The sequence below is a fragment of the Leucobacter sp. USHLN153 genome (assembly GCF_037145615.1).
In the GTDB taxonomy this organism is placed as follows: domain Bacteria; phylum Actinomycetota; class Actinomycetes; order Actinomycetales; family Microbacteriaceae; genus Leucobacter.
In genome coordinates this window covers 571,272-628,942 of record NZ_JBBCXE010000001.1, presented here as the reverse complement: position 1 = coordinate 628,942, position 57,671 = coordinate 571,272, and the positions used below count along the sequence as shown (strand labels likewise).

Below are 57,671 nucleotides of genomic sequence, written 5' to 3'. Positions count from 1 at the left end.
ACTCGCCGTTCTCTCCCGGCATGGGGCGCGGGTTCGTCCGGGGGCTCGTGCAGGGCGCGGGGAGCCTGGTCGCCCTCGTCGGAGGCTGGGCCGTCGTGGCCACGAGCGCCGCGGATCCGATGCGCATGGGGCGCAGTTGGGCCGACCGTGCCGGTCGCACGCTCGTCGTGAAGGTGCCGAGCGAGGCCGAGCGCGCCGCGTGGTCGCGGAGTGCGGAGGCCTGGGCGCAGAGCGCACCCCGCACTGCGACGGAAGCGACAGCGGTGCCGCCCGGAGCGACAGCGCCCCAGGCGGCGCGTCCGGCGGCAGCAACGGTGATCGAGCCCGACCGGCAGGAGCGAGACGCGGCCGTCGGCTCGATCCGCCCCCCGTCAGCGACCCAAGGTGCACCCGTTGCCTCACAGCCCGGCCCTGCGGAGCCCGTACCGGCCGCCGAAGCGGCGCCTGCCCTCCCCGAGGGCGTTATCGCGGTCGACGCGCCGATCCCGCCCGCTCCGGCCCCGCGTCGCACGACCACGCTCCTCCTCCTGAGCTTCGACACGGGCCAGCGAGTCCAGCTCCGCATTCCGACCGTCGTCAACCTCGGTCGACGCCCGGAGGCGAGCGACCCCGCGGATCAGCTCGTCACCGTCGAGGACCCCGCGGGCTCGGTGTCGAAGACGCACCTGCGGCTCGAATATCGCGGTGACAGCGTGTGGGTGACGGACCTCGGGTCGACCAACGGCTCCGAAATGGTCGACGACACCGGCGAGGTCAGCCAGCTTCCGACGGGCGCGCGCGTGCGCATGGAAACCGGCGCAAGCGTCAGAATCGGGGAGCGCAGCTTCACGGCCGCGACCGTGACCGGCGAGGTCTAATGTCCGTTGCCCCGCTGGCATCTGCGCCGAGTTTCGCGTAGCGTCGTCACTGGCGATTTCGCCCTGGGCGGGGGAGCCGAGGGAGTGAGTGCCCCAATCCGGGGTCGACACGCTAGGAAAAAGGGGAACGTTATGGCACAGACCATTTCGGCTGAAGAGGGAGCTCTTCGCCGCGGACAGCAGGCGGTCGCTGAGGCGAAGGCCGGCATCGACCAGCAGACGAAGAAGGTGCGCGGCGATATCGAGCAGCTGCGCGGCTACTGGCAGGGCGCTGCCGCCGGTTCGTTCACGCAGCTCATGCAGCGCTGGGACGCCGAGACCGTGAAGCTCAACAACGTGCTCATCGACCTCGAGAATGCGCTTCGCGGGACCGAGCAGGATCAGGCTGCGACCGAGCAGGAGCACCAGCAGGCCATTTCCGGCCTCGGCGCGATGATGTCGGGCAACTGACGGTACGAACGAAGCTTCAGGGGAACGAGGAATCATGAGCATGCAGTCGATGTCAGTGCAGACGGCACAGGTCAGCGCTTTGGCCGCCGAGATCCGGAATGGGTCGCAGGGGATCCGCTCGGAGATCGAGCGTTTGGAGTCCGAGGTCGGAAAGCTCCGTGGCGCGTGGAACGGCGAGGCGCAGAACTCGTACGACGCGGCGCAGCGCCAGTGGACGCAGTCGCTCGGCGAGCTGCAGTCCCTGCTCGAGCGCATCTCGAGCAGCACGGAGCAGATCGCCCAGGCGTACAACGCGAGCGACGCTCGCAACGCGGGTCGTTTCGCCGGTTGAGCCGGAGGGGAGGGCGGTGCGCGTGTCGACGCGGCGACCGCCCTCCTGAGCAGTACCGAGCCCGCGCTGGGGGAAGCGGCGGGGCTCGTGAGTGGGTGGAATGCTGAGGGGGAGCAGACACAATGTCCGACAGTTCACGCGTGGGAGCCGAAAGCGGCGCCAAGGAGACCGTGTGGAGTCTCGGCGAGTACGATCCGAGCGCGCCGTCGCCTGATCAGCTCGCGGCGGTGAGTGGCACGCGGGCCGCGTCCGCGCAGTTCTACGTCGACACTCTCCAGTGGGCCGGCGGGTCGTTCGCAGCGGAGTTCTCTCAGTTGCTCACTCGCATTCAGCAGGATTGTGCCGAGTCGGCTCAGGCGATTCAGGCGCTGCACGATCTCGACGAGGAGATCGGAGCTACGCTTCGCGGCGTCAACGTCGAGGGGCTCACCCAGTCGCGCGGCGGCCCGCAGATCTCGCCCGCGGGCGACGGCGGTACCTCGAGCAACCAGTCGTGGGGATGATTCGGGTGGGGCGCGTCGTCGGTGCCGCGGCGGTGGCGCTCCTGCTCACCGTGGGCGGCGTCGCTCCGGCTTACGCGGCGCTCGATACCGACGGTCGTGAGGCCGCACTCTGGTATGCGGATCGCATGAAGTTCGATGACATCCGCGACAAGGGCCTGACCGGCGAGGGCGTCACGATCGCCGTGATCGACGACGCGATCAACACGGACGTGGCTGAGCTGAAGGGCGCCGATATCGAGGTGCGCGGGCAGTTCTGCCGCGACGCGGTGAGCGGCGACGAGCTGCCCGCGACGACCGACGATCCCTCGCGCTTTCACGGCACGAATGTGACGTCCATGCTCGTGGGGACGGGGGTCGCAGCCGACGGCGGAGCCGGCGCGCGAGGTATCGTGCCCGATGCCTCGGTGAAGTTCTACGCCGCGGCTGACCCCGCGAGCGACGCGAGCAAGGATTGCGCGGCGTACAACCCGGTGACGGGCGAGTTCGCCGCGGATCGCAAGCCCGACGTATCGGACGGCGAGTACGACGTCGTCGATGACGCGATTCTGAGTTCCCCGACGGCTGTTGCAGCCGATCAAGCGCTTGCCGACGGAGTCGACATCATCAACGTGTCGTCGCTGGCCTCCGTCTGGGACAACTCGAGCTGGTCCCCGGTTGCGGTGAAGGCGCTGCGAGCCGGCGTGCCGATCGTCGCGGGCACTCTGAATCCCGACGCGACGACTCAGGACATCTTGAACCTCCTCCCCGCGGGCCTGAACGGCTCGGTCGCGGTCGGCGGGGTCGACAACGACGGCAAGCCGATCCGTGGCGTGGATCCGACGACCGGGATCGAGCAGGAGTCGCGGGGCATCTCGAACCTCGGCTTCGCGGGCCCGGCCTTCCAGATGCTCGTTCCGGCCGCGGAGGGAGCGTGGGAGCCCGGACTCGGGTCGGGAACCTCACTCGCGACTCCGCTCGTCGCGGGAACGATTGCGCTCGGGCTCGAGAAGTACCCCGAGGCGTCGGCATTCCAGGTGCTCCAGGCGATGGTGCGCACGACCGGCGCGGGCGAACAGCACGAGCCCGAGTGGGGCGGCGTGCTCTACGGCTACGGCATCGTGAATCCGATGTCGATGCTCGCGGTGGACCCGACGCAGTTCCCTGACGAGAACCCGCTTTTCGTGGCGTCGAGCGACGATCCGAGGTGCGGATCCGGCGCCGCCGGCGCGACGCCGAACGACGACGATCCCCTTGCGAATTGCGCCTGGGCGGCCGGGCCCTCCGCCGAGATGGTGGGGTCGGGGCCGGAGCCGGGCACGGAGACAACTGCGGACGATGCTGCGACGGACGGCCAGTCTGCGCTGATGCCCATTCTCATCGTCGGAGGCGTGCTGCTCCTCGGAGTTGTCGCCGCCGCGATCATCGTCCCCATCGTCGTGGTCCGATCACGCAAAAATCTTTCCTATCGAAATACGCAGCAGCACGAGGAGTACGTGTCATGAGCGCAAGATCCAACGAGCGGCTCCTCGAGGAGCTCGCCTTCGGCGATGACTGGCGGATCGACCGTCTCGGTTCGCTGATCAGCGCGGTCGACGGGGTGCAGCAGAAGATTGCGGGCACGGTCGCGCAGCTCGAGGGCAAATGGCAGGGCCGCGCGGCGGAGACCGCGCTCGCGCGCCTCCGCGTGCACCATACGAACCTGGGTCATTTCCGTCGGATGTTGAACGACGCGCAGTCGCTGGTCACGGGCATGAGCGAGACCTCGTGCGCCGCGAGCTGTGCGAATACGGTGCGCCGATCGGAGGCGCAGCGGCTGCTCTCGTCGCTCCCGAGCGGCGTCGTGCCGGGCTGGGTGCATGACGCGGTCAACCAGGGCAAGACCGTCGAGGTGCCGTTCTTCGGGAAGATCGATCTCAACAGCGGTGTCGAGAGCCTGGCGAACAGCTTGGGAGCTGGCCGCGAGGCGGCCGCCGCAGACGCCCTCGTGCAGATGCAGAGCATCGTGCAGGTGGAGAAGAGTAAGATCGAGTCGCTCTCGGTGCAGTACGACCCGCTGCCGCTCGATGACGGCGGCGTCGAGGAGGTACCGGAGTTCACGGTCGGCGGCCCCGATCGGGCTTTCCGAAGCGTGAGTGGGCCAGGCTCCGGCGGGCCGGGCTTCGGCGGCGGCCCCGGCGGTGTCGGAACCGGCACGGGAGGGCCGGGATTCACGTACCCGGGCGGAGGATCCGGCGGCGGAGGCGGGACCTGGACCGGTGGCGGCAACGACGGCACGGGGCCGCAGTTCCCCGACACGGAGTGGCAACCGCCCACGGACCCGACGTTCAACCCGGGCGGGAATGGCGGGAACGAGGGCAATGACGGCTCCGTTGGTGGCGACGTCACTGCTGGTCACCCGAATGCCGAGGACGTAGACGGCACTGCCACCCGGAGCGGCCTCGGTGCCGCGGGAATCGGTGCCGCGGGGCTTGCCGCGGGTGCGCGTCTCGTGGCGGGCCGAGGCGCCGGGTTGGGATTGCGCGGGGGTGCCGCTGGCGGACTCGGGCAGAAGTTTTCCGCCGCGGGCGCCGGGGGCCTGCGTGGAGCGGCATCGACCGCGGGCGCGGGCGGCGCGGCCGGCGGAGGTGCGGCTGGCGGCTCATCCGGTGCCGGGGCGGCCCGCGGCATGCGGTCCGGCGGGATGATGATGGGCGCCGGTGCAGGTGGCTCGGATCAGAAGAAGAAGGGCGCGCGATCCGGTCTCGGGTACCTCGCCCCGAAGATCGAGGACGAGCGCGAGGGAGGCCCGGCAGCGGACGCTTCGCGTGCCGGAAGCCGCGAAGAAGGGTTCGGCGAATGACCGGAACGTCAGACACCGATTTCTGGATCACGCCCGGCGGCCTCGACCAGCAGGCTGGCGGGTTCGAGGAGTGGGCAGCGGCGGTATCGGATGCCGCGGATTGGATCAGCAGCAACCCCATCGGGAGTGCGGCCGACCACCCCCTGTATCAGGGAGCTGCCGATCGTGCGGCCGAGATCAACGCCGGGCTACCGCCGTTCCTGCGCCATGTCCGCGATGTGCTGAACGGCGTAGGCGCTGAGCTGCGGGAGGTCGCGACGGAGGCGCGCACGATCGACATGCAGACCGCCGCTGAGCTCGACGCCGTGGACCCGACGGAGTACAACAACTTCGACCCGGATGCGCCGGGGCGCCGTTCCGCGGCCGACATCGCCCCGGAATACGATCGCACCGACGAGCTGCTCTTCACGGTGAACTCGATGCCCGGAGGGGGCGTGGGCTACTACCTCGCCTCGGACGGGCAGTACGACTATCTCAATGACCGTGAGACGCAGCTCATCCCGGGCGACGTGCTGAGTCCGTCGGAGTGGTACTGGACGGTCTTCGGCTGGGTCGGCGCGCAGAACATCAAGGATCAGCTGGTCCAGGCGTTCGGCGGACGCTGGATCGATCTCTACGAGTTCAAGCACACGCTGAAGGGCCTGAGCGACATGCTCCTGGACGTCTCGGGCAACGTCGAGGCCGCGGCCGGAGCGCTCTCCGTGTACTGGCAGGGGTACGCGGCGAACAGCGCGCAGTCGTACTTCGCTGAGCTCGTGGAGAAGCTGCGCGATGCGGCGAACGAGATCGGTGAAGCAAGCGACAATTTCAACTCCTTCCTCGAGGGCGTCGAAGCCGAGTTCGATGTGCTCTCGGGCGCAGCGTACGCTTTCATGGACGCGGTGATCGTTGCGGCGGTCGCTGCCGCCGCAGGCACCGCGACCGCCGAAACCGGAGTGGGTGCGGTAGCGGGCTGGGGCGTCGCCGGTCTCTCGCTCCTATACGCCGCTAACCGGGCGAAGAAGGTGTGGGACGGCGTGCAGGATCTCCTGACGTTGCTCGACATCCTCAAGGCGGTTGAAGGTTTGACAGCTGATCTCGGAAATGTCACCCAAGATTTGTTCGTCCCGGCGATGGAGGAGACCGCATGAGCGAGCGCGGCACACTGGAGGACGCACAAGCGCAACTCGAGACGTGGCTCCGGCCGGCACCGGGCGGAGCCGATCCCGAGACGGTTCTCGTGACCTCGATTCCCCCGACTGCTCCGCTGATGCGTGAACTGCATCGAGCGCTCCGCGTGGCGGCCGACGACATCAACCGGACCCCCGAGCAGAGAGCGCAGTTCCGAGCGCTCCTCAGCGGTGAGCGCTCGCCGGATGAGGTGCTACGCTCTGGGCTGCTTCCGATACCGGATCGCGATCGCTTGCCGGCTGACGCGCAAGCGATCGTCTCACAGCTGCAGGAGGAGACACCATGAGTATTCGAGTGGCCCGGGGCGCCACCGGCGGGCTTGACGAGGTGCAGGTGGGCCTGGACGCGATCGAGGGGACGTTGCGCGACCTGGAAAGCCGACTCTCGGAGCTCCAGCAGCGATGGGATGGTGACGCGCGCGAGGCCTTCGCCGACGCCTCCCGCAAGTGGAATCGGCAGATCGAGGCTCTGAACGGCATCGCGCACGCGGCGCGCCGCCGCGCCCAGCAGCACGTCGATACCGTGGGATCGCACGATGCGCGCCGAGCGACGGCGTGGACCCGCTGATGCGAGTCTGGGGGGCCGTGGGCGCCGCGCTCGTCGCGTGCGCGGCGCTCAGCGGATGCTCCGCGGCGGCGGGTTCGACCGTGACGATTACCTACACGGACGCCGACGGCGCGGAGCAGAGCGTCGACGCTCAGTTCGACGACATGAATTGTACGTCGACGCAGGCGAGCGCGACGACGGTCTCGGGTGATCTCGCCTCGGTGACGGCGCACTTCGACGACAGTCGCGATAACTTCCGCGGTTCGGCGTGGATCAACGGCGAGTCACTCGTGAGCTTTAGTGCCGATCGGCTCGACGTCGAGCGCGAGGGGGACAAGGTCACGGTCGCCGGCGACGGCGAGGTCACCGTCACCGAGGCAATCGAGAGCCCCGCGGACGCACCGAGCGGCTCGGGCCTCGATACCGAGAACGCCGAGCAGTTCGAGGGTTCGATCAGCGCGGCACTCGTATGCGCAGAGTGAGGCCGGCGCTCGCCGCCGTGCTGCTCGCGGGCGGCGCGATGCTCCTGTCGGGGTGCGGATCGGCCGGAGGTGATACTCCGAGCGCCGAGAGCGGCGAAACGGCGGCGACGCCCGCCAAGCCGGCCGTGCCGACCGAGGTGCCGGATCCGCCGACCGCAACGATCGACTTCGCTGTTGACGGTGACGATCGCTCGGTGTCGGCTGACTTCTCGACGATGAGCTGCTCCGCGCACACCTTCGCGGCGCAGGCCGAAGACGGCCGAAGCGCGAGCGCCCTCTTGCCCGCATCGGACTCCGAGACGCCCGGGCGTATCACGGTGTCGGTAATGGGAGACGACGAGCTGGTCGTCTTCAGCGGCACCGGTCTGCCCGAGTTCACCGATCTCGGTTCGGCAGTCGTTGCCTCGCTTTCTGACCTTTCCGGCTCAGCGACGGTCGTTTCGATCGCGTCCGGCAAAGCTCCTGCGATCGGCGAGGTCGACCTTTCGCAGGGTACCGAGGTGGAAGCAACATTGTCCGCAGCTCTCGCCTGCCAGAAGTAAGGCGCAGCACATGACATCAGTACCGTTTCGCGATCTGCCCTCGAGAAGGAACCCGCGATGAGTAGCCGACTCGCCCCGCCGCGTGTGCCCTCGGGGAACGTCACGCTGCAGGCACCGCCAGAGATCGAACCCGCCGACGGCGGCAGCAGCCTGCTCACCTCCGCGCTGCCGATGCTGGGCAGCGTCGGCGCCATCATCATGGTGTCCGTGAGCAACGCCGGCCCCACAGGGTGGATCACCGGCGGGATGTTTCTCATCTCTGCGCTCGGCTTCGTGTTCGTCAACGGCTGGCGTCAGCGTGCGTCGCGGCAGGCCTCGATGCTCAGTGCGCGCCGCGAGTACCTGGCATACCTGCGCGAACTCCGCGAGACGGTGCGCACGGCGGCGAAGGCGCAGCGTCGCGAGCGCAACTGGCGCTATCCCGCCCCAGAGACGCTCAGTTTCCTCGTCGAAGACGGCACCCGTGTCTGGGAGCGGGACCCGCATGGCGAGGACCACCTCGCAGTGCGTATCGGCACCAGCGAGCAGCCCCTCTGCCTGACGCTCGTCGCACCCGAGCTGCCGCCGATCGCTGATCTCGATCCTGTCGCGACGACCGCGGCGCATCGCTTCCTCATCACGCATGAGACCCAGCCGGACCTGCCGAGCTATCTCAGGCTCACGCACTATCGGAGCCTCCAGCTCGTTGGTGACGACATCGAGCGGATCCGCGGCCTGGCTCGGAGCATCGTCTCTCACGCGGCCGCACTGCAGAGCCCCGAGGACCTGCAGATCGTGATCGCCGCGAGTCCGGAGTCGCTGCCGCACTGGGAATGGGCGAAATGGCTTCCTCACGTGCAGTCCGCGCGCCTGCGCGACTCACTGGGAGCAGCCCGAATGATCGGCTCGGACCTCGAGACGCTGCTGCGCATGCTTCCGGCGGACGTGCGCGAGCGTCCTCGATTCACCCTCGACGGACCCGCCGCTCCGGGTCCGCACCTCCTGATCGTGGTCGACGGCGTGAGCGCGAGCTCTGGTGACTCGGTGTTCGCGGGCGGGCTGCAGGGAGTCACGGTGCTGGAACTGCCGACTCACTGGGACGACAACGACGATCCGAACGTGGCGCGAATCCATGTCGCGGCCGGCACGGCCGAGGTGGCAGAGGGCCGCACGCAGGCGCAGCAGATCTCGCCTGATTTCATGAGTGTGGTCGAGGCGGAGTCGGTGGCACGACGCCTCGCGCCCCTGCACCGCGAGGGCGGTGGTGCGTCGGCGTCCCGTGCGAGCAAGCGCCAGCAGAGCCTCGTGGAACTGCTGGGCCTCCCCGACGTGCGCGATCTCGACTTCTCGCAGCAGTGGCGCTACCTCCCGGAACGAGACCGGCTGCGCGTGCCCATCGGGCAGGACACGAGCGGCGCCCCGCTGATCCTCGACCTGAAAGAATCTGCGTCGCAGGGCATGGGGCCGCACGGTCTCGTCATCGGTGCGACCGGCTCCGGCAAATCCGAAGTGCTGCGCACCCTCGTGCTCTCGCTTGCGATGACGCACTCTCCCGAGCAGCTCAACTTCGTGCTCGTCGACTTCAAGGGCGGCGCCACGTTCGCGGGTATGGCGGAGATGCCGCACGTGTCCGCCATCATCACGAACCTCGGCGAGGAGATCAGCCTCGTCGACCGCATGCAAGACGCCCTGCAGGGCGAGATGGTTCGGCGCCAGGAGCTCCTCCGCTCAGCCGGCAACTTCGTGAACGTCGGAGAATACGAGCGCGCCCGGAAGAACGGCCGCGACGACCTCCCGCCGCTGCCCGCTCTCCTCATCGTCGTCGACGAGTTCTCCGAGCTGCTCAGCGCGAAGCCCGAGTTCATCGAGTCATTCGTCGCGATCGGTCGACTCGGCCGCTCGCTCCACGTGCACCTGCTGCTCGCGTCGCAGCGGCTCGAGGAGTCGCGCCTGAAGGGGCTCGACACTTACCTCTCCTACCGCATGGGCCTCCGCACGTTCTCGGCGGCCGAGTCGCGCACCGTTATCGGCGTGCCCGACGCCTACTATCTCCCGCAGGAGCCGGGCGGCGGCCTGCTCAAGGTCGGCAGCGAGGAACGCCTGATTCAGTTCCGTGCCGCCTACGTCTCGGGTCCGGCGCCCGCCCGCCGCGCGAGCAACGCGCCAGAACTGAGCACTGGTTCGACCGGGGTCGAGCGCATCACGCCGTTCACGGCGGCGCCCCAGCAGCTCACGGACCCGGCCGCTGAAGCGGCTCGCGTTGAGGCCGAGGCGGAGCGGCGCGCCGCCGCGCTCGCGGCCGCGGAGCCGGAGGAAACCCGCAGCACCTTCGAGCTCGCCGTCTCCCGAATGGCGGGCCTCGGTCCCGCCGCGCACCGCGTCTGGCTGCCGCCGCTCGAGGAGCCCGCCACGCTCGACCAGCTGCTCGGCAAGCTCTCGGTGAGCTACGAGCTCGGTCTGCACGCCCCGCGCTGGCGCGAGCGCCGGCGACTCACCGTGCCGCTCGGCATCATCGACGTCCCGCTCTACCAGCGCCGCGATGTGCTCACCCTCGACATGTCGGGCGCCGCGGGGCACGTGGCGATCGTCGGCGCTCCGCTCTCGGGCAAGAGCACGGCCGCCCGCACGCTCGTTTCGGCGCTCGCGCTGACGCACACTCCGCAGGAGGTGCAGGTCTTCGTGATCGACTTCGGCGGGAGCTTCGCCGGTCTGCGCGGGCTGCCGCACCTCGCGGGCCTTGCGACGCGCGGCGAGCCCGAGGTGATTCGGCGAACCGTCGCCGAGGTGACGTCGCTGCTCAACGCACGCGAGGCGTTCTTCCGCACGGAGGGCATCGATTCGATGGACACGTATCGCGCTCGGCGAGAGCGGGGAGAGGCCGACGACGGCTACGGCGACATCTTCCTGGTGATCGACGGCTGGGCAACGCTCCGGAGCGACTACGAAATGCTCGAGGCCGCGGTGCAGCAGCTCGCCGCGCGCGGTCTGAGCTTCGGCGTCCACGTCGTGCTCACCGCGAGCCGGTGGCTCGACATCCGCCCGAACATCAAGGACCTCCTCGGCGGCCGCATCGAGCTCCGGCTCGGCGACCCCTCTGATTCCGAGGTCAACCGGCGAGCCGCGGCGAACGTCGCTGCGATCCCCGGGCGAGGCCTCGATCCTGCTGGTCTGCAGATGCTCACCGCGCTTCCACGCATCGACGGCGACTCCGCCGCGGAAACCGTTGTGGACGGCGTCGAAGACCTGGTCGCGAAGATCAGCAGCGCGTGGCAGCGGGAGCACGGGCCGAAGCTCCGCCTCTTGCCCGAGCGCCTGCCTCTCGAGGAGCTGCGGAATAACCCCGCCGCCGATCCGCGGCAGCTGCTCCTCGGTATCGATGAGGCAGAGCTCGCGCCGGTCGGCATCGATCCCACGCGCGAGCAGCACCTCTTCCTCTACGGTGACTCGGGCTCCGGCAAGTCGTCGTTGCTGCGCGGCATCGTGCACGAGATCGCTCGCAGGTACGAGCCGGGACAGGCGCGGATCTTCATGATCGACTACCGACGGGCGCACCTGGGCGAGATCCCCGAGGAGTACCTCGGCGCCTACCTCACGACCGCCGACCAGGCGACCGGCGCGGTCGCGCAGCTCGTCGAATTCTTCCGGGGTCGCCTCCCCGGACCGGATGTCACCGCCGAGGAGCTCCGCACGCGGAGCTGGTGGTCGGGCGCCGAGGGCTTCGTGCTCATCGACGATTACGACCTCGTCGCCACGCAGCAGGGCAACCCAGCGGCGCCGCTCGCGCAGCTGCTCGCGCAGGCGAGCGACGTGGGCCTGCACGTGATCGTCACTCGTCGCTCGGGCGGCGCCTCGCGCGCGGCCTACGATCCGATCCTCCAGGGCATGACCGACCTCGGGGTCACCGGCATTCTCTTGAGTGGCAGCCCGGAGGAAGGGCAGCTGATCGGTAAGGTCAAGGCCGTTCCGAGCGCTCCGGGGCGCGCGCAGATCATTTCGCGGGCACGCGGGCACCAGATCGTGCAGCTCGCTTACGCGCCGACGACTGACGAGGCGGCGCGCGCTGCGGCATCGGAGCCCGCTACTGAAACGGGTTCCGAGTAGTTCGCTGCAATGGGCCCGCTGGGTGCCCCGTCGCGGCGCGTCGCGCTACGCTGGGTGCGATGATGCCGCGGAACACCGCGCCTGGCACGGTCGGGTCTCGCGGCGGGAAAGAGTGATTGATGGATTACGGGACCCAGGCGCACCTCGGCGTCGGTTTCTTCATGATCTTCGGCATCTGGTCGCTCGTCGGCCTCGCCGTGTACGTCTGGTATCTCTGGGCGCTCTCGCGACTCTTCCCGTACCTCGGGCTACCCTCGGGGTGGGGGTGGATCCCGGTGTTCAACCAGTGGCAGCTCCTCCAGCGCGGCGGGATCCCCGGTTGGCTCGTGCTGCTCGGTATCGTGCCGGGTCTCGGCATCGTGGTACTCATCGTTTCGATCATCGCGATCCATCGCATCAACGGCGAGTTCGGCCGGGGCGGTGGGTTCACCGTGCTCGGAGCGTTCATCCCGCCGCTGTGGGCGACGATCTTCGCGTCGCAACTGCGAGATCAAGAGTTCGGCGCGCAGGGTTATGCTCCCGCGAGCGGCTCGGGATCCGAATTCGGCCCTGCGGCCGCTTTCGATGGCGCGAACGATGGGTTTGCGCCCGTAGGCTACGCATCGCAGGCGGACTTCACGGGAGCGCCGGCGGCGCCGGCGGATCCCGCCTGGCAGGGGTTGCCTCCGGTCCCGCAGCCGCAATCACCGTCGCAGCCCGCTCAGGATCCGTGGTCGCTGTTGCAGCTCGGTGAGGGGGCGGATCGCCGTGCAGCAGAACGCCCCGCCAATGCATGGCCGGATGAGCCGAACACCTTCGATGCGCCGGTGCCTGATCCGCTGGCGCCGCGCGCGCCAGGTGCCCCGGCTCAGCAGACCGACGCGCCCCGCGTCAGCGACTGGGGCTTCAGCCGCACGACCGAGGGCGATTACGAGCGGCTTGCCGCTGAGGGCGCGGTTCCCGCCGCTCCGGCGCCGCTCGGGGGAGTCGCGCCACCGCAGCCGTTCTCCTGGCCCGTCGCTGACGCCGCCAGCACGGGTCGAGTGTCCGGCCCCGTCATGATGCCCGCGCCTCCAGCTGACCAGACTCCGGGGCCGCGAGCGTCGGCCTCCGGGCCGGCACAAGCCGCTGAAGCGGAGCCCGCCGCGGAAACACCGGCGGCTCCCGCTCCCGCTCCCGCTCCCGCTCCCGCCGAGCTTCAGGCGGAGTCGTTCGCGCATGGACCTTCGGAGTTGTCGCCGAAGCGTGTCGAGCCCGAGGCGCCGTCGAACGACCCCGCCGCATCACCCGTTGCCCAGGCGCCGATCCCGCGCACGCCGGCCATCCAGACCCCGGTCGCTCCCACGCCCGTTGCTCCCGCGCCCGTCGCTCCCGCGCCCATTGCTTCCGCATCCGCCCCCGACGACTTCGACCTGGATGAAGATCGCACGGTGGTGGTTTCCCGCCGCGCGCGCTGGGGTATTGAGCTTCCCGGAGGGGAGACGCTTGAACTCCCCGGCGACGACGTCGTCGTGGGTCGAAAGCCGACGCCGATCGAGAACTCCTCGGTACTCCAGATCAGCGACCCGACGCGCACGATGTCGAAGTCGCATGTTCGGCTGCGCCGCAATGGCGATGACTGGACGATCGAAGACCTGAACTCGACCAACGGCCTCTCCGTCGTTAGCGCTTCGGGAGATCCCGAGCCGCTCGAGGCGGGGCAAGTCGCACCGGCAACCGAGCATCTGGTGATCGGGACGCTCGAGGTGCGGCTGGTCCAGCTCAGCTGAGTCCGGAGCGGGGCCGCGCGTGCTGCGGACCGCCCGAGCCGGCGCACCGCGGCCCGGCGCTCTCGCGAGATACCGCGAAATCCCGCGAACCACCCGTGAATCAACTGAACGATTTGTCAGCGAGAGCACCCCAACTCTCCAGGTGATTCCGCGTAGTGTGGCACCTGTTGGGCTCGACGCCCGACCGAGTGGAGGTCTCTTCGTGAAGGTCATCAGCTACAACCTGCGGAAGAATCGCGCCGTATCGGAGCTCGCAGCGCTCGCTGACGATCACGAGGTCGACGTGCTCTGTCTGCAGGAGGCCGAGGCAGTCGCGCTTCCCGCGCGGCTCCAGCACCTCTCGCTCGTGCACGCGACCGAGCGGAACCGGCTCGGCCTCGCGATGTACGTCCGCGACGAGCGATTCCACTCCCGCTCCGCGCACACCTTCCAGCTCAAGAAGTCGCTGCACGACCGGCTGCTCGCGCCGGCCCACGAACGTCTGCTCGGTGTGCGCCTGCACGATTCTGAACTCGGTCGTGACCTGGTCGTCGCCTCATTCCACGCGGCACCCCTGACCGCGCTCAACTCGCTTCGCCGTCACCAGATCCACGCCGCGCTCGGCGAGCTGCGTCAGCTGGGGCCCGGCCTGCCCGCGCTCATGGTCGGCGACTACAACTACCCGGTGTTCAAGAACCGGCTCGGCACCGAGATGCGCGACACGGGATACGAACTCAGCCTGAGCGACAAGCGCACCTACACCCGTTACAAGATGTTCCGCGGACACTTCGACTTCGCGACGTCGGCGGGTCTCGACATCGCGAGTGTGCGCACCCTCGATCGCGGCACCTCGGATCATCTGCCGATCATGGTGACTGCAGCGATGAGCGAGATGCCGCTCATTCTGCCGAACTCGGCGCAGGACGCAGTCGTCGCGGCCTGATCCGCCTGCCTGCTCACCCACGTGCGTGAGCGACCTCCCGTGCGCTGAAGCGCCCGGCTCCGGGTACGGCAGAATAAAGGGGGAGGTCGGCGCGCTCGCGCTCGACCCGAGCCAGCACGCGAGTGAATCCGGGAGTGACGTGACGCAAAACGGCAGCATCAAGATCGGTGTGATCGGCGGCGGGCAGCTCGCCCGGATGATGGTGCCGCCCGCGATCCACCTGGGGCTCGGCATCAGCGTGCTCGCGGAGAACGAGGGTTCGAGCGCTGCGCGCGCTGCGGACGCTGTGGGGGATTACCGCGATCCCGAGGCGGTCTTCGCGTTCGCCGAGACCGTCGATGTGGTCACCTTCGATCACGAGCACGTGCCGCAGGTCATTCTTCGCGAGCTTGAGGATCGCGGTGTCGCCGTGCACCCGCGGCCCGATGCGCTGCAGTACGCCCAGGACAAGATCGTGATGCGCGAGAAGCTCGGGGAGCTCGGCGTCCCGATTCCGGATTGGGCCGCTGTTGCTGACGCGACGGAGCTCGCGGCGTTCCTGGCGGCCCACGACGGCCGCGCGGTCGTGAAAACTGCGCGCGGAGGCTACGACGGCAAGGGCGTGCGCGTCGTCTCCGATGCGGCTGAGGTGCGCGACTGGTTCACGGCTCTCGCGGAGGACGGCAACGGCGGCTTCCTGCTCGTCGAGGAGCTCGTCGATTTCGTGCGGGAGCTGTCGCAGCTCGTCGCGCGCCGCCCGAGCGGCGAGATGCGCACGTGGCCCGTCGTCGAGACGCTGCAGCGAGACGGTGTATGCGCAGAGGTGCTGGCACCGGCTCCGACCGAGCGCCCCGAGGTGCTCGCCGAGGCCGCCCGCATCGGCGAGACCGTGGCGGAGGGCGTCGCCGTCACAGGCGTGCTCGCGGTCGAGATGTTTGAGACCCGCGACGGACGCGTGCTCGTGAATGAGCTCGCAATGCGTCCGCACAATTCCGGGCACTTCTCCATCGAGGGCTCGGTGACGAGTCAGTTCGAGCAGCACCTCCGCGCCGTGGCCGATCTGCCGCTCGGCGACACCTCCATGACCGCGCCCGCGGCAGTGATGGTGAATGTGCTCGGCGGCCCGGAGGAGGGTCCGATGCCCGTGCGGTACGGCGAGGCGCTCGCCGCGCATCCCCGCGCGAAGATCCACAGCTACGATAAGCAGCCGCGGCCAGGCCGCAAGGTCGGCCACGTCACCGTCGTCGGCGAAGATCTCGAACAGGTGCGGGCCGAGGCTCGCGCAGCGGCTGCCGCCTTCGCCTGATCCTGCCCGGGATACGATGGGTGCATGGCTGAAACTGCGCCCCTCGTCGGGGTCATCATGGGATCCGACTCCGACTACACGGTGATGGCCGACGCGGTGCAGGTGCTCCGCGAGTTCGGCATCTCGCACGAGGTCGAGGTGGTCAGCGCCCATCGCACGCCCGACAAAATGGTGTCGTACGCCCGTGCAGCCGCCGACCGCGGGGTGCGCGTCATCATCGCGGGAGCGGGCGGGGCGGCGCACCTGCCGGGCATGGTCGCGTCGATGACCACGCTCCCCGTGATCGGCGTTCCGGTGCCTCTCGCGAAGCTCGACGGGCTCGACTCGCTGCTCTCGATCGTGCAGATGCCCGCCGGGATCCCGGTCGCGACCGTCTCGATCGGCGGCGCGAAGAATGCCGGAATCCTCGCCGCGCGCATTCTGGGATCCGCAGACCCCGAGATCGCGGCTCGGCTCGCTGAGTACGCGGAGAGCCTGACGGCCGCGGTGGGCGAGAAGAATGACGCCCTCCGCGCGCGCATCGCCGCCGAATAGTGCAGGCGGGGCGGGGATCGACCGACGGTGGCGAGGGAGCTGGAGCGGAAGATCCGCGCGCGGCTCGCGGATCCGCGGCGTACCGCCGCGCGCTGATCGCACTGTTCTGCGCGGGCGTTGCCACGTTCGCGCAGATGTACTCACCGCAGGGGCTCCTTCCGGAGATCGCGCGGAGCTTCGGGGTTGATGCGGGCGCCTCATCGTGGGCGATCGGCGCGACCACGATCGGCGTGGCGGTGGGTGCCCTGCTCTGGGCGCGGTTGTCGGACCGCATCGGGCGCGTGCGCGCAATGCGGTGGGCCACCCTGGCTGCCGCGCTCGTCGGAGTGGTCGCGCCGTTCGCGCCGGGCTTCGCGCCGATGCTCGCGCTCCGTGCGATCGAGGGCTTCGCACTCGCGGGCATCCCGGCGCTCGCGGTGACCCTGCTCGCGGAGACCGTACGCCCCGGAGCGCTGGGCGGCGCCGTCGGCTCCTACATCGCCGGTACGACGCTCGGCGGGCTCGTCGGTCGTCTGCTCGCCGGCGCGGTGGAAGCGGAGTTCGGGTGGCGGGCAGGAATGCTCTCCGTCGCGGTGCTCGCCGCGCTCGCGGCCACTGCGTTCATCGTGCTCGTGCCGCCCGTGATCCGCCCGGCTCCCGCACCCCCACGGGTTGTCGCAGCCCTGTTCGACGCCGTGCGGCGCCCGGGGGTAGTCGTGCTCGTCGCTCACGCGTTCCTCACGATGGGGGCGTTCGTGGCAGCGTTCAATGCTCTCGCGTTCCGCCTCGAGCTTCCTCCGTACTCGCTCTCGCTGGTGCAAGTGTCCTGGCTGTTCCTCGTGTATTTCGCGGGCACCCTGGCATCGGCGGTCGTGTGGCGCTTCGCCGCGCGCACGTCGCCGACGGCGGTGCTGCTCGGGAGCTTGGCAGTGGTGGGTGGCGGCCTGGCATTGACGCTCAGCTCATCGCTGATCATGATCATCGCGGGTCTGTTGCTCTTCACCGGCGGGTTCTTCGGAGCTCACACGATCGCGAGCGGTCTCACCGGGCGTCGTGCGGCCGGTACGCCGGGAGCGAGTCAAGCGCCGCCGCTCTACAACCTCGGCTATTACGCGGGGTCAAGCCTGCTCGGGTGGGCGGGGACGGCGGCGTTCGGTGTCACGGGCTGGTCGGGCACGGTCACCATGGTGGCGGTGGCGATGCTCCTCGCCGCGGTGCTCGCCTGGGCGTATGCGCGGGCGCACGGCGGGGTCACCCGCGTCGACCGTCGCGACGCACCCAATCGCTAGGGAGTCTCAGAGCCTGGGCACGACTCAGAGGTTCGCGTGCGTCTCCCAGAGCTGCCAGGCCGACGCCCGCCAGCTGAACCCGCGGCTCCGGTCGCACGCCAGCACGGTGAGTGTCGCCAGCGCACCCGACTCGCTCACGAGCCGGCTGTATTCCTCGGCGAACCCGTTCGGGGTGTCAGCGGACACGCCGGCATCGAGCACGAGCTCGTCGATCGCGGGGTGGCCCGCGTGCACCACCGGCAGCGCCGCACCGAGCGCCGCGAGCACGGAGTAGCCGGTGCCCGCGAACACCTGCGGCTGCAACAGCACCATCGCGCCCGAGAACACCGCGCCCACGTCGGAGAGCTGTTCGACGCGAACGGTGTGCACGCGGGCCGCGAGGTCAGGCGGCACCACCGTGCTCGGTGCAGCGGCGTCTTGATCCTTCTCGCGTTGCAGTGCGCTCCGCGGGTCGACGCCGTCGAGCACGACGAGCGGCGGCAGTTCCGGGTCTCGTCGCATCGCGTCGAAGACCCACTCGAGTCGACCGAGCGCGTCGGCTCGCGCGGTCGTCACCGCGTAGCTGTCGGGGAGCCCCCAGCTCGCGCGACGCTCCTCCGCATCGGCAGGAGCCGCGAAGTCGCTGGGCGGCGCGAGCGGAAACACTTGCACGGGCAACGAAGCGCCATACTGCTGCTGCAGTACCCGGGCCGTCGCGTGCGTCGGGGTGAGGATGACATCGGCGAGCTTCACCGCGCGCCGGGTGAAGGCGCGGAAGAGGCGCGCACTCGAATTGCCGAGCAGCGCCGGTGACTCCCAGGCGATGCTGTGCGGGATCATCACCGAGGTCTGCGAGCCGTCGTCTTCGCCGCGTGAGCGCAGTGGAATCATCGGTGTGAGCGCGTGTACGAGCTCCCCGTCGAGCGGGCGCGCCGTCGCGCCGTTCTGCCACACGAGCGGGAGCATGTTAGCGCGGAGCGGCAGCACCTCTGTCGACAGGCGAGGCGTCGTGACCTCCGGAACGGTGGATCCCCGCGACATCAGGAGTCGTGCAGAGCAGCCGCGCGGCGCCGTCTGAGCAACGGCCTCGGCGAGATCACGAGTGGCCGCGGCGTGCGAAGTCGCTTCGAAATCGGGGAAAGGGTCCGCGATCAGGGTCAGCGTTGCCATGACCACCTCCCCTAAAACCCAGTCATTCACGGTGCGGCGCACCACCGTATTCCACATTGTATTGAGTCGCCCCGTCGGAACACCTGTGCGTGCAGCGCGCGGCGCTCGCTCCGAGACACAATTGCAACGTTCGTGGGCGCCTCGGCGAATTTCACAGCTTCGGTGCGGTTGCGGGGATCTTTTCCAGGACGACGGGTACCCTGTCCCCATGCGCGTTCTGTTGACTGGCGGTGCCGGGTACATCGGATCTCACACGGCCCTGGTGCTGCTCGAGCACGGTCACGAGGTCGTGGTGCTCGACGACTTTTCGAATAGCAGTCTCGAGGCGGTGCGTCGGGTTGAAGAACTCAGCGGCAAGTCCGTCCCCGTCGTCGAGGCCGACCTCGCCGACCGCGCGGCCTCGGAGCGCGCGCTCGAGGACATCGAGTTCGACTCCGTCATCCATCTCGCCGGCTTGAAGTCCGTCGGTGAATCGGTCGCGCAGCCGACTCGCTACTACCGCGTCAACATCGACGCGACGCTCGTGCTGCTCGATGTGCTGCGCGAGCGCGGCATCACGAACTTCGTGTTCAGCTCGTCCGCGACCGTCTACGGAGTGCCGCAGAGCGTTCCGATCGACGAGCAGCACCCGGTTGGCGACGGGATCACCAACCCCTACGGTCGCTCGAAGTTCATCATCGAGGAGATCATTCGTGACACGCAGTCGGCCTGGCCCGAACTCGGCGCGACGCTGCTGAGGTATTTCAACCCGGTCGGCGCGCACACCTCTGGTCGCATCGGCGAAGACCCGAGCGGAATCCCGAACAATCTCATGCCGTTCATCGCCCAGGTGGCCGTGGGCAAGCGCGAACGTCTCAGCGTCTTCGGCGATACGTATGCGACGCCCGATGGAACGGGCGTGCGCGACTACATCCACGTGATGGACCTCGCCGAGGGCCACGTGGCGGCCCTCGAGCACAACCGACCCGGCATCGCCGTGTATAACCTGGGATCGGGCACGGGTTCGAGCGTGCTCGAGGTCGTCCGTGAATTCGAGCGGGCATCCGGCCAGCCGGTTCCGTTCGTCATCGAAGCTCCGCGCGCAGGCGACGTGGGTGAGGTGGTCGCGGATCCGACTCTCGCGAACACCACGCTCGACTGGCGGACTACGCGGAGCCTCGCCGACGCGTGCCGAGACTCGTGGAACTGGCAGTCGTCGAACCCGGAGGGCTACGCCGGATGACGCTCGACCTCGAGCGGCCACTGCGAAATCCCGACCTGGATTCCGCGCCGCTCATGGGGAAGCGCGCTCGCTGGCTCGTCGTGCTCGGTTTCGTGCTGCCCGGGAGCGCGCAGCTCCTCGCCGGAAATCGGCGCTTCGGTCGCTTCGGTCTGGTCGCCACCGCGATCCTGATCGTCGGACTGGTCGCCGCAGGCATCGGGCTGCTGGTCGCTCGCGTGCCGACGCTCACGTTCTTCACGAACGGCATCGTGCTGTTGGTCGTGCAGTGGTTGCTGTTCATCTACGCGGTCATCTGGGTGATGCTCGGCATCGACACGCTGCGCCTTACTCGGCTCGTACGCGTGCCGAGCAAGTGGCGCGTGCCCGTCGCCATGCTCTCGGTGCTGTTGACGCTCGTGCCCGCCCTGGGCGCTGCCTGGGCCGGAACGGCCGTCGGTGCGGGACGAAATCTTCTGGGAGATCTCTTTTCGGGAGCGGCAGCGGTCGAACCGGTCGACGGTCGCTACAACATCCTGCTGCTCGGTACCGACGCCGGTGCCGACCGCGAGGGACTGCGGCCGGACAGCATCTCACTCGTCAGCGTTGACGCGAAGACGGGCCAGTCGGTCATCGTGGGCCTTCCCCGCGACATGAAGGGCGCTCCGTTCACGGAGGAATCCCCGTTGAAGGCCGTGTACCCGGAGGGGTACTGCGACGAGGTGAACAACTATGAGATCGTCGAGGGCGGGGGGTACTACTGCTACACGACGGGCGCGCTGAACTCGCTCGTGACGGAGCTCGAGGATTCGGGATCGCCGTCGTACGACGGCATGTACTCGGACGCCGTGTCGAAGGGCTCGTCGCCCGGCATCGAGGCGACCAAGGACGCGGTCTCCGGGACAACGGGTCTCGAGGTGCAGTTCTACGTTCTGGTGAACATGGACGCCTTCGAAAGCCTGATCAACGCCCTCGGCGGAATCACCATCGACGTGCAGGAGCGCCTGCCGATCGGCGGTCAGATCAATGAGGTGACCGGCGAACTCGAGGGCGTCGAGGCGTGGATCGAGCCGGGCAAACAGGGGATGGATGGCTACACCGCACAGTGGTACGCGCGATCGCGCTACGGCTCGGCTGATGGCGATTACGCCCGAATGGAGCGTCAGCGACAGCTGCAGGCCGCGATCCTCGAACAAATGAACCCGCAGAATGTGCTGCTGCGCTTCCAGGATGTCGCTGCCGCAGGCACCGAGCTCGTTGAAACCGATATCCCTGAGTCGATGCTCGGGCGGTTTGTCGATCTCGCCGCCAAGGCTCGAGCGCATGACATCGTGAACGTCGAGCTCGTTCCGCCCGCCATCGACCCGGAGGCGCCGGACTTCACCGTTGCCAGGCAGCTTGTCGCCGACGGCGTAGCTGCCGCATCGCCGCAGGAAGCGGGCGCAGAGGAAGCGGAGTAGTCGGGCCGGTGCTGGTCGACGAGGCGCGTGACGCCATCGAGGATGTGGGCGACCCCCGGCCGCGCAAGCGGCGAGTCGGGAGGATCGTCGGCATAGCGCTGCTCTGGGTGCTCCTCGCGCTCGCGGCGCTCGGTTTCGGCGTGGGCTATTGGGTGTGGCGCACGTTCGGGCCGCTGACGATCGACCAGTTGCTCTCGAATCTGGGCGGCGGGCAAGAGGGCGCCGGCGGCTCGGGCCTCGTGTTCCGTGCGATCGTGAGCGGCGTCGTGATCCCGCTGGCCTGGGTGGGCGTGCTCGCGGTCGTGATCACGCTCGTGCGTCGAACTCGCTGGTATCGCAGTTATCGGGAGGCGCGCCCCGCGGCGGGGCGCGGGCTGGGGTGGATCGCTGCTCTCCTCTCAGTGGTTCTCGCCGTGACCGGCGTCGCCTATCTCGGCTCCATAGTCGGGGCGGTCGACTACGCGCGCGCCCTCATCCGTGAGGCGACCACGGATTTCGGCCTCGAGCGCTACGTTGCGGAGCCGGAGGTGAGGCCGGCGAACGGCGCTGACGAGAAGCGCAACATCGTCATCATTTACCTGGAGTCGATCGAGAACGCATTCTCAGACGACGAACTGTTCGAAAAGAACATGCTCGAGCCGGTCGAGGACGCGACGGAGGGGTGGCAGTCGATCGACGGCTACCGCCAGTACGAGGGCGGCGGGTGGACCATGTCGGGCATTCTGAGCACGCAGTGCGGGATCCCGCTCCGCAATGCTTCGTCGACCGTGGACGTCACCGAGCTCAACGAGATGAACTCGGCTGATGGGGCGGAGGAGCCGTATCTCGCGGGCGCGACGTGCCTCGGTGACGTGCTGAAGGATCAGGGTTACCGCAACGTCTTTCTCGGCGGCGCTGACGCAAGCTTCGCGGGAAAGGGGGCATTCCTCTCAACGCACGGCTACGACGAGATCGACGATCTTCCGTACTGGAAGTCGCTGCGCGAGACCGAGATTCGCGAGGACTGGGGACTGTCGGATCGCCGACTCTTCGATCGCGCGCGCGACAAGGTCGATGCGCTGCACGCCGGCGAGCAGCCGTTCAACCTCACGATGCTTTCCCTCGACACGCACGAGGGGCCGCGGCTCTACGAATACTGCGAGCAGGACACTGAGGCGGTGATGACGTCGATCACCTTCTGCTCGATGCAGCAGGTGGCTCGCTTTGTCGACTACATGGATGATCAGGGGTATCTCGAGGACACCTCGGTGGTGCTGATGGGCGACCATCAGAAGATGCTGGCCGAGGGCGGCAGCTTCTGGAAGGAACTGAAGGACCGCGATCACCGTTCTGTGTTCAACCGTATCTGGACGCCCGATGATCTGCAGGTCGCGCGGAGCGATGCGGACCAGCTGAGCATGTATCCGACGCTGCTTGAACTTGCGGGTCTTGAGATTCGGGATCACCGAGCCGGTGCTGGGGTTTCCGTGTTCACGGATGGTTCGGACATCTCCCGAGGCTCGATCCTTGATCTCGATGCGGAGGAGTACCACGACCTCGTCACCTCGCGTTCGGTGGACTTCTACCGGAAGTTGTGGAGCACGCCCGAGCTAGACTGAGCGGGTTCGAAAACGTTAGGGGACGGATCGCATGCGCGTGACCGCCGTGCTGGTGGCATACAACCGGCGGGAACTGCTTCGCGAGTCGCTTGCAGCCCTCGCCGCTCAAAGCCGACCGGTCGATCGCCTCATCGTGGTCGATAACGCTTCAGATGATGGCTCGGTCGAGGTCGCTGCCGAGATGCTCGAGTCCTGGGGCGCTCGAGCCAGGCACGTGACGCTGACTGAGAACACGGGCGGAGCGGGTGGTTTCGCGACCGGGATCGCCGCGGCCGTGATCGAGGACGACACTGATTGGGTCTGGGTGATGGACGACGATACCGTTCCCGGGCCCGACGCCCTTGCGGGTGCGCTCGCGCTGCACGAGCGCTATCGGGCAACGGGCAGGGACGACCTCGCGGTCATGGGCTCCCGCGTGCTGTGGACCGACGGCGCGGACCACCCCATGAATACTCCCAAGGCGAAGATCCGCGCGAGCGCGGCGGAACGCTCCCGCGCGGCTTCCGTCGGCGCGATGGAAATCCGCTCGATCTCGTTCGTCTCGGCGTTCCTGCGGGCCGCTCGCGTGCGAGAACTCGGTCTGCCGATCGCCGACTACTTCCTGTGGAACGACGACTTCGAGTACTCGGCGCGCCTGCTGCGGGGCGCGCGCGGACTGTTCGTTCCCGATTCCGTAGTTACGCACCGCACGGTAAAGCGCGGTTCGAGCGATCAAGATCCGGGCGCGCGTTTCTACTACGAGGTGCGCAACAAGATCTGGGTCTTCCGACGGAGCTCCGCGCTGCTGCCGTGGGAGAAGTTGCTTTACGCGGCGGCTACGGCGCGGCGCTGGCTCCGTACCTTCCGCGCCTCGGGCGATCGGGCGCAGTTGCGTGATTGCCTGCGCCGCGGTTGGGCTGACGGATGGAGGCGTTCCCCTCGGCCGACCAGAGAAGTACTGCGAAACGCGGGAATTCCCGTCGACGTGATGGTGACTGTCGACCGCTTGTCTCGCATCGGTGAGCGCTAGGGGCGTTGCGCCGGTCCGCTAGAGCACGGTGAGGTGCGTGGCGCGCCAGCGCTGACCGCGTTGCTCGAAGCGCAGGGCCACGGCGGTCGAGCGGGGTTCGGAGTGGAGCACAACGGTGGACTCCACCACCTCCGGCGCCGGACGGCTCGAGTGCGCTCTGCCGGGCGACGCGACGCGCTGCCGACGATCGCCGGTCAAGCATTCTCGCTCCATTCGAAGTGCGCGGCGTGCCCGAAGGTCGGCAGCGACCTCCGGCGTGATCCACGCGCCGAGCTGGCCGATGCTGCGCCGCCCCTCGAGCACCTCGTAGGCGATGAGCGCGAGTTTTTGGATGAAGACATTCGGAGGGGGAGCGGGTTCCAGCCCAGTGTGCGGATCGGAAGAAACCGATCGCGGCGATCCTTCGGCCGGACGGGGCGCCGCGCCGAAGCGCGGGCGAGCTACGGACCGGAGCCGAACGCCTTCTTCGGGAACCGCTGGCGGGTTCAGCGTCGGCGCGCTCGAGGGCGCACTATTCGGGACTGCGCGGAGGTGGCGCTCGGGCTGTTGAGGTGCGAGGCGCACACGCGATGACTCGGTGACACGCGTCGTTGCTGCAGAAGCGGGCATGGGGAGTTCCTTTCGTTGGTGCCGCCGTCGCGCTCCCCAGGAACCCTGCCTCTTTCGCAACGCCGGATCATCGTGTTCGCACTACCCTAGGGAAGCCGCACTATCGCCCGTCAATGGACGAAAAAGCCCAGGTGCTTTGCAGCCAGTCGAGTGCGGACTCGGAGAAACTTCGGGTGTTCGGAGTCAAGCGGTGCTCTAGTCTGGTCGGGTGGCCACACTGCGTAACCTCGCGACGAAATATTCATCCCTCGACGAAGAGGAGATCGAATGGCTCGAGCATCTCACCCTCGACTTGCAACTCCTCGCCGATTTGGCGCTCAGCGACGTCGTGCTTTGGGTACCGACGAGCGACGAGAATTACCTTGCCATCGCGCACAGCCGCCCGGCGGGGTCGGTCACGCTGTTCTACCGCGATGTGATCGGCGATCTGCTGCGGGCTGATTGGCGCGAGCTCGTCGATCAGGCGATGTCGAGCAACAACCCCGTCATCTCGACCTCTCCGGCCTGGTACGAGGAGAGTCCCATGCGCCTTGCGGCATATTCCGTGAGTCGCCGCGACGACGACGGCACGATGCACGGTCCATTCGCCGTGATCACGGTGCACACGAGTGTCGCCGACACACAGACCGCGTCGCGCATCGGCGCCGCGTTCCGCGAGGTCGCCGCGGACCTGCTCGGCATGATCCAGCAGGGTCTGTTCCCGGTTCCGGGGAGTTCTCGCGGCGGAGAGCAGGGCGCTCCCCGAGCCTCCGACGGGCTCGTGCGGATCGACCTCGAGGGAATTGCGACCTTTGCGAGCCCCAACACGCAGACCACGTTCTCCTCGCTCGGCTTCCGCGACGAGATCGAGGGGGAGAACTTCAGCGAGGTGCTGGCCGAGGTCGTGAAGGGGCAGTTCGATACGAACGAGTCCCTCCCGCTGATCGCCCAGGGCAAGATTGCGAAGCGCGTCGAGGTCGATACGCGCGGGCACACCATCACGCTGCGGTCGATCCCGGTGTTCCGCGACGGCTCCCGCGTGGGTGGGATCGTGCTGACCCGCGACGTCACCAAGCTGCGGCAGCAGGCGCAGGAGCTCATCACCAAGGATGCGACGATCCGCGAGATCCACCACCGGGTGAAGAACAACCTGCAGACGGTCGCGTCACTGCTGCGCGTTCAAGCGCGACGCGCTCGGAGCGAGGAAGCGAAGCAGGTGCTCGGGCAGGCGATGCGCCGGGTTGCGGCGATCGCGGTCGTGCACGACACGCTCTCGTCGGGTCTCGATCAGATCGTCGACTTCGACAAGGTGTTCGACCGCGTGCTCGGGCTCGCGGCGGAGGTCGCGAGCCTCCATAACACCACCGTGCACCCTCACAAGGAGGGCAAGTTCGGGGAGCTGCCGTCGGAATACGCGACGCCGCTCGCACTGGCGCTCACCGAGATCGTGACGAACGCCGTCGAGCATGGTCTCGCTGGGCGTGAGGGCGAGGTGTACATCGACGCGAACCGCACCGATGAGCGGCTCACCGTGGAGGTCATCGATAGCGGTACCGGCCTGCCCGGCGGCACCGTGGGCGATGGTCTCGGCACGCAGATCGTGCGCACGCTCATCGAGGGCGAGCTCGGCGGCAGCATCACGTGGGGCCCGGATGCGGGAGGCGGCACGCGCGTCGCGATCGACGTGCCGCTGCACTGGATCGCCGCGCAGACGCGCGAGATCCCTCGCATTCCGGTGTAGGCGGCGCGACAATTACGAAGGCCCCGGGCACTCACTCCTGTGAGGGCCGGGGGCCTTGCTGCCTTGCTGCTTGCTGCGTGTAATGGCGGCGCCATTCGCCCCTGCGGAGCACTCGGCCCGCCGCTTCCCCCGCTCCGTGCGATCCGCCGTGCCGTCCCGGCTGCTCCTACCGTGAGTCGGGGCGTTTCGCCAGACTGCGGTTCCGCACGAGCACGGCGACGCCGACGGCGAGCAGGAGCGCGCCGACTCCGATCGCGGCGAGCGTGATCCACCCGGCCGCGTCGAGTCCATCTGTGCCGAACACCTGCTGAGCGACATAGGCGCAGAACACCAGGATGAGGGCGCCCCATACGATCGGCCCCGTGCGCGGGCCGGGCCGCGCGAGCTCACGCTCGGGGCCGCCGCTCGTCTCCCTGCCGCTCGTCTCCCCGCCGCGCTGCCTGGACTCCGCGCCGAGCGCCCCGATTTCCTCGCCCAAAGTGGCATTTTGGCGAGGTTCGGGAGGCTCAGGGCGCAGATTTTGAGCTTTCGACGGCTCGGGCATCGGCGGCACCGGCGGAGTCAGGCGCGTGTCGTCGCTCGGGTTCTCTGGCAGTGGCCGGGTGGGCTCATTCGTCATCGGTTCATCTCCCGTTCGAGTGCGTCAATTTCGCGGCGGATCTCGTCGCGTTCCGCTTCGATGTCACGGCGATCCACGGTGGACAGGCCCGGCTCCTCGAGCCGCCACTCGGCCTCCTCCAGATCGGCCTCGAGTGACGCGACCTGTTCCTCCAGCTCCGCCGCCGATTGCTCGGGCGTACCGCGCTCGAGTCGCTCCGAGCCCGATCCGCCCTCGACCTCGACGTTGCCGGCGAGCACCGTCAGCGTCACGACCTCGGCCTCGTCCGCGGCCCCTGGCTCGACGTTGGATCGGATCTCACGCCACAGGAACGGGCCGGACATCACGCGCTGGCCCGATCCATCGAGGCCCTCTGATGCACCGGTCCGAGCCGACTCATCGATACGGCCCGCGAGCATCCGTACGCGGACAATGGTGGGCTCGGTATCGGGGAGCTCCACCGTCGCGCGACCGGCGAGCATCCAAACCTCGAGGTCGCCGTCGGCGTGTGTCCTCTCGCCGACGTCCGAGAGGTCGAGCGAGACGTTGCCAGCAATGACGGCCCCTCCGACATCTGCCCGGCCATCGACGTGCATCATGCCGAACGGGATGAATCGTGTGCCCGACGGCAGTACGACGGTGACGAGCAGAGCGATCACGCCGCAGCTCGCGAGGAACCCGATCAACCCCGTGTGGCGACCACGAACCCCCGCGATGATCAGGGACACAGCGAGCACAGCGAGTGCGGCCGTGCACCCGACGACGAGCGGCGTGGCCAGCGCGCCGGTGCCCACGGCGAGCGATCCGCCCGACTCGCGGACGGTCCACAGGGCAGCCGCACCGCCGGCGAGCAACGCGAACGCAAGTGTGATGAGCACGTGCGCGGCGCCCAGTCGGCGTGAATCATGATGATCCGCGTAGCGAGCGCTCCACTCCTCGGCGCGGCGACCGGCATCGCGACCCCACTGCGCCGCGTTCTCTCCGGCGCGACGCCCCCACTCGGCCGCGTCGCGCGCCGCGCGCTCGGCCCATTCCGGTGCCTGCTCGTTTACTGGAGCACCCCGTTCGGCCGGTCGATCGGGTTCGGAAGCGGGTCCCGATCCGGCAGGGTCAGCAGTACGCTGCTCGCGCCCCGTTCGGAGCAGGCTGCGGCGCACCCACAGGAATGCGAGCACGATGATCGCGATCCAGCACAGCCACGCGAACGTGCTCGTGAGCCACACCGGTATGCCGAGCACCCCCCACACGTCCCAGCTCCAGATGCTGAGGGCCGGGAAGGTCACGCCGGGAGTGAAGAGCCCGATGAACGCCGGGATGACCACGAGTACCGCCACGATGATGGCACCCGTTACCAGCCCGGCCGACGCTCGCCCCCGCCAGATCTCCTCGACGTGAATCCGGCCGTCCGCACCGGGAAGCAGCAGCCAGCCGAGAAGGTAGAGCAGAATGCCCGGGCCGCCGAGGAGGGCGAGCACGACGAAGGCGCCGCGCACGATGATGGGGTCAACGCCGAGCCGTGCGGCTACGCCGCTCGCCACGCCGGCGAACCAGCGCTCGCCGCCGCGGGTGATGCGCAGCCCGCGCAGCCAGTCGAAGAAGCCCTGCCCCGAGGGCGGCCCGTCGGGGCGTTCAGAGTGCGGTGTATCGGTCATACTTCGAGTGTGTCCGAGCGCTCGCCCGGCTGCCATCGGGGTTTCCCCTGACCCGCCCCTGATCCCGGTCCCTGAGCGCCCCGCGCAAGGCCGCAACCTGATTGGATGGGGCACATGCCAGTTGCTCCCCTTGCGCGTGCGCGTGACAACCGCGTGCTCGCCGGCGTGTGCGAGGGGCTGGGGGCGCACCTCGGGATCGCGCCGCAGACGGTGCGCGTTGTGATGCTGCTCGGCACGATGCTCGGGGGAGCCGGGGCGCTCTTCTATGTGTGGCTCTGGCTCACGGTGCCCTGGGAGGGCGAGAGCGACGCGCTCGTTCCGTTGAAGCGGGCGTTGACCAAGCCCGCAGAGGGTCAGGATCCGCCGGAACCGACGAACACGGCTGCCTCTGCCGCTCCGGGATCCTCGAGCCCCGCGACTCCAACGATCGCCGGCGTGCGGTGGGGCAATGCGCTCGCCGCCGGACGTTCCGCGCTGGGCGGCGGCGCGACCGCGCCGCCGGATCCGCCGCGAAGCAGCACCCCGGGAGCGTCGTCGTCTGTCTCGGGCGAGGGTTCCGCTGCCTCTTCCGCCGCCGCAACTACCCCGGCGGCCGCCCGTACCCGATGGCCGATCGCGGAACTTCTACTCGGCGTGTGCCTGCTCATCGCGGGCGGAGGGCTGTTGCTCGATCGCCTCGGAATGCACTTGCGCCTCGAGGTCCTGCTCCCGGCGCTCGCGGTGCTCGTCGGTGTGGGCCTCACGTGGTGGCAGATTGCCGACCGGGGGCGGACGGACCGCAACCCGTGGCCGCGCGCCCTCGCCGCTCTCTCGCTCGTCGCGGTCGGGGTGCTGATGTTCTTCGTGACGGCGCGTGAGCCGAATGCCTGGACGGTCATCGGTGCGGCCGTCGCGGTGCTGGCCGGGGTCGCGCTCGCCGTCACGCCCTGGCTGTTGCGGCAGAATCGTGAGCTCATCGCGGAGCGTGCGGGTCGCGCCCGTGAAGCCGAGCGTTCTGAGATCGCTGCGCACCTGCACGATTCGGTGCTGCAGACGCTCGCCCTGATCCAGCAGCGTTCGGAGCCCGGGAGCGAAGTGGCGCGCATCGCACGCGGGCAGGAGCGGGAGCTTCGCGAGTGGCTGTTTCGAGGAGCCGATGGTGCCGCTGAGCCGATGCGTGCGGCCCTCGACACCGACGTGCGTGCCCACGCGGCGGCGCTCGAAGCCGAGTTTCCGGTGCGCTTCGAGGTGGTGGCAGTCGGGGTCCAGGACGGGTTCATAGCGCCGGCTCCGATCGTTGCGGCCGCGCGAGAGGCGATGCTCAATGCAGCGCGGCACGCTGGGGGTGACGCCACGGTGTACCTCGAGGTGACGAAGGATCGCGTGGCGATCGACGTGACCGACCGCGGACCGGGCCTCAACCTGGATGACCTTCCCGAGGGGCGCATGGGCGTTCGAGAATCGATCCTCGGGCGCATGGAACGAGCCGGAGGACGAGCGCGAATCGTGCCGGGGCCGGGCGGGGGAACATCGGTACGCCTCGACATGCCGCGCGAAGTCGGGCACGCCGGCGCCGGGGGAAGCGACGACGCGGGCGTCGGCAGTACAACGCTTGAAGACGAGCCCAACGGCCGCCCGCGATTTCCGAGGAAAGAGACCCAATGAGTGATGAAGCCGCACCGATCCGCGTCGTGATCGTCGATGACCACCAGATCTTCCGGACCGGGCTCCGCGCGGAGCTCGGCGCCGTACTCGAGGTTGTCGCGGAAGCAGCGACGGTCGACGAGGCCGTCGAGGTGATCTGTGCGACGGCACCCGACGTCGTGCTGCTCGACGTTCACCTTCCGGGCGGCGCGGGCGGGGGCGGTGCCGAAGTGCTGCGCGGCCTCGCCGCTCAGCCCGGCGTTGCGCACACTCGAGTGCTCGCCCTGAGCGTGTCGGACGCCGCCGACGATGTCGTGAGCGTGATTCGCGCCGGGGCCCGAGGCTACCTGACCAAGACGGCCTCCGGCGCGGAGGTCACCTCTGCCGTCGTCCGTGTGCACGGCGGCGATGCGGTCTTCTCACCGCGCCTCGCGGGGTTCGTACTCGACGCGTTCGGAGCGGGTGGAGGCGAAACTGCGGCTCAGGATGACGAGCTCGACCGGCTGTCTGCGCGGGAGCAGGAGGTCATGCGGATGATCGCGCGCGGCTACGCGTACAAAGAAGTCGCGGCGGAGCTCTTCCTCTCGGTGAAGACGGTGGAAACGCACGTCTCGAACGTGCTGCGCAAACTGCAGCTTTCGAATCGGCACGAGCTCACCGCCTGGGCGCTTCAGCGCCGCCTGCTCTGACGCTCGCTCGCTCCAATGCCCCGGTGTTCTGGCGCACGCTTCGCGTCCGTTACTTCCATCCCGGAAGCCAGAGGTGGGCGCTCCAGAACCACTCCGCTACGGGCATCCCCGACCACAGCGGGAAGTAGACGAGCGACAGCGCGACTGCGAACGCGAGGAACAGCGCGACCGCGATTCGGGTTCCGGCCACGGATTCCGGAACGTCCGTCGTATTGGTGGTGACGGCCTCGGGGGAAACTACTTGGAGCGCGACGGCATCCGGAACGAAGGGAGCGGAAGCGACGTTCTCCGGATCGCGGCTCGACTGCCGCGCGCGAGCTGTCTCATTGTGGCCGCTCCCGTGCTGCACGACACTCGCGAGTCGCGGTCGCAGCGGGATCCTGCAGAGCAACGCGAGAGCGATAGCCAGCGCCATTGCCGAGAACGGCGTGAGCACCACGGCGTAGAACTGGAACACCGCTGATCGTGAAAACGTGAGTACCCACGGGAGCCAACCGGAGAGGTACCCCACCACGATGAATGCCGACACCGTTCCGATCGGGGAAGGGCCGCGGCGCAGCCGAAATACGACGACGCAAGCGAGCGCGATGATCGCGAGTACCCCGGCCCAGGTGATGAGCGGATTCGGTATCGACGCGACCTCCGCCGCGCACGCGCGCCACGGGCAGCCCTCCGAAGCGTCCCAGTGCACCTCATACATCCCGGTCGGCCGCAGCGCGAGCGGCCACGTGAGCGGATGCGCCGCATAGGGATGCTCCGCTGACAGCGTGCTGTGCCAGCGCAGCATGTCCGCGTGATACACCGCGAGGGACTCGAACCAGGGCGCTCCTTCAGTGCGGCTCCACCCTCCGGGGTGCAGTATCCAGCCGATCCAACTCGCGAGGTACGTGACGAAGGCGACCGGAAGCGCAATAGCGGCCGTGACGAGCCCTTGCACCATGGCGCGCCCAGTCGCCCGCCACACCGCCCTGAGCTCGGACCCGGGGCGAGGCTCCGCGATCCCTCGCGCCGGCGAAGCGCGCAGGCGCAGCACGAGATCCCGCACCGTGATGAACAGGAGGAACGCGGCGAGCGGATAGAGCCCGGACCACTTGATGGCGGCCGCCGCACCGAACGCGACTGCCGCGGCGAGTAACCACGGGCGGCGCCACTCGATGCGCGGGGCGAGCGCCTGACCTGGCACCTCCGTGAGCGGCGAGGGCAGCGCATATGGGTCACTCGTCTGAGCACTCGCGCGATCCGCCGTCTGCTCGATGTCACGCCACACGAACAATGCGCCGACTGTGACGGCGAGAGTGAGAAACCCGTCGAGGAGCCCGACGCGCGTGAGCGTGACATGCACACCGTCGATTGCCAGCAGCAGCCCCGCGGTGCACGCGACCAGAAGGTTTCGGGACATGCGCCAGGTCAGGCGCATCGTGACCGCGACCGTGAGCACGCCCGCGAGAGCGACGGCACTCCGCCAGCCCCAGCCATTGCCCGGACCGAACGCGAGAATGCCGAGACCGATCAACCACTTGCCGAGCGGAGGATGCACCGCGTTCGAAGGATCATCGCTGAAGGCCGTCGCTCGAGCGCCGGACATATCGGGATCGTCGTCGGGCCAGGTGGTGGGGAAGCCGTGGGCGAGCTGGCTGATCGCGTCACGAACGTAGTACAGCTCGTCGAACACCAGCGTCGACGGCCGGTCGAGCGCCCAGAAGCGGAGGACAGCCGCGACCGCCAGCACCAGGACCGGTGCCAGCCCTCGGAGCCAGCGCGTTCGCATCACGGTGTCAGACTACGGCGGCCCACCGACATTGACCGCGAGGGCTACGATGGTGGGGTGATTACGCGGCTCAGCTCCTACTTTCTGAAGACCCTCCGTGAAGACCCCGCAGACGCCGAAGTCGCCAGCCATAAGCTGCTGGTTCGCGCCGGGTACATCCGCCGCCAGGCCCCGGGCGTCTTCGCGTGGATGCCGCTGGGGCTGCGCGTGAAGGGCAAGCTCGAGACGATCGTGCGCGAGGAGATGCTCGCGTCGGGCGCGCACGAGGTGCATTTCCCCGCGCTGCTGCCGCGCGAGCCCTATGAGGCGAGCGGACGTTGGGACGAGTACGGGGAGGCGCTCTTCAGATTGCAGGATCGGCACGGCGCCGACTACCTGCTCGCCCCCACGCACGAGGAGGTCTTCACGAACCTCGTGAAGGACATCGTTTCCTCGTACAAGGATCTGCCGCTCACGATTTTCCAGATCCAGGACAAGTACCGCGATGAAGCGCGCCCGCGCGCGGGCCTCCTGCGCGGCCGCGAGTTCACCATGAAGGATGCCTACTCGTTCGACGCCACCGACGCGGGGCTCGACGCGAGCTATGAGCGGCAGCGCGCCGCCTACGAGCGGATCTTCACGCGACTCGGTCTCGAGTACGTCATCGTTTCAGCCGATGCCGGCGCCATGGGAGGTTCCCGCAGCGAGGAGTTCCTGCTTCCGACGACGATCGGCGAGGACACGTTCGTGCGCTCGGAGGGCGGCTATGCGGCGAACGTGGAGGCCTACAGCACTCCGGTTCCGGACGCACTGCCGATCGCCGACCAGCCTCGCGCGCTCGTCTTCGATTCCCCGGACACCCCGACGATCGAAACGCTCGTCGCCCACACGAACTCGGCGTTGCCGCGCGATGATGGTCGCGGCTGGGCTGCCTCGGACACGCTGAAGTGCCTCGTGCTCGCGGTCACCCCGATCGGTGGCGAGCGGGAGATCGTCGTCGTCGCCGTACCGGGCGACCGCGACGCGGATATGAAGCGGGCCGAGGTCGCCTTCGCGGGCGCAGAGGTTGAACCGGCGACTGCCGCCGATCTCGCACGACACCCTGCACTGGCGAAGGGCTACATCGGGCCTGCCCTGGTGTCATCGGACGGCGAGACGACGGCGTTCCTCGGTTCCGAGGCCGAATCGGGCATCCGATTCCTCGTTGATCCTCGAGTGGTCGAGGGCACCGAGTGGGTGACGGGTGCGAACCGGGACGAGCAGCACGTCGCGCACCTGGTGTTCGGGCGAGACTTCCAGGCCGATGGCGTGGCAGATATCGCCAACGTGCGCGACGGGGATCCCGCGCCTGACGGTTCGGGGCCGATCGAGACCGCTCGCGGCATGGAGATCGGGCACATCTTCCAGCTCGGACGAAAGTACGCGGAGGCTCTCGGGCTCAAGGTGCTCGACGAGAACGGCAAGCTGGTCACCGTCACGATGGGCTCGTACGGCATCGGTGTGACCCGCATCATGGCGATTCTCGCCGAGCTGCATCACGACGACCGGGGTCTGGTGTGGCCCGAGGCGATCGCTCCGTTCGACGTGCACGTCGTGGCGACGGGGAAGGATCCCGCGATCCTCGAAATTGCGGAGTCGCTCGTCGCGACGCTCGATTCCAACGGGGTCGAGGTCATCTTCGACGACCGGCCGAAGGTCTCGCCCGGTGTGAAGTTCGGCGACGCGGAGCTGCTCGGTGTTCCGCGCGTGCTGGTCGTGGGCCGCGACGCTGCAGAAGGCTTCGCGGAAGTGTGGGATCGCGCGCAGGGGACGAAGGATCGCGTCGCGATCTCCGACGTGCCAGCGCTTTTCGGCGTCTGACGCCGCGAGCCACGGGGCCGGAGGTCCACCGAGCGAGTCATCCCCTCTTCACAGTGTCCGAGTTGTCGCTCTGTGCATGGAGTTATCCACAGAAGCGACAACTCGCCTCTGCTGCTGTATCGCGCCGCATAGTGTGGCAGTCGTCGGCAGCGCACCCATCGGGAAGCGACTACTGACGCTCAGACACACGAGCGAGCCGGGGGGATCGCGCTACTGAAGGGACCCCTCCGATGGCGAACATCACTGTCTCCTACGCCGAAATCGAGCAGGCCGCGTCGCAGCTGGCGAGCGGCCGCGACGAGATCAGCGCGCGGCTCCGCACGATGCAATCCCGCATCACCTCGCTCGCGTCGTCGGGCTTCGTGACGGATCAGGCTTCGGGCAAGTTCATGTCTGCGTACACCGAATACACGGCGGGTGCGAACACGGTGATCGAGAAACTCACCGAGATCCAGAACTTCCTCACCCAGACGGCGAACGCCATGCGCGAGATGGACGCGCAGATTGCCGCGAGAATCCGCTGATCATTCGTTTGAGCGTCGTCCGCGCGGTCCGCGCGGCGCGAGTCGCACGGGTGAGAGGAGCCGCAGTGAGCGACGTACGAATTTCCGACCAAGCGCTGAGCGACGCGAGCGCCTTTCTGGTCGCCGCGAGGCGTGACGCGCGGCAACATCTGAACAGCCGGCCGCGTGGCCACTTCCCGAGCATCACAGGGATCGGCGAGACGATCTCCGCGTTTCTCGAGGGGCTGCACACCAGCGCCGATGCGCTCTCGGACGCGGCGCACACCGCGGACCAAGCGCTGAGTGCATTACGTGAGGAAGCAGCGGCCATCGATTCGCAACTCGCGGGCGCCGTGAACGCGCACCCGAGCGGCGACAGGGTCGGGCGATGACGATGTTCGTCCCTGCTAGTCCGGAGGAGGTTCTGATCGGGAGCCCGGTTCGGGGCACGAGCGACGAGATTGCCACGGCAGCGCGATTCGCCCGACTCATCGAGGACGACCTGAACCGCGTGTGTCTTGCCGTGAGCAACGCGGCGACCTCGCTCGGTCTCGAGCGGGGTGCGGCGATAACGGCGGTCGTGAGCCGTCTCCGCGACGTCGTCGAGCCCGGCGCGACTCAAGGGCAGGCGAGCGCGGCGCAGGGGAGCCGAGCGCTCTTCAGTTACGCGTCCGCGGTTGAGTCTCTGCACAGCAGTGCGGCGCGAGTGCGAAGCGACGTCGAAGAGGCGCTCGAAACGATCCGCCGGTCGGCAGAGGAGATCTCGGAACTCGCCGCTCAAATCGGTGCTCAAGTCGAGTACCGGTGGGACGAGGGCGCGCCCGGCGCACTTCCGGAGCCGCGATTGGGAGCTGCCTTGGACCCGTTGAGTCCAGGTGCTTGCAGTGCAGCAGTGCAACATCTCCGGGCGCTTTCGGAACAACCGTGGCTCGCTGCGTCTGCGCGCTGGCACGCTGCGATCGAACGCGTGCGCGCCGCTCGCCGCACCTGGCGAGGTTTGATCGACGAGCGACGGTCGGTCGAATCCTCGATCCTGCGAGAGCTGCGCGCTACCACGGTAGGGCAGTTGCTCAGTCTCGCGGGTGACGGGCGCGCCGCCCGCGTTGCGGCGGTCTCGTCGGTCATTTCGGGAGAGCTTGCTGGCGTACCGGCCGCAACACCGCGGCTGCGGACTTCTCACCCAGGGCTTGAACGGTTGATCGGTCGAGTTTCTGGTGCCGCAGCATGGGAGTCGCCCCCACATCCCGCTGAAACTGCAGCACGGTGGAATCGACTATCGTCCGCTGAGCAGAAACGGCTCATCGCAGAAGTGCCGTGGGTCATCGGTAATCTCCCCGGGCTCCCGTACGCTGACCGAGATCGCGCGAATCGTGCGCTGCTCGACTTCTATCGCGCATACTCGGCCTCGCTCACACCGGACCAGCTCCAACTCATGGCCGAGGTCAGCCTATTACTCGAGGCGGAGGCGGAGGAGGTGGCGCTTCGAGGTGCGGCGCGCCCTCCGGTGCAGCTGGTCGCGCTCGACACCTCGGGTGCAACGCCACGGGCGGCAGTTGGCTACGGCAACCTCGACGCAGCCGACGTGGCGACATGGGAGGTCGCGGGCATGAACAGCGACGCGCACTGCGTGCTTGAAAGCTGGAACGTTGCCAGTCGCAACGTGTACTTCGAGCAGGGAAACGTGCAAGGTGCGTCGCAAGATCGGTCCGTCGTCGCTTGGCTCGGTTACGACACTCCTGACGGTGGCGAGATGCTCGAGGTGCTCGGCCCCCACTCGGCGAGGAGAGGTTCAGAGCGCCTCGCCGTCGAACTCGACGGGCTGCACGAAGCGCGTGCGGCGAGTGGGAGCGAGGCTTCGCTTGCGGTCTCCGTGCTCGGCCACTCCTACGGCACGACTGTCGCTGCGAACGCGCTGGCTCGGGTCGAGCATCCGGTGAACAGTTTCATCATGCTGGGTTCTGCAGGGCTCGACACCCATATCGTGCCCTCGCTGAACGAACTCGGGGTGCGTGAGGTTTCAAACGGGCAGGCGGCGATCTATACGACGCATGCGTCAGCCGACCGCCTCGCCCCGCTCGGGGCAGGGCTGGCACGCCGTGGGCAGCCGAACGCAGACGCCCGGGCCCCCTTCTGGTTTCCCGCGCACGACGCGAGTCCCGTATATGGCGGCGCGCTGTCGTTCTCGTCCGAGGGGGACCCTGAGCGGGATCTGAAACGGACGGACGGCCACGGCGTGATCGGCGAAGGAAAGAGGCCCGGCATCATCGGTATTTCGGCCTCAGAGGGGCACGGGTATTTGGATCGACAGACGGAATCGCTCATGAGCGTCGCCGAGCTGTCTACAGGGAAGATCAGCGCTGACCTTCAGAGCTCGCTCGAACGGTCATCGGCGGAGTGCGTTGTCGGGATCAAGGCGCCCTTGAGCACTATGGCGCCGCGCCGCGTGGATTGCGAGGTGGCGAGATGAGGCGCGCGCGTCTGGGTGTTGCGGCCGCGGCGATCGCGCTCACGGTTCCGCTCGCGGGTTGCGCGACGGAAGTCCCAGTTACAAGGTCGGGAGGGATCACGTCGCACATGACACTCGAGGAGTTGCAGCTCTGGGTAGCCGATCAGTTCGATCAGGTACTTCGAGCAAGCGGAGTCGAACGCGGCTGGATGGACATGTTCGAGGAAGATTTCGAGTGGCGGTTGGAGCGCACCGATGACCATCTGAGCATGATCAATGTCTGGTTGCCGCAGACCTGCGCAGAAGTCGGCGGCCAGCTCGATGAGTGGCTGATCAATTACTCCGTTGAGGATTCCTTTACCGCGGCAACGCATGTCCGCGAGCACTGGGAAGCTGAGGGCTGGATTGTGAGTGACGTCATGTCCAATCCCGGACCAGACGAGATGCGGTTCCGCGCTGACCGAGATGACGGCGCGTTGCTCGGACTAACCGCCTATCCCGGGCAAATGTCAATCGAAGTCGTGACACCGTGCTCGGTTCACGCGACGGTTTCGGATTGGCGGAGCCATCGCCCAAAGCCGGAATCAACGAAGAAACCGAAGGCAGCAGGTGAAGAGTCGGATGCCTCGGATCCGTCGTCACCGAACAGCTCCGCGCCTCTGCCAGATGAGGACGCAAGCGATGATCTCGGCGCCGATGCACGCAAGGAGGCGGTGCTCGAATAGCGGGATCGGCGTCGACGTCTGCGGGGACGGAACAGGGGTCGGTGCGTTACCCTAGGGGTTCGCCTGCGAGTGCGGGCTATAGCTGAATAGACATTTCAATACCCAGGAGGCCCCCGTGAAGATCGAACTCGTCACGCTGCGTCAGATCGAGCGCGAGAAGGAAATTCCCTTTGACGAGCTGGTGCAGATCATCGAACAGGCGATTCAGTCGGCCTACTTGCGCCACGCTGAAAACCAGAAGCTTCCGGTACCGCGCGAGAGCGATGTGCGAGTGACGCTCGATCGTAAGAGCGGTGAGATCTCGGTGCTGATTCCCGAACTCGACGAAAACGGCGAGGTCATCGGCGAGGCGTACGTGACGATGGACGAATTCGGTCGCGTCGCTTCGAGCGCCGCGAAGCAGGTGATCAACCAGCGACTCCGCGACCTCAGCGACGATGCCGTTCTTGGCTCCTTCAAAGACAAGGAGGGCCAGATCGTCTCGGGTGTGGTGCAGCAGGGCCCCAATCCGCGCATGGTTCACATCGACCTCGGCGAGCTCGAGGCAATTCTCCCTCCGGAGGAGCAGGTTCCGGGCGAAAGCTACGCGCATGGCACGCGACTGCGCGTGTACGTGACGAGTGTGTCGAAGGGAACGAAGGGCCCGCAGGTCATCGTGTCTCGGACGCACCCGGGTCTTGTGCGCAAGCTGTTCGAGCGGGAAGTGCCGGAGCTCGCGGAAGGGCTCGTGGAGATCGTGTCGCTCGCTCGTGAGGCCGGCCATCGCACGAAGGTCGCTGTGCGCGCGAAGCAGGCCGGAATCAACGCGAAGGGCACCTGCATCGGGGAGATGGGAAGCCGCGTGCGCGCCGTGATGGGGGAGCTTGGTGAGGAGAAGATCGACATTGTCGATTACTCGCCGGCGCTGCCCGCGTTCGTGGCGAACGCCCTGTCGCCGGCGAAGGTGACCGACGTGTTCATGCTGAACGAGTCGCTGAAGCAGGTTCGCGCACTAGTTCCCGACTTCCAGCTCTCCCTTGCGATCGGCAAGGAAGGCCAGAACGCCCGCCTCGCCGCCAAACTAACGGGCGCAAAAATCGATATCCAGCCTGACTCGATCATGAACGATTAACGTACTGTGGCCGGAGGCTGGATATTTCGATTTTTGCGCCGAAGCGCTCAAAGGAAACGCGTTGCGTTTCCGCGCTTCGGTAGCGAGCGATAGCGAGCTCATGAGCACAGCCATCCAGCCTGACTCGATCATGAACGATTAACCTACTGTGGCCGGAGGCTGGATATTTCGATTTTTGCGCCGAAGCGCTCAAAGGAAACGCGTTGCGTTTCCGCGCTTCGGTAGCGAGCGATAGCGAGCAAATAGGTACAGTTATCCAGCCCGACGGTTCACGCTGAGCGATTCTCTGGGCCGTGGGGATTGGATGACCTGCCGGAGGCAGCGACATGCAAGGGGCGAGAGCTCTGTCGAAATCGAGTGCGCCCTGCCCGGTAGACGTCCTGCCGGAGGCAGTGACATCCAAGGGGCGAGAGCGCTGTCAAGGTCAAGAGGCCCCGCCCGGTGGACGTCCTTTTAAAGGTACCGACGTCCACCGGGCGGGAAACTTGCTCCCGCCGAAGGCAGCGACATCCCAGGGTCGGGCATGCCGCCCCGATCGGCCCCGACAACCCATCACTGCCCCTACCTGAGAACCCGAATCGCCGAGGCGGAGGGAAAACGTGGAAGCTGGTAAGATAGTTGCGGTTCGGACCTGTGTCGCGTGTCGCTTGCGTGCCCCGCGCACAGAGTTGCTGCGGGTGGTGCTGCGCGAAGGTCGGCTTGAAGTCGACGATCGCGGGGTGCTTCCTGGGCGCGGTGCGTGGGTGCATCCCACGCGAGAGTGTCTGGACCGTGCAGTGACACGAGGGATGTTCCCTCGAGCATTGCGGGTGTCGGGGAAGCCCGACACTAGCCCTTTAGAGAACAGGCTGAAAACACTCATGGACAACTAATGAGCGGCTCACGATGAAGCCCGTCCGCTAATCAATGGTTCTCGCCTGTCTGGCGTGAACCCAGACAGGAGAAAAGTGGCAAACCCACGCGTACACGAGATCGCTGCGGAGATCGGTGTCGATAGCAAGGTCGTTCTGGCCAAGCTCAAAGATATGGGCGAGTTCGTTAAGGCGTCCTCGTCAAGCATTGCGCCGCCGGTGGCGCGCAAGGTGAAGGCTGCCCTCGCGGCAGAAGGCGTTGCGAAGCCGCAGGGCGAGGGCGACGCGCCCGCGAAGCCGGCTGCGAAGAAGCCGGGATCCGCCCCGAAGCCCGGCCCCAAGCCGGCTCCGAAGGCCGAACCGAAGGCGCCGGAAGCTCCGGCCCCCGAGGCTGCGGCACCTGCCGAGAAGAAGTCTGACGCCCCGACCCCCGGCGCGGCCAAGCCTGCCGGGGCCAAGCCCGCTGCGGCGAAGCCCGGCAGCGCCGCAAAGCCCGGTAGCAAGCCCGGCGCTCCGAAGCCTGCGGGCCCGCGGCCCGGCAACAACCCGTTCGCTTCGAGCCAGGGCATGGGTATCCCGCGTCCTCCGCGTCCGGGCAATAACCCCTTCGCGCCGAGCCAGGGCATGGGTCGTCCGGGTGGCGGCGCAGGTCGTCCGAACCCGGGCAACATTCCTCGTCCGGCTCCTCGCCCCCAGGGTGGCGCTGCGGGTGCGGGTCGTCCGGGTGGCGGTCGCCCCGGCGGTGGTCGTCCCGGTGGCGGTGGCGGCTTCAACCGTCCCGGCGGCGGTGGCGGCGCTCCCGGTGCAGGCGGCTTCGGCGCGCCGCGTCCGGGCGGCGGTTTCGCTGGCCGTGGTCGCGGTGGTCGTGGTGCCGGCACCGCTGGTGCGTTCGGTCGCGGTGGCTCCAAGAGCAAGGCTCGCAAGTCGAAGCGGGCGAAGCGGCAAGAGTTCGAAATGCGGGAGGCCCCGTCGCTCGGCGGCGTGAGCGTTCCCCGTGGCGACGGGTCGACCCCGATCCGTCTGCGTCGCGGCGCATCGCTGTCGGACTTCGCCGACAAGATCAACACCAGCGCTTCGAACCTGATCACCATCCTCTTCCACCTGGGCGAGATGGCGACGGCGACGGAGTCGCTCGATGAGGCGACGTTCGAGATCCTCGGTGACGAGCTGGGTTACAAGATCCAGGTCGTTTCTCCCGAGGACGAGGATCGCGAGCTCCTCGAGGGCTTCGACATCGATATCGAGGCCGAGCTCGAAGAGGAGGGCGACGACGTTCTGCTGCCGCGTCCTCCGGTGGTCACCGTCATGGGCCACGTCGATCACGGTAAGACCCGACTGCTCGACGCGATCCGCAAGGCGAACGTGGGCGGCGGCGAGGCCGGCGGCATCACGCAGCACATTGGTGCGTACCAGGTGCACACCGAGCACGACGGCGTCGAGCGCGCGTTGACCTTCATCGATACCCCGGGTCACGAGGCGTTCACCGCCATGCGTGCTCGTGGTGCGCAGGTCACCGACATCGCGATCCTCGTGGTCGCCGCGGATGACGGCATCATGCCGCAGACGATTGAGGCCCTGAACCACGCGCAGTCGGCGAACGTGCCGATCGTGGTCGCGGTCAACAAGATCGACAAGGAGGGCGCGAACCCCGAGAAGGTGCGCCAGCAGCTCACCGAGTTCGGTCTGGTCTCCGAGGAGTGGGGCGGCGACGTGATGTTCGTCGACGTGTCGGCGAAGAACGACGTGGGTATCAACGACCTGCTCGACGCCGTGCTGCTCACGGCGGACGCCGGTCTCGACCTGCGCGCGAACCCGAACAAGGACGCGCGCGGTGTCGCCATCGAGGCGAAGCTCGATAAGGGCCGTGGCGCGGTCGCGACCGTGCTCATCCAGTCGGGCACGCTGCGAGTCGGTGACGCAATCGTCGCGGGCACCGCGTACGGCCGCGTGCGTGCGATGCACGACGAGAACGGCGAGGCCGTGCTCGAGGCCGTTCCGTCGCGCCCGGTGCAGGTGCAGGGTCTCTCGAGCGTTCCGCGCGCGGGTGACAACTTCATCGTCACCTCCGAAGATCGCACCGCTCGCCAGATCGCTGAGAAGCGTGAGGCCGCCGAGCGCAACGCTCAGCTCGCGAAGGCTCGCAAGCGCATCAGCCTGGAAGAGTTCACGAAGGCGCTCGAGGATGGCAAGGTCGAGTCGCTCAACCTCATCATCAAGGGTGACGTGTCGGGTGCCGTGGAGGCGCTCGAGGAGTCGCTCATGAAGATCGAGGTCGACGATTCCGTGCAGCTGCGCATTCTGCACCGCGGTGTCGGCGCGATTACAGAGTCGGACGTCGATCTCGCGACGATCGACAACGCGATCGTCATCGGCTTCAACGTGCGCCCCGACGTCAAGGCTCGCGAGCGCGCTGCGCGCGAGGGCATCGACATCCGGTTCTACAACGTCATCTACAACGCGCTTGATGACATCGAGAACTCGCTCAAGGGCATGCTCAAGCCGGAGTACGAAGAGGTCCAGTCGGGCGTCGCCGAGATCCGCGAGGTGTTCCGCTCCTCGAAGTTCGGCAACATCGCGGGCGTCATCGTGCGCAGCGGTACGATCACGCGCAACGCGAAGGCGCGCGTCATCCGCGAGGGCGTCGTCATCGCCGATGGTCTCGCCATCGAGTCGCTGCGCCGCTTCAAGGACGACGTCACCGAGGTGAAGACGGACTTCGAGGCCGGTATCGGTCTGGGTAAGTACAACGACATCCAGATCGGCGACGAGATCGAAACGACGGAGATGGTGGAGAAGACGCGCGACTAGCGCGCACTCTGCTCACTGAGGGCGGGCAGGATCGGCATCACGCGATCCTGCCCGCCCTTCGTGCAGTGAAAAGCCCGTGAGGCGGATCGAAACTCCAAGGAGTGATCCGCCTCACGGGCTTTCTCCTGTCTGATGGGCGAGGACGTGAGCTGGCAGGCGCTCAGGCTGCGAGCTGCTGCACACGCACCGTATTCCCCGCAGGATCGCGGAAGGCGAAGTCGCGCGTGCCCCAGTCCTGGGCCATCGGCTCCTGGATGACGTCCGCGTTCGACGCTTCGACCTTTTCGAAGAGCGCGTCCAGGTCGTCGGTCGCGAGAATGATGGAGGCGTACGCACCCTTGGCGATGAGTTCATTGATCACGCGGCGCTCGTCGTCCGTCAAGCCGGGGTCGACCGCTGGGGGCGTGAGCACGATCGAGGTGCCGGGCTGATCCACCGGGCCAACCGTGATCCAGCGCATCTGCTCGTAGCCGACGTCGTTTCGGACCTCGAATCCGAGCACGTCGCGATAGAACGCGAGCGAGGCTTCGGGGTCGGTGTGGGGAAGGAATGTGTTGAGAATGTTGATCTTCATGCGGGTAACGATATTCGCGTCCCGCGACCTAAACTTCTCCGTTCCTGACCGGTTTCGTCACGCGCATCGTAATGAAGCCCGGAAGACCCGTCAGCGGTCCGCCGCTTTCGCGACGGTACCGCCCGGGTGACACTCCCACGAGCTCGGTGAACCGCGTGGTGAACGTTCCGAGTGAGTTGTAGCCGACCGCGTAACAGACCTCCGTCACGCTCTGATCTCCGCGGCGCAGCAGCGTCATGGCACGCTCGATGCGGCGCGTCATGAGGTAGCTGTAAGGTGACTCGCCGTAGGCGGCGCGGAACTCGCGGCTGAGGTGCCCCGCCGAGTATCCGATGCCGCGCGCGAGCGTCTCGACGTCGAGGGGCCGCGCGTATTCACGGTCGATGCGATCGCGCACCCGCCGGAGTCGTTCGAGGTCTCGCAGTCGTTGCGTCCCGGGTGAGCCGTCCATGGTGCCTCGCCCTAGCGAGTGGCGGAGGCCGAGCGCAGCAGTGCTGCAGGCGGTGGGGAGCGGAGGCGTCCGCGAGGGGGAAACGGCGGCGGTAGGCTGTCCGCATGAGCAATCCACGGGCGGGAAAAGTCGCCGAGCGCATCCAGCAGATCATCGCGCGGCGCCTCGAGAAGGGGCTGCGCGATCCGCGGCTCGGCTTCGTCACGATCACCGATGTGCGAGTGACGGGCGACCTGCAGCACGCGAGCATCTTCTACACGGTGTACGGCGAGGAGCAGGAGCAGGTCGACACCGCCGCTGCGCTGAAGGCCGCGACCGGCATGCTGCGCACCGAGGTGGGCAAGCAGCTCGGGACGCGCCTCACGCCCACGCTGGAATTCATCCACGATGAGCTCCCTGAGAGCGCCCAGCACCTGAACGATCTGCTCGCTGAGGCGAAGCGTCGTGACGAGGAGGCCGCGGCACTCGCGGCCGGCGCTCAGTACGCGGGCGAGGCCGACCCGTACCAGAAGCCGCGGGAAGCAGACGAGGACGAGTAACCGGTAACCAGTAACCGGTAACCGGCACACGGTCACTACGGCAGCCGCACCCGCCCCTCGAATTCGACGACGAGACCATCGGCGATGAGCGAGTCGTAGGCTCTAAGGGCCTGCTCGGGATCGCGGGTGCCCCCTTCGGCCGCCGCGTTCAGGGTCGCCTCGCGCGTGATGGGCTCGGCGGAGCTCCGCAGCTGCGCCATGATCCGCCCCCGCACCTGACGGTCGCTTCCCGCGAACTTCGCTTGCTTGGGGCGTTTCTCCGGCGCGTTGTCGGGGTACCCGGCGCCGCGCCATTCGCACCACGCGGCGACCGGGCACTCGGCGCAGCGAGGCACACGCGCGGTGCACACGACTGCTCCGAGTTCCATTGCCGCCGCATTGAACAGCGCCGCGGCGTCGTCGCTTTCCGGCAGTAACCGCTCCATGTCGACGAGGTCCTGCGGCGCCGGCATCCCCGCGGCCGCATGGCCGTGCACGAGCCGCGCGATCACTCTGCGGGTGTTCGTATCGACGACGGGATGTCGGGCGCCGTAGGCGAACGCCGCGACGGCTCGCGCGGTGTACGGGCCGATACCGGTGAGCGCGAGCAGGGCATCGACGTCCTCCGGGACCCGACCGCCGTGCTGCTCGGTGATCTCGACGGCAGCGCGGTGCAGCCACAGGGCACGCCGCGGATACCCCAGCCGGTCCCAGGCGCGCACGGCTTCGCCGGGCTCCTCAGTCGCGAGTGCGGCGGGCGTCGGCCATCGCTCCATCCACGCGATCCAGCGGGGCAGCACGCGGTCGACCTGCGTTTGCTGCAGCATGAATTCGGAGACGAGGATCGCCCACGGAGTGACTTCGGGATCGCGCCAGGGGAGTGGGCGCGCTGCGGTGCGATACCAAGCGTTCAGAGCTTCTGCGATCGCCCCGGCGTCAGCTGCGACCTCAGCTTCAGCCACCGCGCGCTCCTCGTCCATCCGCTCCAGTGTAGGTGGCCGGGCAGAAGGTTCGAGCCCGGACGACCGCGTAGGCTGAGTCCGTGACGAAAGACCCCGCTGTGCTGCCCGCCCAGGGCGCGATCCTGCTCATCGACAAAGCGGAGGGGTGGACGAGTCACGACGTCGTGGCGAAGTCGCGCCGTGCTCTCGGCACCCGGAAAGTGGGGCATGCGGGCACGCTCGACCCGATGGCCACGGGACTGCTCGTGCTCGGGGCCGGCCCGTCGACCCGCTTGCTGACGCACCTAGTCGGTCTCGACAAGACGTATGTCGCGACGATCAGACTCGGTTCTGCGACCGTCACCGATGACCGCGAGGGTGATCGCATCAGCACCGCGGCGCCGGAGGCGATCGAGGCGCTGGATGCGGCGCAGATTACGCAGGCGGCAGCGACACTCACCGGCGACATCGAGCAGGCGCCGAGCGCCGTGAGCGCGATCAAGGTGGACGGGCGTCGCGCGTATGATCGCGTGCGCTCAGGCGAAGCGGTGGAGCTTCCGAAGCGACCCGTGACGGTCTACGAATTCCGCCTGGGAGTGCCGCGTCGTGGTCAGGACGAAACGGGCGCTCCGGTGATCGACCTCGAGGCGACGGTGCGGTGCTCCTCGGGCACCTACATTCGTGCCCTCGCGCGAGACCTGGGCGAGGCTCTCGGCGTCGGCGGCCACCTCACGGCCCTGCGTCGCACCCACGTCGGCCCCTTCGATGTTGCGGACGCCGCTCCGACCGAGTCCCTTGCAGCGAGCGCTGAACAGCGAACCCCGCTCCCGCTCCGCGCACCCACGGAGGTCGCGACGCAGCTCTTCCCTCGAGTCGACCTGACTCATGAGCAGGCGGTGGATCTCGGAAACGGGAAGCGAGTAGAACTCGAGGCGGGCGACACCGGCGACAGCGACAGCAAGGTCGGCAGCAACGGCGAAAGCGACGTCGGCAGCAACGGCGACAGCGACGTCGGCAGCGACGGCGACGGCGACGGCGCAGCCATGAACGCGAAGCTCGCGGCCGCCGTCGCGCCCGATGGTCGGCTCGTGGGTCTCGTCGAAGTGCGGCGCGGGCGGCTTCGCGCCGTTACGAACTTCCCGGTCGAGGCGGGGGGCGCAGCGTGATCCTCTGGTTCGCCGTGGTGCTGATCGCGCTGGCGATCCTCGCTGCAGGCCTGTGCGCGGTCGAGGCGCTCCGCAAGCGCGCTCCCAATGACTACACGATGGGCGCGACGCTGGTGGTGGCGCTCCTCCTCATCGCCCAGGTGGTGATCGCGATCGCGGCTCCCTTCGCGGGCAACGCACCGCTCGGCGATCCGCTGGAGTTCTGGATGTATCTCATCGTCGCCCTGCTCCTGCCGCTGGGCGCCGGATTCTGGGCGCTCGTGGATCGCACCCGGTGGGCGAACCTCGTGCTCGCCGTCGTGCATCTTTCTGTAGCCGTGATGACGTACCGGATGCTCGTCATCTGGGGTTGACCCGGGGTTTCCAAAAGCATTTTGAAAGAACAGTTCCGACACGCTGGCGTGTCCTCCACCCTCAAGACGTGCTTGAGGCTTTAAACTCCTCAGCTTGACTTGTGCGAATCACAACGGTGTAATTATGTGAGTGCGATCGCGAGTCCGCGTCGCAGAAGTCGAGGAGAGGACTGTTCGATGAGCGAAACGTCGCACACGCCGGTTCCCGGTGACTGGTTCGTCGATCCGGTACACCTCGGCACTCCCGGCATCCGCCGAAGCGACGAGGACGGGCTCGAGTGGCGCAAGGACGCGCTCTGCGCTCAGACCGATCCCGAAGCATTCTTCCCCGAAAAGGGCGGATCGACGCGCGAAGCCAAGCGAATCTGCGAGGGCTGCGAGGTGCGCTCCGAGTGCCTCGAGTACGCGCTCGAGAATGATGAGCGTTTCGGCATCTGGGGCGGTCTCTCGGAACGCGAGCGCCGACGCATGCGGCGCGAGGCGATCTGATTCGCACGCGGCATGGCTCCACGGCCCGCACATCTTCCGCACCTAGACTGACCGGGTGATGCGCACGCGAGTAACCGCCATCCTGGTCGCCCAGCGGGGCGGCGAGTGGCTCGACCAGACAATCGCCGGGATCACGGCTCAGAGCTTCGCTCCCACCAGCATCATCGCCGTGAATAACGGCGGCCCCGAATCGCTGCGCGAGCAACTCCTTGCGTCCGGCGCGGAGCGCGTTGTCGGCATTCCTTCGAGGGTTTTGTTCGGCCAGGCCGTGCAGCGCGGAGTCGACGCGATCGCCGCTGACGAAAGCGATGAAGAGGTCTCGGACTGGATCTGGCTGTTGAGCGAAGATTCTTGCCCGGAACCCGAGGCGCTCGAGCGCATCTGGGGGAGCGTGCAGCGGGCACCCTCGGTCGTCATCGCGGGACCGAAACTCGTCGACTGGGATTACCCGAATCGCATCATCGAACTCGGCCAGAGCCTCACGCGCTATGGATCGCGATGGACGCTTCGCCGTCAGGAACTCGACCAGCAGCAGTATGACCATATGCAGGACGTACTCGGCGTCGGACCGGTGGGCATGCTCGTGCGGCGCGACGTGTGGGATGAGCTCGGCGGCTTCGATCCCGCGCTTCCCGTCTACGACGACGGTCTCGATTTCAGCGTGCGCGCACGCCTCGCCGGTCATCGCGTGGAGGTGGCTCCGGCATCGCGGGTGCGATTCGCGCAGAGCGGTGTAGCGGGCCCGCGCATCGATCGCCGCAGGTCGGTGCTGCGACAGGCGCATCGTCAAGCCCGCACCTCGCAACTGCATCGCAGGATCGCCTACGCGCCTGCACCCCTCGCCTTCTTCGAGTGGCTCGGGCTGCCCATCTACGCGGTGCTCCGTGTGCTGTGGGCTCTGATCCGCGAACAACCGGGAAATATGCTCGGCGAGTTCGTCGCGGCATTCGCCGTATTCTTCAAGCCGCATGCGATCATTGCGGCCCGTCGCCGCATTCGAGCGCACTCGACAGCCGGGTGGCCCGCGGTGAGGCAGCTGCGCGTCGACCCGAAGACGGTGCGAACTGCGCGGATGATCGACCGCGAGGCTATCCTTGCCTCTCTCGGGCGGCGGCGTCGCGAGATGCACTTCATCTCCTCCGGCGGCCTCTCCGTGCTCATCGTCGCCGCCGCGATTTCGATAGTGCTCACCTGGTGGGCGCTGCCGCAGACGAGCCTGTTCGGAGGCGGCCTCGCGCCCCTCAGCTCGCTCGACCAGCTCTGGGTGAACACGCGTCCGATCGACGGCAATCCCGCGGATCCGTTCACCTGGGTGCTCGCGCTGATCGGCACGCTGACTTTCTGGAACCCCTCGCACGCCATCGTGCTTCTCATCGTCGTCGCAATTCCGCTCGCGGCGCTCGGAGCGTGGATCTGGGCGGCGCAGCTCACGGCGTCGAAGGCGGGGCGCGCGCTGCTGGCCCTCGGTTTCGCGTTCAGCCCCGTACTGCTCGGCTCGCTCGAGGGCGGCCGTCTTCAGACGCTCGTGCTCTCCGTCGTGCTGCCGTGGCTGCTCCTCGCGGCGTCTCGCTGCCGCGAGTCCTGGAGCTGGGCTGGCACCGCGTCTCTGCTCGCTGCCGCGGCACTCGCTGCGGCTCCGATCCTCATTCCCGCCGGGTTCGTGATGCTCGTCGTGGGCCTGTTCACGACCCTCCGCGGTTTGGCGCGCGTGCTGACGACGGCGCTCGTGCCGGCGATCCTCTTCGCCCCCAAGATCGTGACGAGCATTGTGGATGGGCGACCGCTCGACATCCTCGTTGACCCGGGCATCGTGGCTCCGTTCGAGCCCGGCACCGTGTGGCATCTGCTGCTCGGCTTCCCGGAGTTCGGGCTCGACGGGTGGGCGCGCATCCTCGACGGCGTGGGTCTCGGTGGCCCGCCAGCGACGCTCCTCGTCGGGGTGCTCATGGCTCCGCTCGCGCTGCTCGCACTGCTCGGCCTGTTCACCGAGCGCGTCGCGGTGACGCTGCTCCACGCGGTGCTCGGCGCACTGGGACTCGCGACCGCGCTCGCCGCTCCGCTGCTGCGACTCAGCACGATGGGCGACGAGGTCATTGCGGTGTGGACGGGCTCCGGGCTCGCGCTGTACTGGATCGCGTTGCTCGGCCTCGCGGCGGTCGGCGCGCAGGCGTTGCGCAGGGCCGCAGCTCCCGTCATAGCTGTGGCGCTGGTCGCGGCCGCCGTCGCCGTTGCGCCCGTGGGCGTACAGCTCACGCTCGACCGCGTGCCCCTGCGTCCCGCGAGCGAGCAGATGCCGGCTCTGGTGCAGGCCGCGGGTGAGATCGACCCGCACGTGCGCACGCTGGTCGTCACCGCGCAGGACGCGCACGAGGTGCGAGCCCAGCTGGTCTCGGGTGGCGGCCTCCGACTCGATGAGATTCGCACGTCCCGTTCTACCCCCGGCGAAGAGGAGGCGGATCGGCAGCTCGCCGAGATCGTCGGCGGTCTTGCGAGCGTGGGTGGGCCAGAGGTCGGCGACGCCCTTCGCGAGGCGGGCATCGCGTTCGTGCTGCTTCCGACTGAGGGGGACGAATTCGAGCGCGCCGAACTGCAGCGGGTCTTCGACCAGCACCAGGCGCTCGCGAGTGCGGGCCTCACGCAGCAGGGGCTTCTGTGGCGCGTGCAGCAATCAGACGCCACCGACGCTGAAGCGGGAGATGTCACCACCCGCGTGGGCGGCACCTCTTTGAGCGGCTCGACGATCTGGGCGATTCAGTTGGCGGTGCTGTTCGGGGTCGTGCTGCTCGCGCTTCCTACGGCCGAGCTGACGTGGCGCCCGCAGAAGCGCAAGCGGCCGCCGCGGCGCACGCCGCAGCGTGAGGAGGCGAAGCGATGATTGAACGAGCTCGATTCCTCCGCGGCGGGGCGCGGGCGGTGACCGGCCTCGTCGTCATCGCGGCCGGAGCCGCGGCGCTCCTCCTCGTCAGCACGCTGGAACTCCCGTCGGTCGAGCGCGAGCCCGTCGCGGTGACCGTCGACACGACGCAGCAGACGACGCGCTCGCTCGTGTGCGCAGGAGCGTTCGCGGAACTCGGGGCGGACACCGCGCGACCCGGCGTCGCGATCCCCGGCGGCGAACCTGCCGTCAGTACCGCGGGAGACCCTTCGGGCACCGCTGCCCTCGCGCGAACGGAGGGGAACGGGGGGCTTCCGGCCGTGATCACGGCGCCTGAATCCGAGCCGCTCGCCGCAGCGCAGACGCAGAGCCTCGACACGGTCAACCTGCGCGGGGCCGCGGCGAGTAGTTGCACGGAACCCCTCAACGAGCAGTGGCTCATCGGCGGCGGATCGTCGCTGGGAGTCGCAACGACGTTGAGCCTGGGCAACCCTGGCACGGTGCCTGCAACAGTCTCCGTAACGGTGTTCGACGAAAGCGGCGAAGTGGACGCCGTGCAGACGGCTGGCGTGCTGGTGGCCCCGGGAACTCAGCAGAGCGTATCGCTCAACGGTTATGCGCCTGATCGCGAGCGGCTCGCTGTGCGGGTCGTGAGCACGGGTGCTCCCGTCGTCGCGCACTTGGGTGTTGCGCAAAGCTCGGGCATCGACCCCTTCGGGATATCAGGTGTGACGTCTCAGCGCGAGCCGCAGACCGAGGTGGTCATTCCGGGCATCGCGAACGCGCGGGGAGACGACCAGGGTCCGAGCGACTCGGGGGAGGGCGACGCGTTCCCGATGCTGGTGCGGGCGTTGGCTCCGGGTGACGAGGAGGGCAACGTGAGCGTGCGCGCGATCGATGACGATGGTCGTGCGACGGATCTCGGCACCCTGACGCTCGTGCCGCGGGCTGTCGGAGAGCTCTCGGTCACTGAGATCCCCAGGGGAACGAACGCGTTGGTGCTCGATGCCGATGTGCCGGTGATTGCGACGGCGATGGGCTCGGCGGGAGACGAGGAGAACCACGACTTCGAGTGGTTTGCTCCGGCTCCCCAGCTCGCAGCGAAAGACCGCGTTGCAGTCCCGGTTGCCTCTGGCGGTCGGCTCGTCCTCGCGAATTCCGGCGACTCCGGGGCGGATGTCGAGCTGCAGCGGGCTGATGGCAAGGGGAAGGCGACGCGCGTGTCGGTGAAGCCCGGGGCGACTCGGGTGATCACCGTATCGAGTCCGTCGATACTCACGAGTTCCCAGCCCGTCAGCGCCGCGGTCCGAATGTTCTCGGGAAGCACGATCGCTGGATTCCCGATCGTGGCGCCGGATCCTCGCGACGCATCGCTCACGGTCTACACGCGGTAGCCACGTAGACTGAGACCATGTTCGGTCGTCGAAAGTCCGCAGCGGAACGGCAGACGCACATGCCGTCACGGACTCGGGCCTCGCGGCACGGTCGCCGACCGATCCGCTCGTCCCTTTCGGGGCCCACGTTGCCGGACCCCGAAAGCCGGGTACGTCGTTTCGAGGCGGACGCCCGCGCCGCGGTCGAGGTGCTCCAGGGCTATCTTCCGGCTGAGCTGCAGGGCGTTCGCTTCGGTTTTCAGACGGTGCCGACCGTCGAAGCCGGAGAGAGCCAGGCCCCGCTGCTCTACTCGGTCGACCGGGCGGCGCGGAGCATCGTGCTGTACAGGATGCCGATACAGCGGGCGACCGGGCTCCACGTCGACGACGCGGAGCACCGGCGGTACTTCGTGGAGCACTGCACCTATCGCGCGGTGTGCGAGTACCTCGGCGCCGATCCCTGGGATCTGATCCCGGGCCGGTTTGATCATTACTGATCTCGCCGCAGAGCGCCCGAGTTCGTCGCAGAGCCGCAGTGTGCGGGCTACCAGCTCCGCCGACGCTTTGCAGACATAATGGGAACCATGAGCGCGCGCATCTTGGTGGTTGACGACGACAGGGCTCTGGCGGAGATGCTGGGCATGGTGCTGCAGGGCGAGGGCTTCACTACCGAGCATTCTGCTGACGGCACCGAGGCGGTCGAAAAGTTTCGCGAGATGCGACCCGACCTGGTGCTGCTCGATGTCATGCTGCCGGGGCTCGACGGTATCGAGGTTGCCGAAAAGATTCGGGCTGAGTCGGGCACACCGATCATCATGCTGACCGCTCGCACTGATACTCGGGACGTGGTGCGCGGACTCGAAGCTGGTGCCGACGATTATGTGGTGAAGCCGTTCAACCCCGCTGAGCTCATTGCGCGCATTCGTGCGCGTCTGCGTGAACCGCAGCAGGAGTCGAGCGAGACGCTGCGCATCGGCGACCTCACGATCGATGTCTCCGCGCACGAGGTGCGTCGCGGTTCGCAGCCCATCTCGCTGACCCCGCTCGAGTTCGATCTGCTCGCGATCCTCGCGCGGAAGCCTCAGCAGGTCTTCACTCGCGAGGTGCTTCTCGAGAAGGTGTGGGGGTATCAGTACAAGGCCGACACGCGCCTGGTGAACGTGCACGTGCAGCGGTTGCGCGCCAAGATCGAGCAGGATCCGGATCACCCGACCATCGTCACCACGGTGCGCGGTGTCGGGTACCGCGCCGGCACGCCGTCTGAGTAAGCCCCATGTCGCGCGCCCGACGCACGAGACTCAGCACGGTGCTGCGCCGCGTCCGAGTCAAGTGGCTGCGCGCCACGGATCCCATCTTGGGACCCTTCCGTGCGCGCTGGCGGCGGTCGCTCATGGTACGAACCATGACGACCACGGGTCTCGTCACCGGACTGATCGTGCTCATCGCCGGACTGTTCATCTTGGGCAGCGTCGCCGACGACCTATATTCCTCGCGCAAGGAACAGGCACTCTCGGACTCAGCCCGTGCGACGCTCGCTGCACAGCGTCAGATCGACGCCTCAGACGCGACGGACCGCGGCGGGCTCTCCGCGCTCGCGGCCTCCGTGCGCCGAACTGTGCAGGACACGTCATCGAGTCAGATGGTCTACATGCGGCGACAAGCGGGCCAGGGAAGTTACCCGGACGCGCCTCCGCCCTCATACACGAGCGAGATGCTTCCTGAGGCGGTGACCTCTGAACTCGCGAACGCCGTGCAGTCCGGTGAGGAAGCGCAACTGTGGCAGCCGGTGACGTTCACTGCTGAGGATGGAACGCTCTCTTCGGGAATCATCGTCGCTTCGAGCCTCACATTCCCGTCGGGCGCGGGCGTCTACGACCTATACATTGGTTACGACCTCGCGGATACGCAGGACACGCTCGCCTTCGTGCAGCGCACCCTCCTGATCACTGCCGCGGCCATGATGGCCTTTATCGGCGTGCTGGTGTGGATCATGTCACGCATTGTCTTCCGGCCGATCCGCGCTGCCGCCGCGACCAGTCGTCGCCTCGCTGCAGGCGAAAGCGATGCACGCATGCCGCTGCAGAATGACGAGCACTTCGACGTGCTGTCCGAGGGCTTCAACGAGATGGCGGAGACCCTCCAGATGCGTATCCAGGAGCTCGATCAGCTCTCCGAGATGCAGCAGCGCTTCGTGTCGGACGTCTCGCACGAGCTGCGCACCCCGCTTACGACGGTGCGGCTCGCGAGCCAGGTGCTGCAGAGCAACGCCGAGGGGCTTGAAGCTGGGCAGCAGCGAGCGGTCGAGGTGCTGAATGCGCAGATCGACCGTTTCGAGTCCTTGCTCGAGGATCTGCTTGAGATCTCGCGATACGACGCGGGCCGAGTCACGCTCGAAACCGAGCCCACGAACCTGGTGAAGCTCGCTACTGAGGTGGTCGACAGTCTGCAGCCGCTGTCGCCGGGCATCATTGAGGTACGGGCCCTCGGCGGGTACGGGCGAGTCGATGTTGATGCCCGCCGCATTCGTCGGATCGTGTCGAACCTGGTGGGGAACGCCATCGAACACGGGGAAGGGCGAGAGATCGTGGTGACGATCGATTCCAACGCGTCGGCGGTGTCCCTCGCGGTACGCGACTGGGGCATCGGAATGCGTGCGGATGACCTTGATCACGTGTTCGATCGATTCTGGCGTGCGGACCCGTCGCGCAAGCGCACACTCGGCGGGACCGGCCTCGGTTTGGCGATCGCTCAGGAGGATGCTGCGGTGCACGGCGGCATCATCGAAGCGTGGTCGAAGCCGGGGCAAGGCACGAACTTCCGCCTGACGCTGCCGCGGGGTGACGCGACGAGCTTCATGTCACCACTGCCTCTGGTGCCGGATGATGTCGAGGCAGAGGGCGATCCGCAAGCGACCGGAGGCTGGCTCAGACGTCCGTTGCGTCGCATTCGGAAGGAGGGCAGGCGATGAGACGTCAGTCGCGAGCGGCGGCTTCGATGCAGTCCTCCCGGCGCGTCCGCGGAGGCGCAGGATCACGCACGCGGATTCGGGGTGCGGTCGCGGTCGCCGCGGTCGTGCTGCTCCTCACTGGCTGTAACGCCATTCCAGGATCGGGCCCGGTTCAGGCCGGTCTCGAAAACCTCGAGCAGGCCGAGCAGCAAGTGCAGTTCAATCCGGGCGGGCCGGCGGCGGGGTCGTCGCAGGAAGATGTCGTGCGCGGGTTCGTGCTCGCTGCAGTGTCGAGCGAGGATGATTTCGCCGTCGCGCGCGAGTTTCTGACTCCTGACTACGCGGAGCAGTGGAGCCCCGATTCCGATGTGCTCATCGATGACGGCGGGCGTCCGTTCCAGCAGAACGATGACGGCTCGGGCACGCTGTCTGTGTCCGCGACGGCGAAGCTCGACGCAGACGGATTCATGCTGCCGATCGAGCCGGGGGAGAGCACCGATCTGAGGTTCGAGCTCCAACAGGTGGGCGGCGAGTGGCGCATCTCGTCTGCACCGAACGGCATCATCCTCGACGCCACGACGTTCACCACCCTCTGGTCGCAGCATCAGCTGTACTTCGTCGGACCCGCTGGGACGCTCGTGCCCGAGACCCGCTGGTTCCTTACGCGGGCGGCCCTGCCCACGGAGATCGTGGGCGCGCTCCTCGCGGGGCCGGGTGAGCGCCTAGCCGAGGTCGTGCACAGCGGCTTCCCGGCGGGAACCAAGCTCGCCTCGAATTCGGTGCCGGTCGTGGACGGCCGAGCGAGAGTCGACCTCACGGGAACCGTGCTCGAGGCAACGCCCGAGGCGCTGGCCGAGATCCGGCAGCAGCTGCGTTTGAGCCTGCAGACGGTGCAGAACGTGAACGGCGTTGACCTTTCCGCGGAGGGGACAGCGGTGCGCTTCGATGCCGCGGACGACGCGAGCGAGCCGCAACCGGTCAACGATATGTGGGACGCATCGGCGCTCGTGGGCTCCGAATTCGGGAGCTTCGTTTCGGGCGAATTCGAGGTCGCCGAGGGGTTCGCTGCGACGCTCAGCGACTACGATCCGTCGGCGATCACGGTGAACCCGTCCGGAGATGCCGTGGCGATCCTTTCTCCGGCCGGTATCAGCCGGATCGACGCGGCAGGCGTGGTCGCGGTTGACGAACGCCGCGGGCTCCTCCCTCCCATGTTCGACCGTTTCGGATACGTGTGGTCGCTCCAGGTATCTCAGCCGCAGACCATGCTGGCGACCCCGAAAGAGAGCTCGTCAGTGCAGGTTCCAGCACCGTGGCTCGAAGGTAGGAAAGCAGTGGCCGTGAGGCTATCCCCGGACGGGAGCAGGATCGCCGTGCTCGTCGCTGACGAGCACGGCAGCCAGGTGCTCGTTGCCGGAGTCGTGCGCGATAATTCCGGGCGCCCCGAGAGCGTCACCACCGAGGCAGATGTGCAGCTGTGGGCTTCGGGCGATCCCGTCGATCTCGATTGGGTGGGTCAGAACCGCTTCGCAGTGCTCACGAAGACGGATTCGACGAGTCGTGTGACCCTTGGCGGAGTCGGACTGCTGCCGATCGATCTGGGTTCGGTCGAGGGAGGTGTGCACCTTGCAGGCGGGTCGGCGCGCACGCAATTGCGCGTGCTGGGCGCGGGGCGCGAGCTGTATGCCTCGCAGGCGAACGGTTGGCAGCGAGCCGCAACCGACGTGCGGGTGCTCGCGAAGCGAGGGTAGCGCGCAGTATCACGTGTTCACAGTCGCGGTGCGGAGGAAGTTTCTCCAGAAGTTCCGCGGGAGTGGAGACGCAGCGGGCTGGTGCGCGCTCGAATCGTGGACGCTGGTCGCATGAACTCAGCACCGCTTCGGGAACTCATGCGCGATCTCGCTGCGCTCATCTGGCCGACGGCCTGCGTTGCGTGTGGCGCACCCGACCGCGACTGCTGCGCGGATTGCTTCGCTCGGCTTCGCACGCTTCCTGAAGGGAAGACGTTGGTAGTCGCTGGCGTCCCCTGTTTCGTGCGCGGCACCTACGCCGGCCCGCTTCGGGCACTGCTCGTCGCGTTCAAGCACGAAGGAAGATTCGGCTTTCGTGGAGTGCTCGGCGACGCACTCAGATCTCCGCTGCTCGACGCTCTCGCGCTCGCCGCAGTGAGCTCGCGCTCGGAGCCTCCGCTGCTCGTCGCGATGCCTTCGAGACCCAGCAGCGTGAGAAAGCGCGGATACCGACATCTGGAGGTGCTCATTGCGAAGGCGCTTCCGCGAGGCATGCCTCGGCCGCGGGTCGTGCGCGCGCTCCGCACGACGCGCGGAAGGGTGGGGCAGGTGGGGTTGAGCTCGTCCGAGCGCGAGCGCAACGCGGGCAGGATCGCGGTCAGTCGTCGTTTCCGTCGCTCGGTGCGCGGACGCGGGATCGTGCTCGTCGACGACATTGTGACAACCGGCGCAAGCGTGCGCCGAGCGATACTTTCACTCGAAACTGCAGGGGGCAAGGTGGTTGCAATTGCGGCTCTGAGTGCCGCTGAAAGACGCGACTCACCAGGAGAATCTGCGAACTCGATCCAGACCGGACGAGGAGGTGGAATCGCCGCCGAAGGGTGGAGTAGAGTTCCCGGAAAGGCGTAACGGTGCGTCAGATGGCACACCCGCCTGAGTCTCCAGGGAGGTCACCATGGACGTGAACATCCGCGGCAAGAACGTCGGTATTACCGATCGGTTCGAGAACTATGTCGAGTCGAAAACGGAGAAGGTCGAGGGGCTGCTCCCTCGAGCACAGGCGTTCGAAGTGAGAGTGTCGAGGCAAAGTGATCGAAGTCCTCAGAACGGCGATCATGTTGAGATTACGCTCATCGGTCCGGGGCCGGTGATCCGCGCGGAATCCGCGGGTGGAGATAAGTACTCAGCGTTCGACATCGCGTACGGTCGCGTGCTCGAGCGCATTCGACGCATGAAGGACAAGCGACAGGATCGGCGCGGGCGCGGGCGGATCTCGCTCGCCGATGCGGCAGCATCAGACTTCGAAACGATCGACGTGACGCCGGCGCCGCTCGAGGTGCTGGAGGCCGTTGCCACGGGGGA

The 57,671-nt window shown here is 67.7% G+C and carries 52 protein-coding genes (2 of these 52 cut by a window edge); 44 read left to right on the top strand and 8 right to left on the bottom strand.

The window, feature by feature from the left end; genetic code table 11:
- The 17 genes from WFH00_RS02895 to WFH00_RS02815 form a co-directional block, all read left to right on the top strand.
- Nucleotides 1-857, top strand: partial view of an FHA domain-containing protein gene (locus WFH00_RS02895; protein WP_336659098.1) — the 3' portion only. It extends 199 nt beyond the left edge of the window; only the last 857 of its 1,056 coding nucleotides appear in the window; its start codon lies off the left edge, out of view; it ends in the stop codon at nt 855-857.
- A gap of 132 nt (nt 858-989) precedes the next feature.
- Entirely contained in the window at nt 990-1,307 is a 318-nt protein-coding gene (locus WFH00_RS02890; RefSeq protein WP_336659097.1) for a WXG100 family type VII secretion target, read from the top strand.
- A gap of 34 nt (nt 1,308-1,341) precedes the next feature.
- Nucleotides 1,342-1,638, top strand: a complete 297-nt coding sequence (locus WFH00_RS02885; RefSeq protein WP_442918768.1) for a WXG100 family type VII secretion target — start codon at nt 1,342-1,344, stop codon at nt 1,636-1,638.
- 122 nt (nt 1,639-1,760) lie between these two features.
- Nucleotides 1,761-2,141 carry a hypothetical protein gene (locus tag WFH00_RS02880; protein ID WP_336659095.1) on the top strand — a complete coding sequence of 127 codons (381 nt, stop codon included), beginning with the start codon at nt 1,761-1,763 and terminating at the stop codon, nt 2,139-2,141.
- The gene (locus WFH00_RS02875) at nt 2,138-3,622 is read left to right on the top strand and encodes a S8/S53 family peptidase (protein ID WP_336659175.1); all 1,485 of its coding nucleotides are present in this window, start codon (nt 2,138-2,140) and stop codon (nt 3,620-3,622) included. Before WFH00_RS02880 ends, WFH00_RS02875 begins: the two co-directional genes overlap by 4 nt.
- Nucleotides 3,619-4,959 (top strand): hypothetical protein, encoded by a 1,341-nt coding sequence (locus tag WFH00_RS02870; RefSeq protein WP_336659094.1) that lies wholly within the window; start codon nt 3,619-3,621, stop codon nt 4,957-4,959. The genes WFH00_RS02875 and WFH00_RS02870 overlap by 4 nt, the downstream gene beginning before the upstream one ends.
- Nucleotides 4,956-6,089: a hypothetical protein gene (locus WFH00_RS02865; protein WP_336659093.1), complete on the top strand. Its 1,134-nt coding sequence runs from the start codon at nt 4,956-4,958 to the stop codon at nt 6,087-6,089. Before WFH00_RS02870 ends, WFH00_RS02865 begins: the two co-directional genes overlap by 4 nt.
- On the top strand, nt 6,086-6,415 hold the full coding sequence (locus WFH00_RS02860) for a hypothetical protein (protein WP_336659092.1): 330 nt from the start codon (nt 6,086-6,088) through the stop codon (nt 6,413-6,415). The genes WFH00_RS02865 and WFH00_RS02860 overlap by 4 nt, the downstream gene beginning before the upstream one ends.
- Complete coding sequence (locus WFH00_RS02855; RefSeq protein WP_336659091.1) at nt 6,412-6,696, top strand: WXG100 family type VII secretion target; 285 nt, start codon at nt 6,412-6,414, stop codon at nt 6,694-6,696. Before WFH00_RS02860 ends, WFH00_RS02855 begins: the two co-directional genes overlap by 4 nt.
- The gene (locus tag WFH00_RS02850) at nt 6,696-7,157 is read left to right on the top strand and encodes a hypothetical protein (RefSeq protein WP_336659090.1); all 462 of its coding nucleotides are present in this window, start codon (nt 6,696-6,698) and stop codon (nt 7,155-7,157) included. The genes WFH00_RS02855 and WFH00_RS02850 overlap by 1 nt, the downstream gene beginning before the upstream one ends.
- The gene (locus WFH00_RS02845; RefSeq protein ID WP_336659089.1) at nt 7,154-7,699 is read left to right on the top strand and encodes a hypothetical protein; all 546 of its coding nucleotides are present in this window, start codon (nt 7,154-7,156) and stop codon (nt 7,697-7,699) included. Before WFH00_RS02850 ends, WFH00_RS02845 begins: the two co-directional genes overlap by 4 nt.
- 57 nt (nt 7,700-7,756) lie before the next feature.
- On the top strand, nt 7,757-11,779 hold the full coding sequence (gene eccCa, locus WFH00_RS02840) for a type VII secretion protein EccCa (RefSeq protein WP_336659088.1): 4,023 nt from the start codon (nt 7,757-7,759) through the stop codon (nt 11,777-11,779).
- A 119-nt stretch (nt 11,780-11,898) separates the two neighbouring features.
- Nucleotides 11,899-13,527, top strand: a complete 1,629-nt coding sequence (locus tag WFH00_RS02835; protein ID WP_336659086.1) for a DUF5684 domain-containing protein — start codon at nt 11,899-11,901, stop codon at nt 13,525-13,527.
- A gap of 202 nt (nt 13,528-13,729) precedes the next feature.
- A complete protein-coding gene (locus WFH00_RS02830) occupies nt 13,730-14,449 on the top strand; it encodes an endonuclease/exonuclease/phosphatase family protein (protein WP_336659085.1) in 720 nt (239 codons plus the stop codon).
- Nucleotides 14,450-14,588: 139 nt separating this feature from the next.
- Nucleotides 14,589-15,734, top strand: coding sequence for a 5-(carboxyamino)imidazole ribonucleotide synthase (locus tag WFH00_RS02825; protein WP_336659174.1), 1,146 nt, complete (start codon nt 14,589-14,591; stop codon nt 15,732-15,734).
- 24 nt (nt 15,735-15,758) lie between these two features.
- Complete coding sequence (gene purE, locus WFH00_RS02820; protein WP_336659084.1) at nt 15,759-16,268, top strand: 5-(carboxyamino)imidazole ribonucleotide mutase; 510 nt, start codon at nt 15,759-15,761, stop codon at nt 16,266-16,268.
- Complete coding sequence (locus WFH00_RS02815; RefSeq protein WP_336659083.1) at nt 16,268-17,536, top strand: MFS transporter; 1,269 nt, start codon at nt 16,268-16,270, stop codon at nt 17,534-17,536. Before purE ends, WFH00_RS02815 begins: the two co-directional genes overlap by 1 nt.
- Before the next feature lie 24 nt (nt 17,537-17,560).
- Here the strand turns inward: WFH00_RS02815 and WFH00_RS02810 are convergent, their stop codons facing one another.
- Nucleotides 17,561-18,685 carry a mannosyltransferase gene (locus tag WFH00_RS02810; protein ID WP_336659082.1) on the bottom strand — a complete coding sequence of 375 codons (1,125 nt, stop codon included), beginning with the start codon at nt 18,683-18,685 and terminating at the stop codon, nt 17,561-17,563.
- A gap of 208 nt (nt 18,686-18,893) precedes the next feature.
- Here WFH00_RS02810 and galE point away from each other — a divergent pair, with 208 nt between their 5' ends.
- From galE to WFH00_RS02790, 4 genes are read left to right on the top strand one after another with little or no spacing between them, the layout of a single operon-like run.
- Complete coding sequence (galE, locus tag WFH00_RS02805; protein WP_336659081.1) at nt 18,894-19,907, top strand: UDP-glucose 4-epimerase GalE; 1,014 nt, start codon at nt 18,894-18,896, stop codon at nt 19,905-19,907.
- Nucleotides 19,904-21,343, top strand: a complete 1,440-nt coding sequence (locus tag WFH00_RS02800) for an LCP family protein (RefSeq protein WP_336659080.1) — start codon at nt 19,904-19,906, stop codon at nt 21,341-21,343. The genes galE and WFH00_RS02800 overlap by 4 nt, the downstream gene beginning before the upstream one ends.
- 8 nt (nt 21,344-21,351) lie before the next feature.
- A complete protein-coding gene (locus WFH00_RS02795) occupies nt 21,352-22,941 on the top strand; it encodes an LTA synthase family protein (protein ID WP_336659078.1) in 1,590 nt (529 codons plus the stop codon).
- A 31-nt stretch (nt 22,942-22,972) separates the two neighbouring features.
- Nucleotides 22,973-23,950: a glycosyltransferase gene (locus WFH00_RS02790; protein ID WP_336659077.1), complete on the top strand. Its 978-nt coding sequence runs from the start codon at nt 22,973-22,975 to the stop codon at nt 23,948-23,950.
- A gap of 18 nt (nt 23,951-23,968) precedes the next feature.
- Here the strand turns inward: WFH00_RS02790 and WFH00_RS02785 are convergent, their stop codons facing one another.
- The gene (locus WFH00_RS02785; protein WP_336659076.1) at nt 23,969-24,559 is read right to left on the bottom strand and encodes an Rv3235 family protein; all 591 of its coding nucleotides are present in this window, start codon (nt 24,557-24,559) and stop codon (nt 23,969-23,971) included.
- Between the two features lie 208 nt (nt 24,560-24,767).
- Here WFH00_RS02785 and WFH00_RS02780 point away from each other — a divergent pair, with 208 nt between their 5' ends.
- Complete coding sequence (locus WFH00_RS02780; RefSeq protein WP_336659075.1) at nt 24,768-26,279, top strand: sensor histidine kinase; 1,512 nt, start codon at nt 24,768-24,770, stop codon at nt 26,277-26,279.
- Between the two features lie 166 nt (nt 26,280-26,445).
- Here the strand turns inward: WFH00_RS02780 and WFH00_RS02775 are convergent, their stop codons facing one another.
- Entirely contained in the window at nt 26,446-26,757 is a 312-nt protein-coding gene (locus WFH00_RS02775; RefSeq protein ID WP_336659074.1) for a hypothetical protein, read from the bottom strand.
- Between the two features lie 137 nt (nt 26,758-26,894).
- Entirely contained in the window at nt 26,895-28,529 is a 1,635-nt protein-coding gene (locus tag WFH00_RS02770; protein ID WP_336659073.1) for a PspC domain-containing protein, read from the bottom strand.
- A 105-nt stretch (nt 28,530-28,634) separates the two neighbouring features.
- Between WFH00_RS02770 and WFH00_RS02765 the strand changes: the two genes are divergently transcribed.
- Both WFH00_RS02765 and WFH00_RS02760 read left to right on the top strand, forming a co-directional pair.
- Nucleotides 28,635-30,173: an ATP-binding protein gene (locus WFH00_RS02765; protein WP_336659071.1), complete on the top strand. Its 1,539-nt coding sequence runs from the start codon at nt 28,635-28,637 to the stop codon at nt 30,171-30,173.
- Complete coding sequence (locus WFH00_RS02760; RefSeq protein ID WP_336659070.1) at nt 30,170-30,841, top strand: response regulator transcription factor; 672 nt, start codon at nt 30,170-30,172, stop codon at nt 30,839-30,841. The genes WFH00_RS02765 and WFH00_RS02760 overlap by 4 nt, the downstream gene beginning before the upstream one ends.
- Nucleotides 30,842-30,890: 49 nt before the next feature.
- Here WFH00_RS02760 and WFH00_RS02755 read toward each other — a convergent pair whose 3' ends face one another.
- Complete coding sequence (locus tag WFH00_RS02755; protein ID WP_336659173.1) at nt 30,891-32,609, bottom strand: phospholipid carrier-dependent glycosyltransferase; 1,719 nt, start codon at nt 32,607-32,609, stop codon at nt 30,891-30,893.
- Between the two features lie 57 nt (nt 32,610-32,666).
- On the opposite strand from WFH00_RS02755, the gene WFH00_RS02750 reads away from it, so the two are divergent.
- From WFH00_RS02750 to infB, 8 genes are all read left to right on the top strand, one after another.
- Nucleotides 32,667-34,448 (top strand): proline--tRNA ligase, encoded by a 1,782-nt coding sequence (locus WFH00_RS02750; RefSeq protein WP_336659068.1) that lies wholly within the window; start codon nt 32,667-32,669, stop codon nt 34,446-34,448.
- Nucleotides 34,449-34,678: 230 nt separating this feature from the next.
- Nucleotides 34,679-34,972 carry a WXG100 family type VII secretion target gene (locus WFH00_RS02745; protein ID WP_336659067.1) on the top strand — a complete coding sequence of 98 codons (294 nt, stop codon included), beginning with the start codon at nt 34,679-34,681 and terminating at the stop codon, nt 34,970-34,972.
- Nucleotides 34,973-35,037: 65 nt separating this feature from the next.
- Complete coding sequence (locus tag WFH00_RS02740; RefSeq protein ID WP_336659066.1) at nt 35,038-35,343, top strand: hypothetical protein; 306 nt, start codon at nt 35,038-35,040, stop codon at nt 35,341-35,343.
- A complete protein-coding gene (locus WFH00_RS02735; RefSeq protein ID WP_336659064.1) occupies nt 35,340-37,418 on the top strand; it encodes an alpha/beta hydrolase in 2,079 nt (692 codons plus the stop codon). The genes WFH00_RS02740 and WFH00_RS02735 overlap by 4 nt, the downstream gene beginning before the upstream one ends.
- A 107-nt stretch (nt 37,419-37,525) precedes the next feature.
- Nucleotides 37,526-38,122: a hypothetical protein gene (locus tag WFH00_RS02730; RefSeq protein WP_336659062.1), complete on the top strand. Its 597-nt coding sequence runs from the start codon at nt 37,526-37,528 to the stop codon at nt 38,120-38,122.
- 115 nt (nt 38,123-38,237) lie between these two features.
- Nucleotides 38,238-39,233 carry a transcription termination factor NusA gene (gene nusA / locus WFH00_RS02725; protein WP_336659060.1) on the top strand — a complete coding sequence of 332 codons (996 nt, stop codon included), beginning with the start codon at nt 38,238-38,240 and terminating at the stop codon, nt 39,231-39,233.
- A 599-nt stretch (nt 39,234-39,832) separates the two neighbouring features.
- Complete coding sequence (locus WFH00_RS02720; protein ID WP_336659059.1) at nt 39,833-40,105, top strand: YlxR family protein; 273 nt, start codon at nt 39,833-39,835, stop codon at nt 40,103-40,105.
- A gap of 75 nt (nt 40,106-40,180) precedes the next feature.
- The gene (gene infB / locus WFH00_RS02715; protein WP_336659058.1) at nt 40,181-42,892 is read left to right on the top strand and encodes a translation initiation factor IF-2; all 2,712 of its coding nucleotides are present in this window, start codon (nt 40,181-40,183) and stop codon (nt 42,890-42,892) included.
- 160 nt (nt 42,893-43,052) lie between these two features.
- Here infB and WFH00_RS02710 read toward each other — a convergent pair whose 3' ends face one another.
- Together WFH00_RS02710 and WFH00_RS02705 are read right to left on the bottom strand one after the other, a co-directional pair.
- On the bottom strand, nt 43,053-43,466 hold the full coding sequence (locus tag WFH00_RS02710) for a VOC family protein (RefSeq protein ID WP_336659057.1): 414 nt from the start codon (nt 43,464-43,466) through the stop codon (nt 43,053-43,055).
- 28 nt (nt 43,467-43,494) lie between these two features.
- Nucleotides 43,495-43,917 (bottom strand): helix-turn-helix transcriptional regulator, encoded by a 423-nt coding sequence (locus WFH00_RS02705; protein ID WP_336659055.1) that lies wholly within the window; start codon nt 43,915-43,917, stop codon nt 43,495-43,497.
- Nucleotides 43,918-44,021: 104 nt separating this feature from the next.
- On the opposite strand from WFH00_RS02705, the gene rbfA reads away from it, so the two are divergent.
- Nucleotides 44,022-44,456 (top strand): 30S ribosome-binding factor RbfA, encoded by a 435-nt coding sequence (rbfA, locus tag WFH00_RS02700; RefSeq protein ID WP_336659054.1) that lies wholly within the window; start codon nt 44,022-44,024, stop codon nt 44,454-44,456.
- Nucleotides 44,457-44,491: 35 nt separating this feature from the next.
- On the opposite strand, the gene WFH00_RS02695 is transcribed toward rbfA, so the two are convergent.
- Complete coding sequence (locus tag WFH00_RS02695; RefSeq protein WP_336659053.1) at nt 44,492-45,415, bottom strand: A/G-specific adenine glycosylase; 924 nt, start codon at nt 45,413-45,415, stop codon at nt 44,492-44,494.
- Nucleotides 45,416-45,477: 62 nt separating this feature from the next.
- On the opposite strand from WFH00_RS02695, the gene truB reads away from it, so the two are divergent.
- The 11 genes from truB to hpf all read left to right on the top strand — a co-directional run.
- Nucleotides 45,478-46,542, top strand: coding sequence for a tRNA pseudouridine(55) synthase TruB (gene truB / locus WFH00_RS02690; protein ID WP_336659052.1), 1,065 nt, complete (start codon nt 45,478-45,480; stop codon nt 46,540-46,542).
- Complete coding sequence (locus tag WFH00_RS02685) at nt 46,539-46,895, top strand: hypothetical protein (protein WP_336659050.1); 357 nt, start codon at nt 46,539-46,541, stop codon at nt 46,893-46,895. Before truB ends, WFH00_RS02685 begins: the two co-directional genes overlap by 4 nt.
- A 177-nt stretch (nt 46,896-47,072) precedes the next feature.
- Nucleotides 47,073-47,384, top strand: a complete 312-nt coding sequence (locus WFH00_RS02680; RefSeq protein ID WP_336659049.1) for a WhiB family transcriptional regulator — start codon at nt 47,073-47,075, stop codon at nt 47,382-47,384.
- Nucleotides 47,385-47,442: 58 nt separating this feature from the next.
- The gene (locus WFH00_RS02675; protein WP_336659048.1) at nt 47,443-50,259 is read left to right on the top strand and encodes a glycosyltransferase; all 2,817 of its coding nucleotides are present in this window, start codon (nt 47,443-47,445) and stop codon (nt 50,257-50,259) included.
- Nucleotides 50,256-51,653 (top strand): DUF5719 family protein, encoded by a 1,398-nt coding sequence (locus tag WFH00_RS02670; RefSeq protein ID WP_336659047.1) that lies wholly within the window; start codon nt 50,256-50,258, stop codon nt 51,651-51,653. Before WFH00_RS02675 ends, WFH00_RS02670 begins: the two co-directional genes overlap by 4 nt.
- Before the next feature lie 17 nt (nt 51,654-51,670).
- On the top strand, nt 51,671-52,129 hold the full coding sequence (locus WFH00_RS02665) for a metallopeptidase family protein (RefSeq protein ID WP_336659046.1): 459 nt from the start codon (nt 51,671-51,673) through the stop codon (nt 52,127-52,129).
- 87 nt (nt 52,130-52,216) lie between these two features.
- Nucleotides 52,217-52,900 (top strand): MtrAB system response regulator MtrA, encoded by a 684-nt coding sequence (gene mtrA, locus WFH00_RS02660; RefSeq protein ID WP_336659045.1) that lies wholly within the window; start codon nt 52,217-52,219, stop codon nt 52,898-52,900.
- 5 nt (nt 52,901-52,905) lie between these two features.
- Nucleotides 52,906-54,600 (top strand): MtrAB system histidine kinase MtrB, encoded by a 1,695-nt coding sequence (gene mtrB, locus WFH00_RS02655; protein ID WP_336659044.1) that lies wholly within the window; start codon nt 52,906-52,908, stop codon nt 54,598-54,600.
- Nucleotides 54,597-56,330 carry an LpqB family beta-propeller domain-containing protein gene (locus WFH00_RS02650; RefSeq protein WP_336659043.1) on the top strand — a complete coding sequence of 578 codons (1,734 nt, stop codon included), beginning with the start codon at nt 54,597-54,599 and terminating at the stop codon, nt 56,328-56,330. The genes mtrB and WFH00_RS02650 overlap by 4 nt, the downstream gene beginning before the upstream one ends.
- Before the next feature lie 282 nt (nt 56,331-56,612).
- Entirely contained in the window at nt 56,613-57,218 is a 606-nt protein-coding gene (locus WFH00_RS02645) for a ComF family protein (protein WP_336659042.1), read from the top strand.
- Nucleotides 57,219-57,264: 46 nt separating this feature from the next.
- Nucleotides 57,265-57,671, top strand: partial view of a ribosome hibernation-promoting factor, HPF/YfiA family gene (hpf, locus tag WFH00_RS02640; protein WP_336659041.1) — the 5' portion only. 223 nt of this gene lie beyond the right edge of the window; 407 of the gene's 630 nt are visible here — the first part of the coding sequence; its start codon is at nt 57,265-57,267; its stop codon lies off the right edge, out of view.

Bases quoted from the DNA above. Each gene is read 5' to 3' on its own strand.
- WFH00_RS02890 (WP_336659097.1), top strand. From the start codon at position 990: ATGGCACAGACCATTTCGGCTGAAGAGGGAGCTCTTCGCCGCGGACAG.
- WFH00_RS02885 (WP_442918768.1), top strand. From the start codon at position 1,342: ATGAGCATGCAGTCGATGTCAGTGCAGACGGCACAGGTCAGCGCTTTG.
- WFH00_RS02880 (WP_336659095.1), top strand. From the start codon at position 1,761: ATGTCCGACAGTTCACGCGTGGGAGCCGAAAGCGGCGCCAAGGAGACC.
- WFH00_RS02875 (WP_336659175.1), top strand. From the start codon at position 2,138: ATGATTCGGGTGGGGCGCGTCGTCGGTGCCGCGGCGGTGGCGCTCCTG.
- WFH00_RS02870 (WP_336659094.1), top strand. From the start codon at position 3,619: ATGAGCGCAAGATCCAACGAGCGGCTCCTCGAGGAGCTCGCCTTCGGC.
- WFH00_RS02865 (WP_336659093.1), top strand. From the start codon at position 4,956: ATGACCGGAACGTCAGACACCGATTTCTGGATCACGCCCGGCGGCCTC.
- WFH00_RS02860 (WP_336659092.1), top strand. From the start codon at position 6,086: ATGAGCGAGCGCGGCACACTGGAGGACGCACAAGCGCAACTCGAGACG.
- WFH00_RS02855 (WP_336659091.1), top strand. From the start codon at position 6,412: ATGAGTATTCGAGTGGCCCGGGGCGCCACCGGCGGGCTTGACGAGGTG.
- WFH00_RS02850 (WP_336659090.1), top strand. From the start codon at position 6,696: ATGCGAGTCTGGGGGGCCGTGGGCGCCGCGCTCGTCGCGTGCGCGGCG.
- eccCa (WP_336659088.1), top strand. From the start codon at position 7,757: ATGAGTAGCCGACTCGCCCCGCCGCGTGTGCCCTCGGGGAACGTCACG.
- WFH00_RS02835 (WP_336659086.1), top strand. From the start codon at position 11,899: ATGGATTACGGGACCCAGGCGCACCTCGGCGTCGGTTTCTTCATGATC.
- purE (WP_336659084.1), top strand. From the start codon at position 15,759: ATGGCTGAAACTGCGCCCCTCGTCGGGGTCATCATGGGATCCGACTCC.
- WFH00_RS02810 (WP_336659082.1), bottom strand. From the start codon at position 18,685: ATGGCAACGCTGACCCTGATCGCGGACCCTTTCCCCGATTTCGAAGCG.
- galE (WP_336659081.1), top strand. From the start codon at position 18,894: ATGCGCGTTCTGTTGACTGGCGGTGCCGGGTACATCGGATCTCACACG.
- WFH00_RS02800 (WP_336659080.1), top strand. From the start codon at position 19,904: ATGACGCTCGACCTCGAGCGGCCACTGCGAAATCCCGACCTGGATTCC.
- WFH00_RS02790 (WP_336659077.1), top strand. From the start codon at position 22,973: ATGCGCGTGACCGCCGTGCTGGTGGCATACAACCGGCGGGAACTGCTT.
- WFH00_RS02785 (WP_336659076.1), bottom strand. From the start codon at position 24,559: ATGCCCGCTTCTGCAGCAACGACGCGTGTCACCGAGTCATCGCGTGTG.
- WFH00_RS02770 (WP_336659073.1), bottom strand. From the start codon at position 28,529: ATGACCGATACACCGCACTCTGAACGCCCCGACGGGCCGCCCTCGGGG.
- WFH00_RS02765 (WP_336659071.1), top strand. From the start codon at position 28,635: ATGGGGCACATGCCAGTTGCTCCCCTTGCGCGTGCGCGTGACAACCGC.
- WFH00_RS02760 (WP_336659070.1), top strand. From the start codon at position 30,170: ATGAGTGATGAAGCCGCACCGATCCGCGTCGTGATCGTCGATGACCAC.
- WFH00_RS02755 (WP_336659173.1), bottom strand. From the start codon at position 32,609: ATGCGAACGCGCTGGCTCCGAGGGCTGGCACCGGTCCTGGTGCTGGCG.
- WFH00_RS02745 (WP_336659067.1), top strand. From the start codon at position 34,679: ATGGCGAACATCACTGTCTCCTACGCCGAAATCGAGCAGGCCGCGTCG.
- WFH00_RS02735 (WP_336659064.1), top strand. From the start codon at position 35,340: ATGACGATGTTCGTCCCTGCTAGTCCGGAGGAGGTTCTGATCGGGAGC.
- WFH00_RS02730 (WP_336659062.1), top strand. From the start codon at position 37,526: ATGACACTCGAGGAGTTGCAGCTCTGGGTAGCCGATCAGTTCGATCAG.
- WFH00_RS02710 (WP_336659057.1), bottom strand. From the start codon at position 43,466: ATGAAGATCAACATTCTCAACACATTCCTTCCCCACACCGACCCCGAA.
- WFH00_RS02705 (WP_336659055.1), bottom strand. From the start codon at position 43,917: ATGGACGGCTCACCCGGGACGCAACGACTGCGAGACCTCGAACGACTC.
- rbfA (WP_336659054.1), top strand. From the start codon at position 44,022: ATGAGCAATCCACGGGCGGGAAAAGTCGCCGAGCGCATCCAGCAGATC.
- WFH00_RS02695 (WP_336659053.1), bottom strand. From the start codon at position 45,415: ATGGACGAGGAGCGCGCGGTGGCTGAAGCTGAGGTCGCAGCTGACGCC.
- WFH00_RS02680 (WP_336659049.1), top strand. From the start codon at position 47,073: ATGAGCGAAACGTCGCACACGCCGGTTCCCGGTGACTGGTTCGTCGAT.
- WFH00_RS02675 (WP_336659048.1), top strand. From the start codon at position 47,443: ATGCGCACGCGAGTAACCGCCATCCTGGTCGCCCAGCGGGGCGGCGAG.
- WFH00_RS02670 (WP_336659047.1), top strand. From the start codon at position 50,256: ATGATTGAACGAGCTCGATTCCTCCGCGGCGGGGCGCGGGCGGTGACC.
- WFH00_RS02665 (WP_336659046.1), top strand. From the start codon at position 51,671: ATGTTCGGTCGTCGAAAGTCCGCAGCGGAACGGCAGACGCACATGCCG.
- mtrA (WP_336659045.1), top strand. From the start codon at position 52,217: ATGAGCGCGCGCATCTTGGTGGTTGACGACGACAGGGCTCTGGCGGAG.
- mtrB (WP_336659044.1), top strand. From the start codon at position 52,906: ATGTCGCGCGCCCGACGCACGAGACTCAGCACGGTGCTGCGCCGCGTC.
- WFH00_RS02650 (WP_336659043.1), top strand. From the start codon at position 54,597: ATGAGACGTCAGTCGCGAGCGGCGGCTTCGATGCAGTCCTCCCGGCGC.